The sequence below is a fragment of the Pseudomonas sp. AC239 genome (assembly GCF_979258545.1).
Genome location: NZ_OZ409864.1, coordinates 5,893,457 through 5,951,127 on the forward strand (window position 1 = coordinate 5,893,457; position 57,671 = coordinate 5,951,127).

The 57,671-nt window shown below is 59.9% G+C and carries 47 protein-coding genes (1 of these 47 cut by a window edge); 17 read left to right on the forward strand and 30 right to left on the reverse strand.

Annotated elements, in window-relative coordinates; translation table 11 throughout:
• The 6 genes in view from ACZ0AZ_RS26795 to ACZ0AZ_RS26820 are tightly spaced (at most 40 nt apart) and all read right to left on the reverse strand, a layout consistent with a single transcriptional unit that may run on beyond the window.
• Positions 1-686, reverse strand: the 5' portion of a protein-coding gene (locus ACZ0AZ_RS26795) for a hypothetical protein (protein ID WP_016775461.1). Its footprint begins 418 nt before the window's first position; only the first 686 of its 1,104 coding nucleotides appear in the window; its start codon is at positions 684-686; its stop codon lies beyond the left edge, outside the window.
• Positions 677-1,909: an MATE family efflux transporter gene (locus ACZ0AZ_RS26800; RefSeq protein WP_463538505.1), complete on the reverse strand. Its 1,233-nt coding sequence runs from the start codon at positions 1,907-1,909 to the stop codon at positions 677-679. Before ACZ0AZ_RS26800 ends, ACZ0AZ_RS26795 begins: the two co-directional genes overlap by 10 nt.
• Positions 1,906-3,018, reverse strand: a complete 1,113-nt coding sequence (locus ACZ0AZ_RS26805; RefSeq protein WP_041477306.1) for a polysaccharide pyruvyl transferase family protein — start codon at positions 3,016-3,018, stop codon at positions 1,906-1,908. The genes ACZ0AZ_RS26800 and ACZ0AZ_RS26805 overlap by 4 nt, the downstream gene beginning before the upstream one ends.
• Positions 3,019-3,033: 15 nt before the next feature.
• Positions 3,034-4,116, reverse strand: coding sequence for a glycosyltransferase (locus tag ACZ0AZ_RS26810; RefSeq protein WP_016775464.1), 1,083 nt, complete (start codon positions 4,114-4,116; stop codon positions 3,034-3,036).
• A gap of 40 nt (positions 4,117-4,156) precedes the next feature.
• On the reverse strand, positions 4,157-6,379 hold the full coding sequence (locus ACZ0AZ_RS26815; protein ID WP_129999672.1) for a polysaccharide biosynthesis tyrosine autokinase: 2,223 nt from the start codon (positions 6,377-6,379) through the stop codon (positions 4,157-4,159).
• Positions 6,380-6,418: 39 nt separating this feature from the next.
• A complete protein-coding gene (locus tag ACZ0AZ_RS26820; RefSeq protein WP_039760729.1) occupies positions 6,419-6,859 on the reverse strand; it encodes a low molecular weight protein-tyrosine-phosphatase in 441 nt (146 codons plus the stop codon).
• A 289-nt stretch (positions 6,860-7,148) separates the two neighbouring features.
• On the opposite strand from ACZ0AZ_RS26820, the gene ACZ0AZ_RS26825 reads away from it, so the two are divergent.
• Together ACZ0AZ_RS26825 and tal are read left to right on the forward strand one after the other, a co-directional pair.
• Positions 7,149-8,105 carry a cellulase family glycosylhydrolase gene (locus ACZ0AZ_RS26825; RefSeq protein WP_039760732.1) on the forward strand — a complete coding sequence of 319 codons (957 nt, stop codon included), beginning with the start codon at positions 7,149-7,151 and terminating at the stop codon, positions 8,103-8,105.
• 202 nt (positions 8,106-8,307) lie between these two features.
• Positions 8,308-9,234, forward strand: a complete 927-nt coding sequence (gene tal / locus ACZ0AZ_RS26830) for a transaldolase (protein ID WP_415761953.1) — start codon at positions 8,308-8,310, stop codon at positions 9,232-9,234.
• A 129-nt stretch (positions 9,235-9,363) separates the two neighbouring features.
• On the opposite strand, the gene rssC is transcribed toward tal, so the two are convergent.
• From rssC to ACZ0AZ_RS26845, 3 genes are all read right to left on the reverse strand, one after another.
• Entirely contained in the window at positions 9,364-9,846 is a 483-nt protein-coding gene (gene rssC, locus ACZ0AZ_RS26835) for an anti-sigma factor antagonist RssC (protein WP_003226553.1), read from the reverse strand.
• Complete coding sequence (gene rssB / locus ACZ0AZ_RS26840) at positions 9,843-11,027, reverse strand: two-component system response regulator RssB (RefSeq protein ID WP_039760746.1); 1,185 nt, start codon at positions 11,025-11,027, stop codon at positions 9,843-9,845. The genes rssC and rssB overlap by 4 nt, the downstream gene beginning before the upstream one ends.
• A gap of 343 nt (positions 11,028-11,370) precedes the next feature.
• Positions 11,371-12,060 carry an MlaA family lipoprotein gene (locus ACZ0AZ_RS26845; protein WP_039760748.1) on the reverse strand — a complete coding sequence of 230 codons (690 nt, stop codon included), beginning with the start codon at positions 12,058-12,060 and terminating at the stop codon, positions 11,371-11,373.
• Between the two features lie 198 nt (positions 12,061-12,258).
• Here ACZ0AZ_RS26845 and ACZ0AZ_RS26850 point away from each other — a divergent pair, with 198 nt between their 5' ends.
• Complete coding sequence (locus tag ACZ0AZ_RS26850) at positions 12,259-12,879, forward strand: HAD family phosphatase (RefSeq protein ID WP_310406599.1); 621 nt, start codon at positions 12,259-12,261, stop codon at positions 12,877-12,879.
• A 108-nt stretch (positions 12,880-12,987) separates the two neighbouring features.
• Positions 12,988-13,251: a DUF4404 family protein gene (locus ACZ0AZ_RS26855; RefSeq protein WP_016775472.1), complete on the forward strand. Its 264-nt coding sequence runs from the start codon at positions 12,988-12,990 to the stop codon at positions 13,249-13,251.
• A gap of 185 nt (positions 13,252-13,436) precedes the next feature.
• Here ACZ0AZ_RS26855 and queF read toward each other — a convergent pair whose 3' ends face one another.
• Both queF and copI read right to left on the reverse strand, forming a co-directional pair.
• Positions 13,437-14,267, reverse strand: a complete 831-nt coding sequence (gene queF, locus ACZ0AZ_RS26860; RefSeq protein WP_463538507.1) for an NADPH-dependent 7-cyano-7-deazaguanine reductase QueF — start codon at positions 14,265-14,267, stop codon at positions 13,437-13,439.
• 61 nt (positions 14,268-14,328) lie between these two features.
• Positions 14,329-14,862: a copper-resistant cuproprotein CopI gene (gene copI / locus ACZ0AZ_RS26865; RefSeq protein ID WP_463538508.1), complete on the reverse strand. Its 534-nt coding sequence runs from the start codon at positions 14,860-14,862 to the stop codon at positions 14,329-14,331.
• 166 nt (positions 14,863-15,028) lie between these two features.
• On the opposite strand from copI, the gene ACZ0AZ_RS26870 reads away from it, so the two are divergent.
• Positions 15,029-15,709 (forward strand): heavy metal response regulator transcription factor, encoded by a 681-nt coding sequence (locus ACZ0AZ_RS26870; RefSeq protein WP_039760759.1) that lies wholly within the window; start codon positions 15,029-15,031, stop codon positions 15,707-15,709.
• Positions 15,709-17,055 carry a heavy metal sensor histidine kinase gene (locus ACZ0AZ_RS26875; RefSeq protein WP_463538509.1) on the forward strand — a complete coding sequence of 449 codons (1,347 nt, stop codon included), beginning with the start codon at positions 15,709-15,711 and terminating at the stop codon, positions 17,053-17,055. The genes ACZ0AZ_RS26870 and ACZ0AZ_RS26875 overlap by 1 nt, the downstream gene beginning before the upstream one ends.
• A 119-nt stretch (positions 17,056-17,174) precedes the next feature.
• On the opposite strand, the gene ACZ0AZ_RS26880 is transcribed toward ACZ0AZ_RS26875, so the two are convergent.
• The 3 genes from ACZ0AZ_RS26880 to ACZ0AZ_RS26890 all read right to left on the reverse strand — a co-directional run bounded on the left by ACZ0AZ_RS26880 (position 17,175) and on the right by ACZ0AZ_RS26890 (position 20,424).
• Entirely contained in the window at positions 17,175-18,419 is a 1,245-nt protein-coding gene (locus ACZ0AZ_RS26880; protein ID WP_039760762.1) for a lipoprotein-releasing ABC transporter permease subunit, read from the reverse strand.
• A gap of 63 nt (positions 18,420-18,482) precedes the next feature.
• Positions 18,483-19,181 carry a lipoprotein-releasing ABC transporter ATP-binding protein LolD gene (gene lolD, locus ACZ0AZ_RS26885; protein ID WP_463538510.1) on the reverse strand — a complete coding sequence of 233 codons (699 nt, stop codon included), beginning with the start codon at positions 19,179-19,181 and terminating at the stop codon, positions 18,483-18,485.
• Positions 19,174-20,424, reverse strand: a complete 1,251-nt coding sequence (locus ACZ0AZ_RS26890; protein WP_463538511.1) for a lipoprotein-releasing ABC transporter permease subunit — start codon at positions 20,422-20,424, stop codon at positions 19,174-19,176. The genes lolD and ACZ0AZ_RS26890 overlap by 8 nt, the downstream gene beginning before the upstream one ends.
• 94 nt (positions 20,425-20,518) lie before the next feature.
• Here ACZ0AZ_RS26890 and ACZ0AZ_RS26895 point away from each other — a divergent pair, with 94 nt between their 5' ends.
• Together ACZ0AZ_RS26895 and ACZ0AZ_RS26900 are read left to right on the forward strand one after the other, a co-directional pair.
• Complete coding sequence (locus tag ACZ0AZ_RS26895; protein WP_016775478.1) at positions 20,519-21,100, forward strand: PilZ domain-containing protein; 582 nt, start codon at positions 20,519-20,521, stop codon at positions 21,098-21,100.
• Positions 21,101-21,114: 14 nt separating this feature from the next.
• A complete protein-coding gene (locus ACZ0AZ_RS26900) occupies positions 21,115-21,837 on the forward strand; it encodes a glycerophosphodiester phosphodiesterase (protein ID WP_008087738.1) in 723 nt (240 codons plus the stop codon).
• A 42-nt stretch (positions 21,838-21,879) separates the two neighbouring features.
• Here ACZ0AZ_RS26900 and sthA read toward each other — a convergent pair whose 3' ends face one another.
• Together sthA and ACZ0AZ_RS26910 are read right to left on the reverse strand one after the other, a co-directional pair.
• A complete protein-coding gene (gene sthA, locus ACZ0AZ_RS26905; protein ID WP_039760770.1) occupies positions 21,880-23,274 on the reverse strand; it encodes a Si-specific NAD(P)(+) transhydrogenase in 1,395 nt (464 codons plus the stop codon).
• 201 nt (positions 23,275-23,475) lie between these two features.
• Positions 23,476-24,522, reverse strand: a complete 1,047-nt coding sequence (locus ACZ0AZ_RS26910; protein ID WP_129999679.1) for an FAD:protein FMN transferase — start codon at positions 24,520-24,522, stop codon at positions 23,476-23,478.
• A 74-nt stretch (positions 24,523-24,596) separates the two neighbouring features.
• On the opposite strand from ACZ0AZ_RS26910, the gene tcuC reads away from it, so the two are divergent.
• Positions 24,597-25,895 (forward strand): MFS transporter, encoded by a 1,299-nt coding sequence (gene tcuC / locus ACZ0AZ_RS26915; protein ID WP_041477332.1) that lies wholly within the window; start codon positions 24,597-24,599, stop codon positions 25,893-25,895.
• 172 nt (positions 25,896-26,067) lie between these two features.
• Here tcuC and ACZ0AZ_RS26920 read toward each other — a convergent pair whose 3' ends face one another.
• Complete coding sequence (locus tag ACZ0AZ_RS26920; RefSeq protein WP_016775482.1) at positions 26,068-27,531, reverse strand: glyceraldehyde-3-phosphate dehydrogenase; 1,464 nt, start codon at positions 27,529-27,531, stop codon at positions 26,068-26,070.
• Positions 27,532-27,885: 354 nt separating this feature from the next.
• Between ACZ0AZ_RS26920 and mfd the strand changes: the two genes are divergently transcribed.
• The 3 genes from mfd to ACZ0AZ_RS26935 are packed head-to-tail and all read left to right on the forward strand — an operon-like array spanning position 27,886 to position 34,614.
• A complete protein-coding gene (gene mfd, locus ACZ0AZ_RS26925) occupies positions 27,886-31,335 on the forward strand; it encodes a transcription-repair coupling factor (RefSeq protein WP_039760774.1) in 3,450 nt (1,149 codons plus the stop codon).
• A gap of 10 nt (positions 31,336-31,345) precedes the next feature.
• Positions 31,346-31,912 (forward strand): CsiV family protein, encoded by a 567-nt coding sequence (locus tag ACZ0AZ_RS26930; protein ID WP_039760776.1) that lies wholly within the window; start codon positions 31,346-31,348, stop codon positions 31,910-31,912.
• Between the two features lie 11 nt (positions 31,913-31,923).
• Positions 31,924-34,614: a DEAD/DEAH box helicase gene (locus tag ACZ0AZ_RS26935; RefSeq protein WP_310406616.1), complete on the forward strand. Its 2,691-nt coding sequence runs from the start codon at positions 31,924-31,926 to the stop codon at positions 34,612-34,614.
• A 122-nt stretch (positions 34,615-34,736) separates the two neighbouring features.
• Here ACZ0AZ_RS26935 and ACZ0AZ_RS26940 read toward each other — a convergent pair whose 3' ends face one another.
• The 4 genes from ACZ0AZ_RS26940 to ACZ0AZ_RS26955 all read right to left on the reverse strand — a co-directional run bounded on the left by ACZ0AZ_RS26940 (position 34,737) and on the right by ACZ0AZ_RS26955 (position 40,666).
• Positions 34,737-38,030 (reverse strand): DEAD/DEAH box helicase, encoded by a 3,294-nt coding sequence (locus ACZ0AZ_RS26940; protein WP_463538514.1) that lies wholly within the window; start codon positions 38,028-38,030, stop codon positions 34,737-34,739.
• A 9-nt stretch (positions 38,031-38,039) separates the two neighbouring features.
• Positions 38,040-38,777: an S-methyl-5'-thioinosine phosphorylase gene (locus tag ACZ0AZ_RS26945; RefSeq protein ID WP_016775487.1), complete on the reverse strand. Its 738-nt coding sequence runs from the start codon at positions 38,775-38,777 to the stop codon at positions 38,040-38,042.
• 12 nt (positions 38,778-38,789) lie between these two features.
• On the reverse strand, positions 38,790-39,800 hold the full coding sequence (nagZ, locus tag ACZ0AZ_RS26950) for a beta-N-acetylhexosaminidase (protein WP_039760782.1): 1,011 nt from the start codon (positions 39,798-39,800) through the stop codon (positions 38,790-38,792).
• Between the two features lie 158 nt (positions 39,801-39,958).
• On the reverse strand, positions 39,959-40,666 hold the full coding sequence (locus tag ACZ0AZ_RS26955; protein WP_039760784.1) for a TetR/AcrR family transcriptional regulator: 708 nt from the start codon (positions 40,664-40,666) through the stop codon (positions 39,959-39,961).
• A 229-nt stretch (positions 40,667-40,895) separates the two neighbouring features.
• On the opposite strand from ACZ0AZ_RS26955, the gene lexA reads away from it, so the two are divergent.
• Positions 40,896-41,504, forward strand: a complete 609-nt coding sequence (gene lexA, locus ACZ0AZ_RS26960; protein WP_016775490.1) for a transcriptional repressor LexA — start codon at positions 40,896-40,898, stop codon at positions 41,502-41,504.
• Positions 41,505-41,514: 10 nt separating this feature from the next.
• The gene (gene sulA / locus ACZ0AZ_RS26965; RefSeq protein WP_039760786.1) at positions 41,515-41,988 is read left to right on the forward strand and encodes an SOS-induced cell division inhibitor SulA; all 474 of its coding nucleotides are present in this window, start codon (positions 41,515-41,517) and stop codon (positions 41,986-41,988) included.
• Positions 41,989-42,084: 96 nt separating this feature from the next.
• On the opposite strand, the gene ACZ0AZ_RS26970 is transcribed toward sulA, so the two are convergent.
• The 7 genes from ACZ0AZ_RS26970 to ACZ0AZ_RS27000 form a co-directional block, all read right to left on the reverse strand.
• Positions 42,085-42,318 carry a hypothetical protein gene (locus tag ACZ0AZ_RS26970; RefSeq protein ID WP_007953047.1) on the reverse strand — a complete coding sequence of 78 codons (234 nt, stop codon included), beginning with the start codon at positions 42,316-42,318 and terminating at the stop codon, positions 42,085-42,087.
• Between the two features lie 106 nt (positions 42,319-42,424).
• A complete protein-coding gene (locus tag ACZ0AZ_RS26975) occupies positions 42,425-42,949 on the reverse strand; it encodes a DUF6586 family protein (protein ID WP_129999683.1) in 525 nt (174 codons plus the stop codon).
• A 144-nt stretch (positions 42,950-43,093) separates the two neighbouring features.
• Positions 43,094-45,727, reverse strand: coding sequence for a type I DNA topoisomerase (gene topA, locus ACZ0AZ_RS26980; protein WP_463538515.1), 2,634 nt, complete (start codon positions 45,725-45,727; stop codon positions 43,094-43,096).
• A 114-nt stretch (positions 45,728-45,841) separates the two neighbouring features.
• A complete protein-coding gene (locus ACZ0AZ_RS26985) occupies positions 45,842-46,078 on the reverse strand; it encodes a DUF1653 domain-containing protein (protein WP_129999685.1) in 237 nt (78 codons plus the stop codon).
• Positions 46,079-46,171: 93 nt separating this feature from the next.
• Entirely contained in the window at positions 46,172-47,347 is a 1,176-nt protein-coding gene (gene fadA / locus ACZ0AZ_RS26990; protein ID WP_016775495.1) for an acetyl-CoA C-acyltransferase FadA, read from the reverse strand.
• Positions 47,348-47,376: 29 nt separating this feature from the next.
• Positions 47,377-49,524, reverse strand: coding sequence for a fatty acid oxidation complex subunit alpha FadB (fadB, locus tag ACZ0AZ_RS26995; protein ID WP_463538516.1), 2,148 nt, complete (start codon positions 49,522-49,524; stop codon positions 47,377-47,379).
• A 526-nt stretch (positions 49,525-50,050) separates the two neighbouring features.
• Complete coding sequence (locus tag ACZ0AZ_RS27000; RefSeq protein ID WP_039760796.1) at positions 50,051-50,488, reverse strand: hypothetical protein; 438 nt, start codon at positions 50,486-50,488, stop codon at positions 50,051-50,053.
• Between the two features lie 103 nt (positions 50,489-50,591).
• Between ACZ0AZ_RS27000 and ACZ0AZ_RS27005 the strand changes: the two genes are divergently transcribed.
• Positions 50,592-51,029, forward strand: coding sequence for a universal stress protein (locus tag ACZ0AZ_RS27005; RefSeq protein WP_039760797.1), 438 nt, complete (start codon positions 50,592-50,594; stop codon positions 51,027-51,029).
• A 192-nt stretch (positions 51,030-51,221) separates the two neighbouring features.
• Here the strand turns inward: ACZ0AZ_RS27005 and ACZ0AZ_RS27010 are convergent, their stop codons facing one another.
• A complete protein-coding gene (locus ACZ0AZ_RS27010; protein ID WP_463538517.1) occupies positions 51,222-53,144 on the reverse strand; it encodes an ATP-binding cassette domain-containing protein in 1,923 nt (640 codons plus the stop codon).
• Between the two features lie 215 nt (positions 53,145-53,359).
• Here ACZ0AZ_RS27010 and ACZ0AZ_RS27015 point away from each other — a divergent pair, with 215 nt between their 5' ends.
• Positions 53,360-55,288, forward strand: a complete 1,929-nt coding sequence (locus ACZ0AZ_RS27015) for a transglycosylase SLT domain-containing protein (protein WP_039760801.1) — start codon at positions 53,360-53,362, stop codon at positions 55,286-55,288.
• Between the two features lie 92 nt (positions 55,289-55,380).
• Here the strand turns inward: ACZ0AZ_RS27015 and ACZ0AZ_RS27020 are convergent, their stop codons facing one another.
• A complete protein-coding gene (locus ACZ0AZ_RS27020; RefSeq protein WP_463538518.1) occupies positions 55,381-57,153 on the reverse strand; it encodes an ABC transporter transmembrane domain-containing protein in 1,773 nt (590 codons plus the stop codon).
• Between the two features lie 259 nt (positions 57,154-57,412).
• On the opposite strand from ACZ0AZ_RS27020, the gene ACZ0AZ_RS27025 reads away from it, so the two are divergent.
• Positions 57,413-57,592, forward strand: coding sequence for a PA1571 family protein (locus ACZ0AZ_RS27025; protein ID WP_129999689.1), 180 nt, complete (start codon positions 57,413-57,415; stop codon positions 57,590-57,592).
• The last annotated feature ends 79 nt before the right edge of the window (positions 57,593-57,671 follow it).

A 57,671-nucleotide genomic window follows, 5' to 3' on the forward strand; every position in this document is an offset into this window, starting at 1 on the left:
AGCTCGTTGTTGCTCGCGCGGATCGATGACACCGGAAAGCCCAGCGCCAGCTGAATGGCCATGGCCACCGCCAGATAGAACAGGAACAGCATCAGAAAGAAGGTGAAGCGCGAGACGTACTTTTTCATCACGCAGACGCCGACCCACGACAGCGAAAACAGGATCCAGTACGGCCGGATCAGCACCCCGTAAATCACCGCCGAGAGGAAAAAACCGCCGCGATATTTGCGCGTCAATGCGCTGAGCAGAATGCTCAACACCGCCACCGACACGATGATTTCCTTGGTCAGGTTCTCGAGGAAAAACGAACGCACGATGCCCCACAGGCACAGGGTGCCGAAAATGGTCAGCGGCATGCGCCGAAACACCACCACCGGAATTGCAGTGAGGAAGAAATTGCAGAACATGCCGTAGGCCCAGGCGTTGGTCAGGTTGATCCCGGTGGGCCGCAGCAGGAACGCCGAACATTCGTAGGACGAGCGATCCGGCGAGAACGGGTTCCAGAAATTGCAGTTGTCGGCGCGCGCATATGACGACCACAAGGTCATCGCATCCGGCCCCGGATCACGCGGCACCAGCAACGGCATCGCCACTGACAGAAACAGCCCAGTGAACAGGATCAGAAAGGAAATCGACGAATCGAATTTGCGCCCACGAAACTCGATGCGCGGCAGTTTCAGGCCCATGACAGCGCAGCCTTTTTCGCGCCGCTGACACGGGTCAACACTGCAATCACACTGAGCTGCACGACGATGGCGAAAACGTTGCCCCACGCCGCGCCGTAGATCGAGTAATGCTTGATCAGCACATAGCTGACAGGCACCGAAATCAGCAGGCAGAGCGCCGCGCTGGCCAGCGACACCCGGCTGTTTTTCGAGGCAATCAAACCGCCCCAGACGATGTCGCCAATCGCCCGCAAGGCGAAGGAAAAAATCAGCACCGCGAGGAGCGCGTTATCCGGACGCGGCACGCTGGCGGCGACGTAATCGAGCAACACATTGAAAAACACATAGATCGCCACAGCCACAACGGCGGAGACCACCAGCGAGCGCATCACCCATTTGTTGACGAACAGTTGCCTGACCGTGAACGCCTGCTGGTCAGCCTGAAAACGCTTGGCCAACACCGGGATGCCGACCACCGCCACCACCGCATACGACAACGCCTGCAAAGTGTTCGCCGCCGACCACGCGTACACATATTTACCGAGGCTGGCGTAGGGCTCGAGGTCAATGATCAGAAAGCGCTCGGCGTACTGACTCAGCGCAATCAGACCGGTACCGAGATAGAACGGCAACCCGGCCTTCCACACCGTCGCGGTGTCCAGTGCCGCTGCTTCGCGGCCCTTGTGCACGTTCACCACGATCAGGTAACCGGCGATGATCACCAGCATGTTGGCGGCGACCCACAGCCACAACACACTGGCGATGCCCGCGACCCAGCCAAGCACCATGCCGCCCACCGCCAACACCGCCCACAGGCCGGTCTTGATGAAGAACAGCAGAGCGCCGGCGGTGGCTCTCTGCGCAGAAAACACGAAGGAATTGATTTCGAACGACAGGTGCTCAGTGAGCAGCACCAGGGTCACGCAAAGGATCAACGTGGCGGTTACTTCCACCGACTGGAACAGCGAATAGACCAGCACGGTCAGCACCGACAACAACAGCCCCACCGCCAGATACAGCAGCAGAACCTTGTCGACCACCCGCCGCGAACTGCCGCCGACGCTGATCAGCCGGTTTATTTCGGAACTGAAGCCGACGCTGTAGAACTTCGAAGCGATCAACGACGCCGCGACCACTACACCATAAAAGCCCAGCGCCTCGTAACCGAGGTAATGGGTGATGGCCAACACCAGCAAGAACTTCGCGCCCAAGGCTCCGCCGCGAAGCAACAGCCGAAATATCATCGAACGACACCCTTGATGATTTCGTCCATGGCCACGGTTTTCGCTTCGATTTCGCGGCAAGTGTCGGTCAGGCGCTTGCCGAAATCCGCCAAGGCATTGGGCGCGTAAACAGTGTTGATGATGGTGTCGACGTCGATATCGCCGCCGTTGATCACCCAGTCCTCGACGCCCATGTCCTGATAGGCGCCAAAACCTTTGCGCTCGTAGCTGATGTGATACGCCGGCACGCCGGAGAGCAGCGATTCGATGGCGCCGTGCAGACGCACCGAGATCACCAGGTCCGGTTGGTACTTGGCGATGGTTGCCTTCAGCGACAGCAGGTCTTCGTTGATGCCCAGCTCGCGGTAGAACGCGCCGTCATCGTTGCCGCGCACCGCGCTTTGCACCGCGCAGACCACTTTGCTCTTGTTCTTCAGACGCTGCAGCAGCAGTTTCAGATTGGCCACGTAGGCGACCTTCTTCTCTTTGCTCCACTCCGGCGGCTTGCGCAGCACCACGCATACCGTCGCCGGCGAGGCGGCGCAGCGGGTGAATTTCGGTTGCTGAAGAATCTTGCTCGCCAGCGACTGCACGGCCAGATCCGGCGCGCGGTAGACGTTTTCGCAAGCGTCAAAAATCGCCGAGGAACGGTTGTCACGCACGAACACCGCATCGGCGCTGGCGTAGTGTTCAACGATCTTGCTGCTCTCGCCGTGGAACGGGCCGATGCTCTGCGGCAGGTACACCGACGGCACTTTGCTGAGGATCGCGGTTTCCAGTTGCTTGGCGTGGCCGAGCTTCAGCTTGATGTGCTCGAAGGCACTTTTCGAGCGCATGTAACCGCCGCCGACACCGACGATCAGATCGGTTTTCTTCAGCAGATCGGCGAGCCCGGCGTAGGACTGATTGAGAAACACCGCTTGCTTGACCCGACCCAGACCTTTGGCCGCCATCACCGGCGCATCGAAACGCGGGTGCGGCAAGTAATTGAACGACTCGGGATCGGACGCCACGACACTGATCGCGGTGTCGTCACCGAAGTTACGCTGCACCAGAGCAATGGCCAGATCGACGAGCAGACCGTCACCGGAGTTGGACGCACTGTAGCCATGCAAAATCGTTACGTTCATAAGCTTGAGTTCTACTTAATAAGTGGGAGCGTGATACAGGTCGTAGGTCTGACGGATCATCAACGCGGCGCTGAAGCGTTCGCGGACAATGCTCCGGCCTTCATTGCCAAGGTCGAGCAGGCGCGGCTTCTGGATGATCGTCAACACGTCGGCCAGCGCCTGGTGATCGCCGGACGGAAAGACGTAGCCAGACACTTCGTTGGTGACCAGTTCCGGCAGCGAGGTGCAGTTGCTGGCAATCACCGGCAGCCCCATGGCCATGCCTTCAAGCGGCACCATGGCAAAGCCTTCCCAGCGACTCGGTACGATCAGCGCATCGGCTTTCTGATACAGCGCCTGCACTTCACTCGGGGTCACCCAGGGCAGGTACTCGACCGAATCCATCGGCGGGCACTCGACAGAGTCTTCGTTGACCGCACTGCCAACCACCGTCAGTTTGAGGTCGTTGCGATTGACCTTGGCGTAGGCCTTGAGCAGCACGTCGAAGCCTTTCTGGTAATCCAGACGCCCGACGAACAACAGATGAATCGGCTCGGCGCCAGCGCTTTTCGGCGCGTCATCCTTGTGATGAATGCCGTTGTAGATCAGCTTCATGCGCTTGCGCTCGATGCCGAAACGCGCGGCTTTATCCAGCTCGTACTGGCTGACGCAGATGATCACGTCGGTGACTTTCTGCAGCACCCGCTCGATCCACGCATAGACCTTCTGCTTGGTCGGCGAGCTTTCCATCAGGAACGAAAACGCATGGGGGCAGTAGACGATTTTCGGCTTGCGCCATGGTCGCAACAGCACGCACACAACACGGCCGATCACGCCGGAAAAGGTGCTGTGCAAATGCACGACGTCGGGTTTTTCCTTGAGCAGCACCTGGCTCAGACGCCAGGCGAAACGCAGCAGCGACGGCACGTTGCGGCCGCTGCGCGGGAAGGTGCGCACCTGTTGGGGGGCGATACCGTGCAGCTCTTTGGCCTGATCCTCGGGCACCAGATAGACCAGTTGATAATTCGCCGCGTCATCTTCGGGGGATGCCGAGATCGTGCGGATCACCGTCGCCACGCCACCTTTGATCGTCTCTGCCACGTGCAGTATTTTTTTCACAACTCACCCACTTCAAACAGGAAAGAACAATCGGCAACCATCAGGATTTGTCGGACGCGTATTCGTAGTTGTAATAGCCAGTGCCGCCGTAATAGCTGGCCGCACGCTTCTCGACGCCGTTGAACACCGCGCCTTTCAACTCGATGCCGTTCTGGGCGAAGCGGCGAATGGTCAGTTCGATCTCTTTGGCCGGGTTCACCCCGAAGCGGGTGACGATCAGGCTGATCCCAGCCTCGCGACCGACGATGGCGGCATCGGTCACCGCCAGCAGCGGCGGCGTGTCGATGATCACCAGGTCGTAGCGCTCGCTGAGTTGCGCAAGCAGCTCACGGAAGTTGGCGTGCATCAGCAATTCGGAAGGATTGGGCGGCACTTGCCCCCGGCTGATGAAATGCAGGTTGTCGACTTCGACTTTGTTGATCGCCTGCTCAAGGGTGCAGCGCTTGACCAGCAGGTCGGACAAACCATTGCTGATCGGCGTGTTGAGGGTTTTGTGCAGGTGCCCTTTGCGCATATCGGCATCGATCAGCACCACGCGCTGGCCGCTGAGGGCCATGACCGCCGCAAGGTTGGACGAAACGAAGGTCTTGCCGACCTGCGGGCTCGGGCCGGAAATCATGATGCGGTTGTTGGTCGAGTCGAGCCCGGCAAAGTGCAGGCAGGTGCGCAGGCTGCGGATCGATTCGATCGACAGATCGGTCGGGTTGCGCAGCGCCAACAGATACGCTGGTTTGTCGACGCCATCGCGGGCGCGGCCCTTTTTGTTGTCCTCTTCCTCCTGCAAGGCGCTGTAGGGAATCGACGCATACACCGGCAGGCCCAACTGCTCGATGCCTTCCGGGCCTTCGAGGCCTCGGCTCAGGGATTTGCGCAACAGCACCAGCGCCACGCCAACAAACGCGCCGAGTAATGTCGCGATCAGCACAATCAGCGCTTTCTTCGGTTTGATCGGGCTGGTCAGGTCGACATCAGCGGTATCGATCAAACGCACATTGCCAACGGCCCCGGCGCGGACGATGTCCAGTTCCTGAGATTTGTTAAGCAACTGCGTGTAGATCTGCGAAGCCACCTCGACGTCGCGGGTCAGGTTGAGCAGTTCCTGCTGAGTAGCCGGCAAGTCTTGAACCTTGCCTTCGAGGGATTTCTGCTGCTGGGTCAATTCGCCGATCTGCGTCATCAAGGCGCGATAGGCCGGGTGCTGTTTGGTGAACTTGCGATCAAGCTCGGCCTGCTGCATTTTCAGTTCGGAGATGCGCGTTTCCAGCGCTACCGACTGGCCCAGCACCGACTGGGTTTCCAGCGAGATATTCACGGTCTTGCCGTGGGTCTGGTAGGCATTCAGAGCGTCGCTGGCCTTGGCCAGATCACGCTTGACCTGGGGCAACTGGCTTTGCAGGAAGGCCAGGCTTTGCGCGGCTTCCGCCGAAGTGCGGCGCACGTTTTGCTCGACGTAGAGCGAGGCGATCTTGTTGAGGATCTTCACCGCCTCGGCCGCGTCGGAGCTGGCCAGCGCCAGACGAATGATCCCCGACTCCTTGCCCTGTTCGGAGATATCCAGCGCGTCCTGATAGCCCTGAATGGTCACGATGCGTGGATTGCGCACCACTTGAAAACGCGTGCCGGGGTTGGCTGCCAGTTGCGCGATCTGCCCTTCTACGCCGTCGTTGGCAAACGCTTCGCCAGCCACACCTTCGGCGAGCAGATTGTCGTTTTCATCAAACAGCTCAAAGCGCTGCTGCTCGCCGGCGATCAGGGTGAGTTTCTTGCCGAGCAGATCTTTCGGCAATTCCAGCCGAGAGAACTCCAAGCGCTCACCGCCCCAGGCATAACTGGTCAAACCGAAGCGCGGCGGCGCGACGCTGGTCTCGCTGTCACCGCGATAGCGCCGCGAAAGGAAGCCGCCGATCAACGGGAACGTGTTGGGGGTGACGTCGATATCCAGGCGCAGGTCGTCAACGGTTTTGCCGATCACCGCGCGGGATTTGATGATGCCGATTTCGGTCACCGACGGCGATTGCCCGCCGAGCATGCTGTTGAGGTCGGAGAAACCGAGCATGTCGTTCTTTTTCGGTTCGACCTGCACCAGCGCGTTCGCCAGGTACACCGGCGTTGCCAGCACCGCATAGGCGACGCCGGTGACCATGAAGGCACCGGTCAGCGCACCGATCAGCCACTTCTGGTCGATCAGGCTGCCGAAGATGCCGAGCAGATCAATACTGTCTTGATCATTGTCGCGGGTGCCGATTACGGACGGTAACTGCATAAGTCTGTTCTTACCATTTACTGTTCTGAAGAAGATTCATCAATGCCCGAGACGCTTCGCCCATGAACTAACCGCATCTTCAATCAATGCGTGGGCATGAATAAACGCGGCTTTGCCTTGACGATACGGATCATGTATTTCGCGCTCGCTCTGCCATTTACCGAGCAGAAACACTTTGCCTCTGGCGTGTGAGGCAATCTTCAGCACTTGATTAATGTGGGCCTTTTCCATGACGAGGATCAGGTCCGAGTCATTGACGATATCCGACGTCAGCTGCCGCGCCTTGAAGGCCTCGGCACAATGCCCGTGTTCTTCGAGAACCTGCCGCGCTGAGGCCTCGACCCCCTCGCCCACGCGCGCGGACAGGCCAGCGGAGGACACCGTGATGGCGGCAGGGGCCAGCGCGTTGCGCAGCAGCAGTTCAGCCGTCGGACTTCGGCATATATTGCCCACGCAGACAACGAGGATCTTTTTGAACAAGTCTTGCATTCCTGTGTAATATCAAACAGCCAACATGCCGTGAAAGTTAATGAACCCTCACGACTTTCCTGCACTCAGAAATAGCTTCGCCCTGTTAGTACAGGAACATTAAGTACCACAGCGTTTTAAGCCGCCCCAACCACAATTAGCGGACTAAAAATAACTGTGATTTTCAGTTGCTGTTTTCCTGACAAAAAATAACATTCACGCACTTAGTGCCATCACCGTTATCGGAAATTGAGTAACGGGATACCTATTCGTAGTTGTCATTCTCTTCAGGAGAGCAGACATGAAAACAGCACAGCGCAATAAACTCGCCGCCCTCGCCCTGATGGCGCTCGGTGCCACCAGTCAGGTTCACGCCAGTGAGCTGTTCCCCAACCTTCCAGCGAAAACCATCGGCGTTCAGGTGAAGATCCAGAGCTTCACCGCTGCCGATGCCGCGCAAATCAAGGCAGCAGGCTTCAGCTTTGTGCGCTTCGGCGTGTGGAGCGACAGCCTCACCGCCAAGACTTATCAAAAACAGGTCAGCGACGCCTTCGCCGCCGCCGCTTCCGCCGGGCTTCCGGTGCTGCTGACAGTGCGCGCAATCAAGGCACTGCCGGCCACGTCGCCCGAGGAGCTGAACGCCGCCGGCGGTAAGTTCGCCAACGCCGTGACCGGGCTGGAAAAATCCTGGAGTTCGCAATTGGTGGCGATCGAAATCTGGAACGAACCCGACCTGGAAACCTATTGGCCGACGCGCAATTTCGACACCACTTTCGTGCCGTTCATGGCTGGCATGTGCAAGGCCTTCGAAGGCCAGCCGCAGACGACACCACGGGTCGGCTTCGGCTTCGCTCGGCCGCCAAGCGCAGGCTCGGCTTCGACGGTGGCGATGAAAAGTATCGTCAGCGATTACCCCAAATGCCTGAACGCCGTTTCCTATCATCCTTATGGCATGACCGCCACGCAGATCAGCAACGCGCAGACGTTCATCCAGCAGAATTTCAATCTGCCGGGGGTGATCAGTGAATGGGGGATTTCGGCCCTCGCCTCAAACGGCGGGCCTGAGGGACAAGCGACCAAGATCAACGCGTTTATCGCTGACGTTAAACGTCTGAATATCCCGCTGACTTCTATCTATGAATGGAGGAACAGTGATTCCGGCAGCAATGATCGTGAGAAGAACTTCGGCTTTCTCACCTCCGACGGCCAGCCAAAACCGGCACGCTTGTCCGTGGAAGGTTTGTTGAACGCCGAATAGGTCGTGGGCAACCGGTCTGTTCACAGGTCGGTTGCTTTGAACCTGTGGGCTGTTTTGGCATCGTATTCAGCGACACCGCGCCCCACCTTTCAAACAATCGTTTTCAGGTTGTTGCCGCAGGGGCCATCGATCCACGAATGCACCCTTGAGTGCCTGTCAGCGCTCGGGTAATGTCTTCAGACCCATAGGATAGAGCACGCCCATGACTTCCAAGCTGGAACAACTCAAACAGTTCACCACCGTGGTTGCCGACACCGGCGACTTCGAAGCGATCGCCCGAGTCAAACCGACCGATGCCACCACCAACCCTTCCCTGCTGCTCAAGGCTTCGGCCATTCACGGCTACGCCGAACTGCTGAACGATTGCGTTCGCGACTGCAAGGGCGATGTCGGCCTGGCCAGTGATCGTTTCGGCGTCGCAGTGGGTAAAGAGATCCTCAACGTGGTTCCGGGCCGCATCTCCACCGAAGTGGATGCGCGCCTGTCCTTCGACCAGGATGCGATCCTCAAGCGTGCGCATCGTCTGATCGAGCTGTACGACAAGGCTGGCGTCAGCCGCGACCGCGTGTTGATCAAGATCGCCTCGACCTGGGAAGGCATTCGCGCTGCCGAGATCCTCGAGAAGGAAGGCATCCAGACCAACCTGACCCTGCTGTTCTCCTTCGCCCAGGCCGCCGCCTGCGCCGATGCCGGGGTGTTCCTGATCTCGCCGTTCGTGGGCCGCATCTACGACTGGTACAAGAAGGCCAACGGCAACGACTACACCGGCGCCGATGATCCTGGCGTGCAGTCGGTGACGCGCATCTACAACTACTACAAGGCCAATGACTACAAGACCGTGGTCATGGGCGCGAGCTTCCGCAACATCAACCAGATCGAACAACTGGCCGGCTGCGATCGCCTGACCATCAGTCCGGAACTGCTGGAGAAGCTGGCCGCCGACACCGGCAAGCTGGAACGCAAACTGGCGCCGGGCAATGCCGGTGAAGCGCGTCTGAGTCTCAACGAAGCGCAATTCCGCTGGTTGTCCAACGAAGACGCGATGGCCACCGAGAAACTGGCTGAAGGCATCCGTCAGTTCGCCCGCGACCAGGAGAAGCTGGAAGCGTTGCTGCAGGCCAAGCTGTGATTTGAGTTTGTAGAATGCAAAAAGGGCGAACCTGTGAGGGTTCGCCCTTTTTTATGGTAAGTGCTGATCAAAATGTGGGAGCGAGCCTGCTCGCGAAGAGCCCGGCCCATGCTTCCTCAATTCACTGGATCAATGCCGCTCCAGCGCATTCACCAGATCATGAAACGCTTCCCGATTGGAATCGTTCAGGCCCATGAGAATCTTGTGCGCTTCCAGCACTTTGATTCGCACCACTTCTTCCGACTGATCCTGATCCGGCAGGTCGTCCAGGCACTCCGGGCACGGCACCGGGTGGTTGACGATGTTGAACACCTGCTCAAAGCCCATCGATTGCAGCAGACGGGTGATGTCTTCGTGGGTGGTGACAACCGTCGGCAACAGGCCGACCTTCTGCCGCGACAGGATCGACAGTTTGGCCAACAGACCCAACGTCGTGCTGTCGATGCTGCGGGTTTCGGTCAAATCGATCACGATCGCGTTGAAATTCAACGCGGTGAAGATTTTCTCAATAGTCGCATCCAACGCCGAACACAGGGTCAGGCGAACTTCACCGACGAACTTCAGGACAAAGGTGCCGTCCTGCTCGGCGAACTGGATTCTACCGGTACTCATTGAAGATTCCTGCTCAACACCAACAGGGCGATATCATCCGGCATCTCCCCTAGCGTGGCCAAACCAAACACTTGCCGCAGACCATCCAGGCTGCCGCCCGCTGACTTCACCCGTTCAGGCAAAGCAGCCTCTTTTTCTTTGAGCGTTGCTTCTGGCAAAAGGTCCAGAATGCCATCAGACATCAGCGTCAGGCTGAACGTCGGCGGCAGCTCAAGCACGTGGTCTTCGTAGGTGGCTTCATTGAACAGCCCCACCGGCAGGCCACGGCCCTCGAGATAACGAACACTGTCAGGCGTGTACAACACAGGCAAAGGCAGATGGCCGCCAATGCTATAGGTCAACAAACCGGTCTCCTCGTCGATGACTCCACCGACCATTGTGACGTGTTTACCCAGCTTACAACTGATCAGCCCCCGGTTGATATGACCGAGCACTTCCGAAGGTTTGAACTCCGGCAAGGTACCGCTGCGTTTCGATTCGAAGAGCAAACGCGTGGTCATGAACTTCAACAGCACGGTGACGAAGGCTGATGACGCGCCATGCCCGGAAACATCCGCCAGGTAAAACGCGACCCGGCGCTCGTCGACGCGGAAATAGTCGACAAAATCACCCGACAGGTACAACGACGGGATGATCTGGTGGGCAAAGTGGAATTCGTCGATGCTCCACGGGCTTTCCGGCAGCATGTTCATCTGCACCTGGCGACCGGCGTTCTGGTCCTCCTGGAGCAGGTTCAGGCTGGCTTCGAGCTCGCGATTGGCCTTCTCCAGCTTCTCGCGGTAACGCTGGTTTTCCAGCAGCAGCCGCGCTCGATCCAGGGCCCGACGCACAGAATGCTCGAGCACAGCCAGATCTTCGAGAGGCTTGATCAGGTAATCCGCCGCGCCCAGGCGCAGGGCCTCGACCGCGTCGTTCATCACCCCGGCACCCGAGACGACGATAACTGGCGTCTCTGGCGAGCGCTCGGTGACCTGACGGATCAGTTCGAGACCGCCCATCTGCGGCATGCGCAGATCGCAGATGACCAGATCGGGCTCGTCTTGCTCGAATACCTGAAGACCCTGTTGACCGTTGCCGGCCTGCAGGACGCTGAAACCACTGTCTTCCAGATAGGCCGCGAGGCTCGCGCGCACTACCTCGTCATCATCGATTATCAGCAGCGTGGCACTGGTTTTTGGCATGTGGGCAAACGGCGCCAGAATTAGGTTGGCGTAGTGAGCGGGGCAACGGCCCTGCGCAGACTACTGGATTCGCTTTCTAGCCTCTCTGCTGCAGCACTTTCAAGCATTCGCCTGGCGCGCGGTTTTAAACAGAGGTGCCCTTCTAAGGCGCAGACGGTACTCCCATCCGCAGAGCGTTTCAAGCATGCGCCGATTGTCGCTTGACGACTTTGTTTGTCAAATCACCGGGAGTTATAAGAACCGCTCCAAGCGTAACCCGATGGAAGGTAGCGACGGTCACTGGCGATGCCCTGCCGCGCACAAAAAAGGCGACCCGAGGTCGCCTTTCTGTCACCGGTCGAAATCAGAAATCGTCTTCGACCTGACCGTCCTTCACCTTGAACTCGCGGTTCTGCAGGTAAGCATTGCGGATGAAGGTGTATTTGTCGCCACTGATCAGCTTCTCGCTCGACAGCAGGCTGGCGCGGGTGTCGACGATGTTCAGGCCGAAGATCGAGTTACGCGTCGGCACGTGATCGATGTAGCGGTACGCGCCGGTGAAGCTGTCGACGTATTTCGACGGTGCATCACGCAGGGTGCTCGGCCCCATCAGCGGCAGCATTACGTATGGGCCGCTGCCTACGCCCCAGTAGCCCAACGTCTGACCGAAGTCTTCGTCGCTGCGGTTCAAGCCCATCTTGGTGCCGACGTCGAAGAAGCCGAGCAGACCAAAGGTGGTGTTGAAAATCAGTCGGGCGGTATCAACGCCAGCGGCAGCGGGTTTAGCCTGGAGAACGTTGTTCGCCAGGTTGGTGACGTCGCCGACGTTGCGGAACATATTGTGGATGCCGTCTTCAACGAATTGCGGAGTGATGAACTCATAACCTTGCGCCAATGGCTTCAGCGCGTAGGTGTCAACGAAGTCGTTGAACTGGAAAATCGGCCGGTTGACGCTTTCCCAAGGGTCTTCTTCGGTGGCCGCCTGGGTGGCGAACGGCGCCAGCAACAGGCTGGCACAAACACTTAGCTGAGTGAGCGAAGGGCTCCAGCGCATAGAAAAACTCCTTGGATTTGATACTGGCGCGGACGCTCGGCCCGTGCGTTGAGGCCGCTAGTATAAGCGTAAACGGCGATTTGGGCAGTGCGCCGCAGCAAGGATATGCAGGAAGTTTCCTACGCCGACTTTCACAGGGCTGTCATGCAACTGTCACCCGCGCGCCCTAGCCTTGAGCGTTATTTCAGGGACGTTGCCATGACACACGCCGAAACCTTGCCCGTCGCCGCGCCCCGCCTGACGGCCGTACTGTTCGGCCTCAGCGGCTGCCTGGTGGATTTCGGTGCACGGGCCGCGCAGCAGACCCTCGCCCAGACGCAACACACCGAAGCCACCCCTGGCGCACTCGATAGCCTGAAAAGCTTGCAGCGTCAGCAGATTCCCTGCGCATGGCTGGATGAGTTACCCCCTGCCCTCGCTCAGTCACTGGCCGCCTCGCTGCCGGACTGGATCAAGCCGACGCAACATTCAGCAACAATGAATCCATGGCCGGCGCCCAATGCATGCTGGCAAGCCTTGATGGATCTGAACATCGACCGACTCGATGGCTGCGTGCTGGTCAGCGGTGAGCCGCGCCTGTTGCAGGCCGGCCTGAATGCCGGGTTGTGGACGATTGGGCTGGCATCCTGTGGCTCGCTGTGCGGCCTGAGCCCGAGCGAGTGGCAGGCTCTGTCGCAAAAGGAGCGCGAACAGTTGCGCGGCAAGGCAACCGTGCAGCTGTTCAGCCTGGGCGTGCATTCGGTGATCGATCATCTCGGTGAACTCGACGCCTGTCTCGCCGATATCAGCCTGCGCCGCGCCAAAGGCGAAAAGCCCTGATCGACGTCATGCAGGTTTACCCAGAGTGGATTAATCTAAAGGTCAGCCATAGACCTTTGGCGCGCGGCTGCGGTCAATGCCAGTGCCTATTGATAAAAGGAAACCACCATGCCCGCCCAAGAACTGCAAAAACAGCTCGATACCCTGCGCGAGCAGCTGGAACACAATCCACCGCTGTCGGAAGCCGAGCGTGAGGATCTGCATGCGCTGATGGCGCAGATCGAATCGGAAATCCAGCTGGAAACTGCCACGCAGGACGCGAGCATCGCCGACGGCGTGAACCTGGCGGTCGAGCGCTTCGAAGTCGAACACCCGGCAATCGCCGGCACCCTGCGCAATATCATGAATACGCTGGGCAGCATGGGCATCTGACGCCCGCCGCACAAAAAAGCCCTGCCAGCGATGGCAGGGCTTTTTCATTTGCAAAATGTGCATGCAAGCCCTTGTGGGAGCGAGCCTGCTCGCGAAGGCGTCGTGTCAGTCGACATCATCGTTGAATGACACACCGCATTCGCGAGCAGGCTCGCTCCCACATTGGATATCGCACATTCCGGATCTTATTGACGTACGAGGCGATGATTCGGCAGCTGTACGCTTTCGGTACTGCGATACGGGTTGATATCCAACCCGCCGCGCCGAACATAGCGCGCAAATACCGTCAGTTTCTCCGGCTTCAGCAACCGCTGCAGATCAAGAAAAATCCGCTCAACGCATTGCTCATGGAAATCCGAGTGCTGGCGGAAGCTGACGATGTATTCCAGCAGGCTGGCGTGATCCAGCGCGGCGCCGCGGTATTCCACCACGACGCTGCCCCAGTCCGGCTGGCTGGTCACCGGGCAGTTGGATTTGAGCAGATGGCTGTGCACGCTCTCCTCGACCACGCGCGAACCATCGCAACGCAGTAGTTCCGGACGCGGGTGCTCGTAGTTGCTGACGCTGATATCCAGATCGTCGATGCACACGCCCGGCAACGCCACCACGCCTTCGGCTTCGACGTCCTTCAGACTGCGAACGCGAACGCCCACCGGTTTGCCGGCAGCGGCGGACAGATCCTTGACCAGCGTCGCTTCCAATGTGCTGACGTCGGCGAATGGCGTCTGGTTCAGCGAGTTCAGGTACAGCTTGAACGACTTCGACTCGATGATGTTCGGCGAGTCCGCCGGTATGCTGAATTCGGCGATCGCCACCACCGGTTTGCCCGAGGGAAGCAGCCACGAAAGCTCGAAGCAGTTCCAGAAATCCACGCCTTTATACGGCAGGGTTTCGGCGCTCAGGCCCAGCTCGGCCCATTTCGCGGTGCGCGGAATCGGGAACAGCAGGGACGGCGTGTAGGTGGCGATGTATTCGCTGGATTTGCCCAGCGGCGAATGTTCGGCTGCGGGATGCATGGCGGAAACCTGACTGAAGAATCAGCGGATTCTACCAGCCTTTGCCCGCGCCTTTGAGTGCTTACTGACTGACAGTCAGTTTGCCGACCATGCCGGCCTGATAATGCCCGGGGATATTGCAGGCAAACTCGAGCGCCGTGGCGTTGCTGAAGGTCCAGGTCAACTCGGCGGTTTTGCCCGGCTCGACCAGCACGCTGTTGGGATCGTCGTGCTTCATCCCATGGCCCATCGCTGCGTGATCCCTGCCCGCCATGTCGTGGGACATTTCTTTCATGCCGGTAGGCGTGAGCATGCCGCTCTGCTGCATCTGCAACATTTCCTGCTGGTGGCTGGCATGCATCGCCGCATCACCGAGGTTGAATTCGTGCAGCAACTGGCCTTTATTCACCAGCACAAAGCGAATGGTCTCACCGGCCTTGACCTGTATGGCTTTCGGGTCGAAGTTCATGTCGCCCATGACGATTTCGATAGTCCGCGTGGCTAGGCTCGCGGCTGCCGGCTTGCCGAACGCGAAGGCGTGCGCCGGGGTCGCCGAAACAGGCGAACTCAATGCCAGCAGACAGGCAGCTAACGTCAGGGATGTACGAAAAAACATGGTCACGCTCCAACAAGAGAAGGTTCAGCCTGTGGGAAACTCTAACCACCCCGCGCTGGCATCGACCTGACAGGCAGATTACAACTTTGTCAGCTTGGTGCTTATCGCCGGATCTCACGGTATAACGCCCTCGCCCTTCTACATACCATCCCCGCCCGAGTCGCCCATGAAACTGTTGATCGTCGAAGACCAAGCGAAAACCGGCCAATACCTGCGCCAGGGTTTGACCGAGGCCGGGTTTAATACCGAGCTGGTGGCTGACGGCATCAGTGGCCAGCAATTGGCGTTGAGCGGCGAGTACGCGCTGTTGATCCTCGATGTGATGCTGCCCGGGCGCAGTGGCTGGCAGATTCTGCAAGCGGTGCGCAGCGCCGGCCTCGCCACGCCGGTACTTTTTCTTACTGCCAAAGACGCCGTGGAGGACAGGGTTCACGGCCTCGAATTGGGCGCCGACGATTATCTGGTCAAGCCATTCGCCTTCTCCGAATTGCTCGCGCGGGTGCGCAGCCTGTTGCGGCGCGGCAGCGCAGTCGCCCAGGAAACCAGCCTGCAACTGGCCGATCTGCGCCTGGACCTGATCCGCCGCCGCGTCGAACGCAACGGCCAGCGCATAGACCTGACCGCCAAGGAATTCGCCCTGCTGGAAATGCTCCTGCGCCGTCAGGGTGAGGTCCTGCCCAAATCGCTGATCGCCTCGCAGGTTTGGGACATGAATTTTGACAGCGACACCAATGTCATCGAAGTGGCGATCCGCCGCTTGCGCCTGAAGATCGACGATGACTTTCCCAACAAGTTGATCCACACCGTGCGCGGCATGGGCTACGTGCTCGAAGAGCGTTCGCTGTGATGCGTGGTTTGTCCTTGAGCACGCGCCTGGCCCTGTTGTTTGCCGCCTGCACCACGGTGGTCTCGCTGTTCGCCGGGGTGCTGTTCGACCGCGCCAGCGAGGCGCACTTCATCGAACTTGATCAGCAACAACTGGAGACGAAACTGATCGGCCTGCGCCGCGCCTTACAGGATCTCCAACCTGCCCAGCGCGAGGCGCGGCTGGCCGATGAACTCAGCCGTCAGGCCGATCTGTCGTTGCGCATCACCAGTGGCGACGGCCGGCACTGGTATGACAGCTCGGTGCAGATTCCGAAGAATCTGCCGCTGCAAACCGGCCTGTCGACGATCAGCCATGACGGCACCGATTACCGCGTACTGCGCGCCCCACTCTATCCGGACACAGCGGATTCGCCGCAACTGACGCTGCTGCTGGACATCACCCATCACCAGCATTTCCTTGCGCGCATGCAGCATCTGATCTGGCTGACCGTCGGCCTGTCAGCGATGGCTACCGCCCTGCTCGGTGCCTGGGCCGCGCGCAGTGGTCTGCGCCCGTTGCGCCGAATGAGCGCCGTGGCTCGTGGGATTTCCGCGCAATCGCTGAATGCCCGACTGCCTGAAGAGAAGATGCCGCCAGAACTTGCCGAAATGGCCTACAGCTTCAACGCCATGCTCGCACGCCTCGACGACTCGTTTCAGCGCCTCTCGGCGTTCTCCGCCGACATTGCCCATGAGCTGCGCACACCGTTGTCGAATCTGCTGACCCACACCCAGGTCACCCTCACCCGCCCTCGGGCACTGGAGGACTACCGCGAAGCGCTGCACAGCAACCTCGAAGAACTGCAATGGATGGCGCAACTGGTCAACGACATGCTCTACCTGGCCAAGGCTGACCACGGCTTGCTGATGCCCAAGCGCGAACCACTGGAGCTGGCGGATGAGGCCGACATGCTGCTGGAGTTTTTTGCGCCATTGGCGGAAGACGCTGGCTTGAGTCTCAGCCGTGAAGGTGAGGCGCGAATCGACGGTGATCGCGGCATGTTACGCCGGGCCTTGTCGAATCTGCTGGATAACGCGCTGCGGTTCGCCCCGGCTGAGGGATACGTTCGCTTGAGCATCGTCGACGAGGCGAAAGCCGTGCGCGTCTGCGTCGAGAACAGTGGTGAGGGGATTTCAGCGCAGGTGCTGCCACGTTTGTTCGACCGCTTCTATCGAGCGGATCCGGCGCGGCAGGAAGGTAGCAGTGAACATGCGGGGTTGGGGCTGGCGATTACTCAGTCGATCGTGCGGGCACATGGCGGGACGATTCATTGCGAATCTGAGGCGGGTTGGACGCGGTTTGTAATCGAGTTGCCTCGGACCTGATCGTTCCCACGCTCTGCGTGGGAATGCAGCCCGGGACGCTCCGCGTCCCTTCAAGAGCCGAACGCAGAGCGTCCGTTGAGGCATTCCCACGCAGAGCGTGGAAACGAGCATGGAGTCGCTTACGAATATCTCAACGCATGCGCCGGTTCGATCTTCGCCGCCCGCCACGCCGGATACACCGTCGCCAGAAAGCTCAGAATGAACCCCGCCGAGCAGATCAACAGCACATCCCCACCCTGCAGTTCCGAGGGCAGATTGCTGACGAAATACACGTCCGAACTGAAGATATGCTGCCCGCTGACTCGCTCGATCCAGCCCACGATCTGACTGACATTCAGCGCGGCAATCACGCCCAGCACGCCGCCAATGATGGTGCCGACAATACCGATCACCGTGCCCTGAACCATGAAGATCGCCATGATCTGGCGTGGCGTGGCGCCGATCGTGCGCAGGATCGCGATGTCGGCGCCCTTATCGTTCACCACCATGATCAGCGTCGCGATGATGTTGAACGCCGCCACCGCGACGATCATCAGCAACAGCAGGCCGATCATGGTTTTTTCCATCTTCATCGCGCTGAACAGGCTGCCTTGGGTGTGGGTCCAGTCGTCAGCCTTGAAGTCGGCACCGAGGCCACCGGCAATGTCTGCGGACACCTTTGGCGCGGCGTACAGATCCTTGACCGCCAGGCGCACGCTCTGCACCTGATTCGGCTGCCAGTGCTGCATGGTCGCGGCGTCGGCGACGTGGATCAGGCCCATCGAGCCGTCCAGCTCGGCGCCGACCTTGAACACGCCCACCACATTCAGGCGCTGCATGCGCGGGGTGATACCGCCCGGCGCGGTGCTGACTTCCGGGACGATCAGGGTGATCTTGTCGCCGACATTGAGGCGGAAACGCCGCGCAGTGATTTCACCAATCACCACACCGAATTCGCCCGGCTTCAAGGCATCGAGACGACCCTGGACGATATGCTGGGCAACGATCGACACCTTGCCTTCCTGCGCCGGATCAACGCCGCTGATCTGGATCGGCTGCATCGAACCCTTGTAGGACAGCATGCCTTCCATCTCGGTGAACGGCACGGCGGCGGTCACTTCGGGATTTTTCATCGCGGCAGCGGCCACCGGCTGCCAGTCGTCGATCGGCTTGACGCCAACGATGGTCGCATGGGGCACCATGCCGAGGATGCGCGAGCTCATTTCGCGCTGGAAGCCATTCATCACCGACAGCACCACGATCATTGCCAGCACGCCGAGGGCGAGGCCGATCATCGAGGTCATCGAAATGAACGAAACAAAGCGATTGCGGCGCTTGGCGCGGGTATAGCGCGTGCCGATAAAGATCGATAACGGTCTGAACATTCGCTGGGGCACCGTATAGAAATAAAAGACCCGGCGCCGTTACGAGCGCCGGGTTTCAGCCAGTCAGATGGGAGTCAGGCAGCCTTCCTGCAGCTGCAGGACGCGGTCCATCTGGCGAGCCAGGTTCATGTCATGCGTCACCACCAGGAACGCCGTGCGCATCGACGTGCTCAGCTCCAGCATCAGGTCCTGAATGCCTTCGGCGGTGTGCAGGTCGAGGTTGCCGGTTGGCTCATCGAGCATCACCAGCCCCGGGTTGTTGACCAGGGCGCGGGCGATGGCCACGCGCTGACGTTCACCACCGGACAGCTCGGCCGGTTTGTGTTCCAGACGATGGCCAAGCCCGACGCGATCCAGCAATGCCGTGGCTCGCTGACGCGCCTCCGGGATGGCGGTCTTGCCGATCAACAACGGCATGCAGACGTTTTCCAGTGCGGTGAATTCCGGCAGCAAGTGGTGAAACTGGTACACGAAACCGAGGGCGCGGTTGCGCAGCAGGCCACGCTTCTTCTCGCTCAATGCCGACAGTTCTTCACCGTCGAGCCAGACGCTGCCCTTGCTCGGCGTATCGAGACCACCGAGCAGGTTGAGCAAGGTACTTTTGCCGGAACCGGATTTACCCACGATCGCCACACGCTCGCCCGGGTGCAACTCCAGTTGCAGCCCGGCCAGCACTTGTACCGACTCAGGGCCCTCCTCGTAGGATTTGCCCAGGTTACGGCAGCTCAGAATTGCTTGTTCACTCATGCCCGACTCACTCATAACGTAACGCCTCCGCCGGCTGGGTGCGCGCAGCACGCCAGGCGGGATACAGGGTGGCGAGGAAACTCAGGACCAACGCAGCGGCGCAGACCATGACGACGTCCTGGCTCTGTACCTGCGAAGGAAGATAATCAATGAAATACACGTCAGCATTAAGGAACTTGTGGCCGATCAGCCCTTCAAGCGCCGAAATGGCCGCACTGACATTCAGTGCCGCGAGGATCCCGACCACCGCGCCGATGGCCGTGCCGACCACCCCGATCACCGTGCCCTGCACCATGAACGTGCGCATGATCGTGCCCGGGGTCGCGCCGAGGGTGCGCAGAATGGCGATGTCGCCTTTCTTGTCGTTCACCACCATCACCAGCGTGGAAATGATGTTGAACGCGGCGACGGCGACGATCAGCAGCAACAGCAGCCCGATCATGGCTTTTTCCATGCGGATCGCCTGATACAGGTTGCCGTGGGTGCGGGTCCAGTCGCGGGCGTAGTAATGATCTTCGCCGAGCTGCTGGGCAATGTTCCACGCCTCGCGCGGGGCCTGGAATAGATCGTCGAACTTCAGCCGCAGGCCCTGCACCTGATCGGCTTTCCAGCGGTGCATTTTCGCCAGATCCTGCAGATTGGTCACGCCGAGGTAGCCGTCGAGCTCACCGGCGCCGACATGGAAAATCCCGACCACGGTGAAGCGCTTCATGCGCGGGAACATCCCGGCCGGGGTCACGCTAACCTCGGGCGCAACGAAAGTAACCTTGTCGCCGATGCCGACGCCGAGCTTGGTCGCCGCCTTGTCGCCGATGACGATGCCGAAGCTGCCCGGTGTCAGTTCGTCGAGTTTGCCCTGCTTCATGAAGTTGTCGATGATCGACACATTGCGCTCGAGCGCAGGATCAATGGCATTGAGCAACACCTTGGAAACCTGACCGTTGTTGGTCAGCAGGCCCTGCATCTGGGTGAACGGCGCCACCGCCGTCACCTGCCGGTTCTGCCTGACCTTGTCGGCCAGGCTCTGCCAGTCATTGATCGGCTCGCCGGTCTCGAGAGTAGCGTGGGGCACCATGCCCAGCACGCGGGTGCGCATCTCATGGTCGAAGCCGTTCATCACCGACAGCACGACGATCATCACGACCACGCCAAGGGCGAGCCCGATCATCGAAGTCAGGGAAATGAATGACACAAAATGATTGCGACGCTTTGCACGGGTATAACGCGTGCCGATAAATACGAAGAGAGGTCTGAACATGTCGGGGCTTGTTCGGAGGGAAAAGGAACGTCCTTGTGGCGGGGGTCGAAAACCAGCTTTACACTCAGACCACCGCCGCTACCATGGGTTCGCCATGTCGACATTAGATGAAGAAGATCGCCGCGAATACTACCGTATCGAGGACACGATCGCACTGGAAATTCGGCCCCTGTCCGCTCCCGAAGCCGCAGGTCAGGAAGTGTTGCAGGATGCTTCCCCACTCTTCAACCTGCTCAGCGAACTGCACCTGAGCGAATTCGAGTCCCAGCACCTGTTGCGGCAGATCAGCGAGCGCGACCGCGCCATCGCCGCGTTCCTCAAATCGCAGAACAAACGCATCGACCTGCTCAGCCAGGTGATTGCCCTGACCGTGCTCGGCCACATCGGCGAGCCGCAGCCGGTGATCATCTCCGAGGGCGGGATCGACTTTCAGTACCCGACCCCGATTGCCACTGGCGCACACCTGTCGGTGAAACTGGTGCTGATGCCGCAGGCACTCGGCCTGCTGCTGCGTGCCCGGGTCACCCATTGCGATCCCAAGGGCGATGGCTATGACGTCGGCACCGAGTTCGAGCGTCCGACCGATGCCCAGCGCCAATTGCTCGCGCGCTACATCTTGCAAAAGCAGGCTCAGGAACGCCGTCTGGCCCGCGAACAGAACGAATCTGGCATTTAACTTAAGGAAGCACCGTGACCCTCATCTACGGCCACCGCGGCGCCAAGGGCGAAGCACCGGAAAACACCCTGAGCAGCTTTCAGGAATGCCTCAAGCACGGCGTGCGCCGCTGCGAACTGGATTTGCACCTGTCCAAGGACGGCGAGCTGATGGTCATCCATGACCCGACCCTCAAGCGCACCACCGACCGTCGCGGCAAAGTCGTCGAGCACACCGCCGCCGAACTGGTGACCTACGACGCACGCAAGGGCGGCCCGGGCTGGATCAAGCCGTGCCCGATTCCAACGCTGGAAGAGTTGTTCGAGCAATGTGATTTCGAGCACTGGCAGCTGGAAGTCAAAAGCGCTTCACGCACCCGCGCGGCGACTACCGTGCTGGCGATTCGGGAAATGGCTCAGCGCCACGGCCTGCTCGACAAGGTGACGATCACCTCGAGTTCGCGGGAAGTCTTGAAGGCAGCGCTGGATCTGGTACCGGACGTATCCCGTGGCCTGGTGGCCGAATACGCTTGGCTCGATCCGTTGAAGGTGGCGGCCAGCTACGGCTGCGAAATTCTCGCGCTGAACTGGACGCTGTGTACGCCGGAACGCCTGCAGAAGGCGCAGCGTCAGGGCCTGCATGTGTCGGTGTGGACCGTCAACGAGCCTGCACTGATGCGCAGGCTCGCCGACTTCGGCGTTGACAGCCTGATTACAGACTTTCCCGGTTTGGCCACTGCCACCCTTGAGAATTGCTGAAATCGGTCTCCCCGGCCGGCTCAGGCCACCGGCCGGAGCCTGTCAAAAAAGCCGGTTGAGGCCGTCGTACGCCGCTACCCGATAGGCTTCGGCCATGGTCGGGTAGTTGAACGTCGTGTTGACGAAATACTTCAGGGTGTTCAGCTCGCCCGGCTGGTTCATGATCGCCTGACCGATGTGAACGATCTCCGACGCCTGATAACCGAAGCAGTGCACGCCGAGCACTTCCAGCGTTTCGCGGTGGAAGAGAATCTTCAGCATGCCCTGCGGCTCGCCGGCGATCTGCGCCCGCGCCATGCTCTTGAAGAAGGCCTTGCCGACTTCGTACGGCACCTTGGCCTGAGTCAACTCCTGCTCGTTCTTGCCGATCGAGCTGATCTCCGGAATGGTGTAGATGCCGGTCGGCACGTCATTGACGAAGCGCCAACTGCCATTGTCGACGATACTGCCGGCGGCGGAACGACCCTGGTCGTGGGCGGCACTGGCCAGGCTTGGCCAGCCGATCACGTCACCGGCGCCGTAGATGTTCTCTATGCAGGTGCGGTAGTTCTGGTCGACTTCGATCTGGCCACGGCTGTTGACCTTGACCCCGATGTTTTCCAGACCCAGCGTGTCGGTGTTGCCGGTACGGCCGTTGCACCAGAGCAAGGCGTCGGCCTTGATCTTCTTGCCGGATTTCAGGTGCAGGATCACGCCGTTGTCCACGCCTTCCACGCGGTCGTACTCTTCGTTATGACGCACGGTGATGTTGTTGTTGCTGAAGTGGTAGCTCAACGCCTGGGAAATTTCCGAGTCGAGGAAGCTCAGCAACTGGCCACGGTTGTCGACCAGTTCGACCAGCACACCCAGACCACTGAAGATCGACGCGTATTCGCAACCGATCACACCAGCGCCGTAAACGATCAGTTTGCGCGGGGTATGGCCGAGGCTGAGGATGGTGTCGCTATCGTAGATACGCGGGTGGTGGAAATCGATGTCCGCCGGGCGATACGGACGCGAACCGGTAGCGATGATGATGTGCTTGGCCACAAGCTTCTCGACCACGCCGTTGCCGCAGACAACTTCGATGGTTTGCTCGTCGGCGAAGCTGCCGGTACCGAAGAACACGTCAACGCGGTTACGGGCGTAGTAGCCGGTGCGCGATGCGACTTGTTTGGAAATGACTTTTTCGGCGCTTTTCAACACGTCCGGAAAGGAGAACCAGCGTGGCTCGCCGATCGCGCGGAACATCGGGTTGGTGTTGAACTGCATGATCTGCCGCACCGAGTGACGCAGTGCCTTGGACGGGATGGTGCCGAGGTGGGTGCAGTTGCCGCCGACCTGACGACGGCTGTCGACCATCGCGACCTTGCGCCCCGCTTTGGCGGCGTTCATTGCCGCGCCTTCTCCCGCCGGGCCGGAACCCAGTACCACCACGTCGTAGTTGTAGACAGCCATGCGTACTCCTCAGAACAGGCCGCGGTGCCAGCAGCACCGGCGGCTAAATCACGCCGAACGGCGGCGCGAAGGAACAATTGGGGGCCAGTAGAGAACCCGGACACAGTCTATAGAAGCGTCAACGCCGCGCACATTAACCCTTGGTCGCGTCGTAGGCTACTTTTGCCTGCACTACAACGCCAGCTTTCGTCTTGTCTTCGGTCAGTTTTTTTCACCGACAAGCTGCGTAAATGCCTGACTGCTGCGGGTGACGAAACCTGTATCGGCACGCAAGACAAAGAATGCAGCAATGTCATGCTCTTGGGCATAGTCCCGCGCCCTTTCCGGCCCAAGAATCAGCAACAGCGTCGATAGTCCATCGGCCATCAACGCTGAAGGATGAATCACTGTGACTGACGCCAGGTCGTGTAGGACAGGTCGCCCGCTGCGTGCATCGAAAGTGTGGGAATAACGCCGCCCGTTCTGCAGAAAATAGTAGCGATAGTCACCGGAGGTGGATACGCCGTAGCCATCGACAGCAATGACGCGCTCGGCCACTTGCTGGTCATCGCGAGGCTCTTCGAGAGCGATGCGCCACGCTGAGCCATCCGGCTTTTTGCCACGGGCTTTGAGTTCGCCCGTGGCTTCAACCAGATAATTGTCGATGCCCATGCCCTGCAATCTGGCGGCGATGGCATCCACGGCGTAGCCGGCGGCAATGCTGTTGAAGTCGACTTCGACGGCGGCGTCCTTGCACAACCGCTCGCCATCAATGCGCAGATGCTGATGGCCGACCCGCCGCATGACCTCGGCCACAGCGGCCGCATCAGGGATCTTTTCTTCGCGTCCTTGCGGGCCGAATCCCCAGAGGTCCAGCAGTGGTTCCACGGTCAGGTCGTAGGAGCCTTCGCTTTGCGTTGAAAGCTGTTCGCCGATGCGGACCAATTCGAGCACCGCTGCCGGCATGGCTTGGCAGCTATCGGCGGGCAAGGCGTTGAAACGCTGGATGGCGGAGTCACTGCGGTAAGTCGACAGCTGTTGATCGACGTCGCCGAGGATGCGCTCCACTTCACCGCGCACTTGCGCAGGATCGGCAACATCGGCGTGGCGCACGTACTTGACCGACCAGGTGCTGCCCATGGTCGAGCCGCCGACCTGTTCCAGGGAATCGCCGTTGCCGCAGCCGACCAAAGCCGCCGCCAAGACCACAAGCCCCCACCAGCGTCCAGTTAACAATTCTTCATCTCCCCGCAAAACCACGGCGGCCATTATGAACTACAAGCGCCCGCTCGCTTCCCCATGGCTGCAACGCCTTTATACAAATTGAACAGTGAGTACCTCCCATGTCCTCCACCACGGGCAAAGGCAAAGCGATCTTTCGCGTTGTCAGCGGCAACTTCCTCGAAATGTTCGACTTCATGGTCTACGGCTTCTATGCCACGGCTATCGCCAAAACCTTCTTCCCCACCGACAGCGCGTTTGCTTCGCTGATGCTGTCATTGGCGACCTTCGGCGCCGGTTTCCTGATGCGCCCGCTAGGGGCGATTTTCCTCGGTGCCTATATCGACCGTCACGGACGGCGTAAAGGCCTGATCATCACGTTGGCGATGATGGCCGCCGGTACGGTGCTGATTGCCTGCGTGCCCGGCTACGCGACGCTCGGTGTCGCCGCGCCGCTGCTGGTGTTGTTCGGCCGTTTGCTGCAAGGCTTCTCGGCAGGCGTGGAACTGGGCGGTGTGTCGGTGTATCTGGCGGAGATTTCAACGCCGGGTCGCAAAGGCTTCTTCGTCAGTTGGCAGTCGGCCAGCCAACAGGCAGCCGTGGTGTTCGCCGGTTTGCTCGGCGTTGGCCTTAATCACTGGCTGAGTCCGGAGCAAATGGGCGAATGGGGCTGGCGCGTGCCGTTCCTGATCGGCTGCATGATCGTGCCGGTAATTTTTTTCATCCGTCGCTCGCTGGAAGAAACCCCGGAATTCCAGGCGCGCACCCACCGCCCTACCCTCGGCGAGATCGTCCGCTCGATCGGCCAGAACTTCGGCATCGTCATCGCCGGCATGGCGCTGGTGGTGATGACCACGGTGTCGTTCTACCTGATCACCGCCTACACACCGACGTTCGGCAAGGCCGAGCTGCACCTGTCTGACCTCGATGCGCTGCTGGTGACCGTATGCATCGGCTTGTCGAACTTCTTCTGGCTGCCGGTGATGGGCGCTGTTTCCGACAAGATCGGCCGAAAACCCCTGCTGCTGGCAGCGACGATTCTGGCGATCCTCACGGCGTATCCGGCACTGTCGTGGCTGGTGGCGAATCCGAGCTTCAGCCATTTGCTGATTGTCGAATTGTGGCTGTCGTTCCTCTATGGCTCGTACAACGGCGCGATGGTGGTGGCGCTGACCGAGATCATGCCGGTGGAAGTGCGCACGACCGGTTTCTCGCTGGCCTACAGCCTGGCGACGGCGACGTTCGGCGGCTTTACGCCGGCGGCGTGTACCTATCTGATTCATGTGCTGGACAACAAGGCAGCGCCGGGGATCTGGCTCAGTGGCGCGGCGGTACTGGGGTTGATTGCGACACTGGTGTTGTTCCGTGGCAACCGGCATGAGTTGCGCACCGCGCAAGCTTCGGTAGCCAGCGGCGCCTGACAGAATGCTTTCGCGAGCAGGCTCGCTCCCACAGAAGATCTGTGAACGACACTGATCCAGTGTGGGAGCGAGCCTGCTCGCGAAGAGGCCGGCAAGCACATCGAAGACTCAACAGGCCCACATACAAAAACGCCCCGACAAATGCCGGGGCGTTTTCATTCAAGCCTGAGGCTTAGCGCGGGAACGCTGGCGGATTCACATCAGCCATGTCTTCCATTACGCGAACCACCTGGCAGCTGTAGCCGAACTCGTTGTCGTACCAAACGTACAGAACGACGCGGTTATCCTGCACGATGGTCGCTTCAGCATCGACCACACCAGCGTGACGCGAGCCGACGAAGTCGGTCGACACCACTTCCTGCGAATTGACGAAGTCGATCTGCTTGTGCAGCTCGGAGTGCAGCGCCATGTAGCGCAGGTACTCGTTCATCTCTTCACGGGTGGCGGCTTTCTCAAGGTTGAGGTTGAGAATGGCCATCGACACGTTTGGCGTCGGAACGCGGATCGCGTTACCGGTCAGCTTGCCGGCCAGCTCAGGCAGAGCCTTGGCAGCAGCGGTGGCGGCGCCGGTCTCGGTGATCACCATGTTCAGCGCGGCGCTGCGACCACGGCGATCGCCCTTGTGGAAGTTGTCGATCAGGTTCTGGTCGTTGGTGTACGAGTGAACGGTTTCAACGTGACCATTGATGATGCCGAACTTGTCGTTGACCGCTTTGAGCACCGGCACGATGGCGTTGGTGGTGCAGGAAGCAGCCGAGACGATCTTGTCGTCAGCGGTGATTTCACCGTGGTTGATGCCGTGAACGATGTTCTTCAGCTTGCCCTTGCCAGGCGCGGTCAGAACAACGCGGTCGATGCCCGGGCAGGCCAGGTGCTGACCGAGGCCATCGGCGTCACGCCATACACCGGTGTTGTCCACCAGCAGCGCGTCTTTGATGCCGTACTGGGTGTAATCCACCTCGGTCGGGTTCTTCGCGTAGATCACCTGGATCAGGTTACCGTTGGCGGTGATGGTGTTGTTTTCTTCGTCGATGGTAATGGTGCCGTTGAACGAACCGTGTACCGAATCGCGACGCAGCAGGCTGGCGCGCTTGGTCAGGTCGTTCTCGGCGCCTTTGCGCACGACGATGGCACGCAGACGCAGGCCGTCGCCACCACCGGTTTTCTCGATCAGGATGCGCGCCAGCAGACGGCCGATACGACCGAAGCCGTACAGAACAACGTCAGTGCCTTTGCGGGCCGAAGCGTTCTGCTGGCCAACCACGTCAGCCATCTCTTCGCGCACGAACTGCTCGGCGCTGCGGCCGTTGCCTTCATTGCGGAATTTGAACGCCAGCTTGCCCAGATCCACCGACGCCGCGCCGAGCTTGAGCTCGCTCATGGCCTTGAGCAGTGGGAATGTTTCGTGGACGGAGAGTTCGCTGTCGTCGGAAGAACGGTGGCGAGCAAAGCGGTGAGCTTTGAGAATCGCGATGACAGACTGGTTGATCAGGCTGCGGCCATAGATCGAGCTAACCACGTTGTTATTGCGGTAGAGCTGACCGATAAGCGGGATCATCGCTTCTGCGAGTGCTTCACGGTCGATCCATTCACCAAGACACTGGTCGGGCTTCTGAGTCACGGTAACCTTCCACATGTAGGGGCAGAAAAAAGGGGCTACATTATGCCGCCGACAAGCCCTTTCAGCAATGCGCGCTTGTCGCGCAATCGGTAACAAAATCCCGTTCAAAAAATTTACGCCCTTCTCCAGCCCAGTAAAACCGGGGCTTTCAGCGCAGTCAATTTTTCGACGAGTGTTAGACGATGTCTGTAACCCTCCGTAACACCGCCCGGTTTCGGCACTACATAACCACGAAAAAAGTGCTCGTTTTTATGGTTACCACTACATTTCGTCCAAACCCTGAAGATAGACGCAGTCTGCAACTGACAGGCGGCACCGGAGGCCGCTACAATTACCGACTTTGTCGCAACGCCTGGAGCTCAACCTTCCGTGCCTGTTCTGCGTCTACCGCTACTCCCTGCCGAAGCAGGTAAACAGCACTGGGGCAATCTGCCCGGTGCCGCCCTCAGCCTGGCGATTGCCGAGGCTGCCAGCGCTGCCAAGCGCTTTACCCTGCTGCTGACCGCCGACAGCCAAAGTGCCGAACGGCTGGAACAGGAGCTGAGTTTCTTCGCCCCGGATTTGCCCGTACTGCATTTCCCCGACTGGGAAACCCTGCCCTACGACCTGTTCTCGCCGCACCAGGACATCATCTCCCAGCGCATCGCCAGCCTGTATCGCCTGCCGGAACTGGCCCACGGCGTGCTGGTGGTACCGATCACCACCGCCCTGCATCGCCTGGCGCCGACGAAATTCCTTCTCGGCAGCAGCCTGGTGCTGGATATCGGCCAGAAGCTCGACGTTGAACTGATGCGCGCACGGCTCGAAGCCAGCGGCTATCGCTATGTCGACACGGTGTATGAGCACGGCGAGTTCACTGTGCGCGGCGCGCTGATCGACCTGTTTCCGATGGGCAGCAAACTGCCCTATCGCATCGACCTGTTTGATGACGAGATCGAAACCCTGCGCACCTTCGATCCGGAAACCCAGCGTTCGATCGACAAGGTCGAGTCGGTCAAGCTGCTGCCGGCGCGCGAGTTTCCGTTGCAGAAAGACGCGGTGACCCGCTTCAAGGCGCGTTTCCGTGAGCGCTTCGACGTCGACTTCCGCCGCTGCCCGATCTTTCAGGATTTGAGCAGCGGCATCACCCCGGCCGGTATCGAGTACTACCTGCCGCTGTTCTTCGACGAAACTTCGACGCTGTTCGATTACCTGCCCCAGGACACTCAGGTGTTCTCGCTGCCGGGCATCGAGCAGGCGGCAGAAAACTTCTGGAACGACGTGCGCAATCGTTACGAAGAACGCCGCGTCGATCCTTCGCGTCCTTTATTGCCACCGGCGGAACTGTTCCTGCCGGTGGAAGACTGCTTTGCGCGCCTGAAGAACTGGCCACGGGTTGTTGCCAGTCAACAGGACGTTGAAAGTGGCGTCGGCCGCGAGCGCTTCCCGGCCCATGCGCTGCCGGATCTGGCCATCGAGGCCAAGGCCACGCAACCGCTGGCGGCGCTGGCCGGCTTCCTCGAAGAATTCCCCGGTCGCGTGCTGTTCACCGCTGAATCGGCGGGTCGTCGCGAAGTCCTGCTGGAACTTCTGGAACGCCTGAAGCTGCGGCCAAAAACCGTCGACAGCTGGCCGGACTTCGTTGCCAGCAAGGATCGTCTGGCGATCACCATCGCCCCGCTCGACGAGGGTCTGGTACTCGACGATCCGGCGCTGGCGCTGGTGGCGGAAAGTCCGCTGTTCGGCCAACGAGTGATGCAACGTCGCCGCCGCGAGAAGCGCAGCGACGTCAGCAACGATGCGGTGATCAAGAACCTCACCGAGCTGCGCGAAGGCGCGCCGGTGGTGCATATCGACCACGGTGTCGGCCGCTATCTGGGCCTGACGATTCTGGAAATCGATAATCAGGCCGCCGAATTCCTCACCCTCGAATACGCCGAGAACGCCAAGCTCTACGTGCCGGTCGCCAACCTGCACCTGATCGCGCGTTACACCGGCAGCGACGATTCGCTCGCGCCGCTGCACCGCCTCGGTTCGGAAACCTGGCAGAAAGCCAAGCGCAAAGCCGCCGAACAGGTGCGTGACGTCGCCGCCGAATTGCTCGACATTTATGCCCGTCGCGCCGCCCGCGAAGGTTATGCCTTCGCCGATCCGAAGGCCGATTACGCCACCTTCAGCGCCGGTTTCCCGTTCGAAGAAACACCCGATCAGCAAGCGACCATCGAGGCCGTGCGCGAAGACATGCTCGCGCCGAAACCGATGGATCGCCTGGTCTGCGGCGACGTCGGCTTCGGCAAGACCGAAGTGGCCATGCGCGCCGCGTTCATCGCCGTGCACGGCGGTCGTCAGGTGGCGATTCTGGTGCCGACCACCCTGCTCGCCCAGCAGCACTACAACAGTTTCCGCGACCGCTTCGCCGACTGGCCGGTGACGGTCGAAGTGATGAGTCGCTTCAAGTCGGCCAAGGAAGTCAACGCGGCGATCGCCGATCTGGCGGAAGGCAAGATCGACATCGTCATCGGCACGCACAAGCTGCTGTCCGACGACGTGAAGATCAAAAACCTCGGGCTGGTGATCATCGATGAAGAACACCGCTTTGGCGTACGCCAGAAAGAGCAGCTCAAGGCCCTGCGCAGCGAAGTCGACATTCTGACTCTGACCGCGACGCCGATTCCGCGCACGCTGAACATGGCGGTGTCGGGCATGCGCGACCTGTCGATCATCGCCACGCCGCCAGCGCGACGCCTATCGGTTCGCACCTTCGTAATGGAACAGAACAAGAGCACGGTCAAGGAAGCCCTGCTGCGTGAATTGCTGCGTGGCGGTCAGGTTTACTACCTGCACAACGATGTGAAGACCATCGAGAAATGCGCCGCCGACCTCGCCGAACTGGTGCCGGAAGCGCGCATCGGTATCGGCCACGGGCAGATGCGCGAACGTGAACTCGAACAGGTGATGAGCGACTTCTACCACAAGCGCTTCAACGTGCTGATCGCCTCGACCATCATCGAGACCGGCATCGACGTGCCGAGCGCCAACACCATCATCATCGAGCGCGCCGACAAGTTCGGCCTGGCCCAGCTGCACCAGTTGCGTGGTCGTGTCGGCCGCAGTCACCACCAGGCTTACGCCTACCTGCTGACGCCGCCGCGCCAGCAGATCACTTCGGACGCGGAAAAGCGTCTGGAGGCGATCGCCAATACCCAGGACCTCGGCGCCGGTTTCGTGCTGGCGACCAACGACCTGGAAATCCGTGGCGCCGGCGAACTGCTGGGCGATGGTCAGAGCGGACAGATTCAGGCTGTCGGTTTCACCCTGTACATGGAAATGCTCGAGCGCGCGGTGAAGTCGATCCGCAAGGGCGAGCAGCCGAACCTCGATCAACCGCTTGGCGGCGGCCCGGAGGTCAACCTGCGGGTGCCGGCGCTGATTCCGGAAGATTATCTGCCGGATGTGCATGCACGGCTGATTCTGTATAAACGCATCGCCTCGGCCACCGACGAGGAAGGCCTCAAGGATCTGCAGGTCGAGATGATCGACCGTTTCGGTCTGTTGCCGGAACCGACCAAAAACCTGGTGCGGATCACCGCGCTGAAACTGCAGGCGGAAAAGCTTGGCATCAAGAAAGTCGACGGCGGGCCGCAAGGCGGGCGTATCGAGTTCGAAGCGCAGACACCGGTTGACCCGATGACCCTGATCAAGCTGATCCAGACGCAGCCCAAGCGCTACAAGTTCGAAGGCGCGACGATGTTCAAATTCCAGGTGCCGATGGAGCGCCCGGAAGAACGTTTCAATACTGTCGAGGCGCTGTTTGAGCGCCTCATCCCGAAATCCGCTTGAAGGACGCCCGATGCGCCTGTTCCGCTCCCTGACTTTGTTGCTCGCACTTGCGGCACCGACGGCGTTTGCCGATGACACCTATCAGGTCGAAATGATTCTGGTGCGCCAGAATGCCGTCCCGGCCATCGCCAGCCGCGCCGCCCCGGAAGACTGGGCCGCTGGTGCCCAGCGTTTGGGCGACGACAGCCAGCGCACGCCTGCGCTGAATGATGTAGTGAGCAAACTCACCGCCAGCGGCGAGTACACCGTGCTGATGCACAAAGCCTGGCAGCAGAGCCTCGGCGAAGCGCCGGCGAAAGTCGCGGTCAGTGAGGGTCAGGAGCAGTTCGGCCAGTTCCCTATCGAGGGCACGCTGGAAATGAAACTCGGCCGCTTCACCGACGTGACTGCCGATTTCTGGGTCAATCAGATCGACGCCAATGGCCTGGTCACCGCCAGTGAGCGCCTGCGCCAGGACAGCCACACCAAGAACGGCCAGCTCAACTACCTCGACAACGGCCACCTGGCGCTGCTGATCAAGATCACTTCCCTCACCGCACCAGCGCCGCGTGAAGCGCCTGAAGTCGTGCCGGACTGACCGAAGTCCTTATGCCGCCGCCCCTGAGCAAACCGCTGGCCCCGTCGTGGGTCAGCCGATTCAAAGAACAGAGTCTGGAGCGCGGCCGCCGCTACGCTCTGGAGAATCGGGTGCGCATCGCCCAGGTCGGCGATGCGACCATCACCGCCAGTTGCGAAGGTTCTGGCGGTAGCGTTTACCGGCAGACCATCCATTTGCGCGAATCAGCCAAAGCGACGCTGTTGCTGGTTGACGCCACCTGCACCTGCCCGGTGCGCAGCAACTGCAAACACTGCGCAGCGGTGCTGCTGAAAATCCAGGAAACCCTCGACTACCCCGCCGCCGCGAAAGACGCCGAGCTGCTGGAGAAACTCCAGGCCGTGCTGGAAAACCGCAGCCCGAAAGCGCCACCGCAAGTGCTGGTGGACAATGTGCAGCCGGTGCCGCGCCTGTGGCTGGCGAGCGTCGAGTTCAGCGCCTTCGAGCCGCGCAACGGCAAGATGCAACGCTACATTCAGCATCGCGCGGCGCTGTCGTTCAGCTATCTGGACGAATACGTCAGCGGGCAAAAACACAGCGATATCCTGATCCGTCAGGAAGCGCAGACCCTGCGGATAAAACGCCACCCGGATGTCGAACAGTCCTACCGCGAACAGTTACGCATCCTCGGCTTCCGCATCGCCACAAGGCAGAGCAAAGCGCTGCCAGAAAGCGCCGGCGAACTCTACGAGATGGTCAACGACAGCGCCTGGCTGACCTTCACTCTGAATGACTTGCCGAAGTTGCGCAGCCAGGGCTGGGAGTTACAGATCGATGAAGAATTCGGCTTCGACCTGACTGCCGTCGATGACTGGTACGCCACGGTCGAGCAGGCGCCGGAGCGCGACTGGTTCGATCTGGAACTGGGCATCATCGTCAACGGCGAGCGCCTGAGCCTGCTGCCGATTCTGCTGAATCTGATGCGCTCGCACACCGAGATCCTCAACCCGGAACGCCTCGCCCGGCGTCGCGATGACGAGCTGATTCTGGTCAACATTCCGCAACGCACCAGTGAGCACGGGCCGTTGCAGGTTGCTTTGCCGCTGGGTCGCTTGAAGCCGGTATTGATGACGCTGGGCGAGTTTTATCTTCAGGAGCCGGGCGAAACAACGCTGCGCCTGAGCAAGGCTGACGCCACCCGGCTCAATTCGTTGGAAGGCCTGCCGCTGTTGTGGGAGGGCGGCGAGCAGATGCGCACCTTCGCTCAGCGCCTGCGCGACATCCGCGATTTCAGCGCCGAAGCACCGCAAGGCTTGAACGCGACGCTGCGCCCGTATCAGCTTGAAGGCTTGAGCTGGATGCAATCGCTGCGGCAACTGGAAGTCGGCGGGATTCTTGCGGATGACATGGGCCTGGGCAAAACCTTACAAACCCTGGCGCATATTCTCAGCGAGAAGAACGCCGGACGCCTCGATCGTCCGTGCATGGTAGTGATGCCGACCAGCCTGATTCCGAACTGGCTCGACGAGGCGGCGCACTTCACTCCGCAGTTGAAAGTGCTCGCGCTATATGGCGCCGCGCGCAAGAAACACTTCGACAATCTGGCCGATTTCGACCTGATCCTCACCACCTATGCCCTGCTGCCTAAAGACGTCGAACGCTTGGCCAAACAGCCGCTGCACGTTTTAGTGCTCGACGAAGCGCAGTACATCAAGAATCCCAACAGCAAAGCCGCCCAGGCCGCGCGCGAGCTGAATGCGCGCCAGCGCCTGTGCCTCAGCGGCACGCCGCTGGAAAACCACTTGGGCGAGCTGTGGTCGCTGTTCCACTTCCTGCTGCCGGGCTGGCTCGGCGACGTGAAAAGCTTCAATGCCGATTACCGTGTGCCGATCGAAAAGCGCGGTAGCGAAGTCAGACTGCAGCACCTCAACGGTCGGATAAAACCGTTTCTGCTGCGTCGGACCAAAGAGCAGGTCGCCACGGAGCTGCCGCCGAAAACCGAAATCATCCATTGGGTCGAACTCAACGAAGCACAGCGCGACGTGTACGAGACCATGCGCCTGGCGATGGACAAGAAAGTCCGTGATGAGATCACTCGCAAAGGCGTGGCACGCAGTCAGATCATCATTCTCGAAGCATTGCTCAAGCTGCGCCAGGTCTGCTGCGATCTGCGCTTGGTCAACGACGCCACCCTGCCCGCGCGCGGCAGCACTTCGGGCAAGCTCGACAGCCTGATGGAAATGCTTGAGGAGTTGTTCGAGGAAGGCCGGCGGATTCTGCTGTTCTCGCAATTCACTTCGATGCTGACATTGATCGAAGAGGAATTGAAAAAACGCAAGATCGCTTACGCCCTTCTCACTGGCCAGACCCGTGACCGGCGCACACCAGTGAAGGAATTCCAGAGCGGCACGCGTCAGATCTTTCTGATCAGCCTGAAGGCCGGTGGCGTCGGTTTGAACCTGACCGAAGCCGATACGGTGATTCACTACGACCCGTGGTGGAACCCGGCAACCGAGAATCAGGCGACGGACCGCGCCTATCGCATCGGTCAGGAAAAACCGGTGTTCGTCTACAAAATGATTGCCCGGGGCACGGTGGAAGAGAAAATTCAGCACCTGCAAAAGGAAAAGTCTGACCTGGCAGCGGGCGTGCTGGATGGGCGCAAGGCCGGGGACTGGAAGTTGCAGAGCGATGATATTGAAGCGCTGTTTGCGCCGTTGCCGGACAAGATCGACAAGCGCTGAAATCGGCGTCGCTGGTTAGATAGCTATCGCGAGCAGGCTCACTCCCACACGATCCAGATTCACTGAAGATCAAATGTGGGAGCGAGCCTGCTCGCGAATGGCCACACCGCGATTCAAACCCTTCAACCTCTGGAAACCGGCAACGGCGCAAACAGCGCCTCGATATCACTCTGTTCCAGTTTGAATCCGCCCGTCGTACCACCCTCAAGCACCGCCCCGGCCAGCGCCGCTTTCTCCTGCTGCAACGCCTGGATCTTCTCTTCGACGGTGCCTTTGGCAATCAACTTGTAGACGAACACCGGATTGTTCTGCCCGATCCGGTACGCCCGATCAGTCGCCTGATTCTCCACCGCCGGGTTCCACCAAGGATCGAAGTGAATCACCGTGTCCGCCGCCGTCAGGTTCAGACCAGTGCCCCCGGCCTTAAGGCTGATGAGGAACAACGGCACCTTGCCGCTCTGAAAATCCTTCACCGGCGTGCGCCGATCGGTGGTGTCGCCGGTCAGCAACGAGTAGCCAAGCCCGCGTTGCTGCAACTCCTGCTCGATCAGCGCCAGCATCGAGGTGAACTGGGAAAACAGCAGAATGCGCCGACCTTCGCCGAGCAGTTCTTCGAGCATCTCCATCAGGCTGATCAACTTGCCGCTGCCCGAGCGCAACGCCTTCGCCGTGAGCGGCATGTTGACCAGGCGCAGATCGCAGCAGACCTGACGTAGCTTGAGCAGCGCATCGAGGATGATGATCTGACTGCGCGCCACGCCACTGCGGGCGATTTCGTCGCGGACCTTTTTGTCCATCGCCACACGCACCGTCTCATAGACGTCGCGCTGACCATCGCTGAGTTCGACCCAGTGGATGATTTCGGTTTTCGGCGGCAACTCGGTGGCGACCTGATCCTTCTTGCGCCGCAGCAAAAACGGCTTGATCCGCGCAGTCAGGTGCTGCATGCGCTGGACATTGCCGTGCTTCTCGATCGGCGTGCGGTAATCGCGGTTAAAGGATTTGCTGTCGCCGAGCCAGCCGGGCATGAGGAAATGGAACTGCGACCACAGCTCACCGAGGTGGTTTTCCAGCGGCGTACCGCTCAGACACAAGCGCTGACGGGCCTGCAAGTCACGGGCGGCTTGGGCGGCTTTGCTCAGCGGGTTCTTGATGTTCTGCGCTTCGTCGAGAATCAGCACGCTCCACGACTGCGGCTGCAACGTCTCCAGGTCCCTGGGCAGCAATGCGTAAGTGGTCAGCACCAAGTCGTATTCGGCGAGATTGGCGAAGTCTTTTTGCCGCCCGGTGCCGTGCAGCGCCAGGACTTTCAACTGCGGCGTGAAGCGCTCGGCCTCGTCGAGCCAGTTGGGAATCAGGCTGGTCGGCATCACCGCCAGTGCCGGACAGTCCAGACGCCCGGCGTGTTTTTCCGTGAGCAGATGCGCCAGGGTCTGCAGGGTTTTACCCAGGCCCATGTCATCGCCCAGAATGCCGCCGACCTCTAGCTCGCGCAGCGTCTGCATCCAGTTCAGGCCTTCGAGCTGATACGGGCGCAGCTGCGCATTGAGGCCGGCCGGCGCAGCAACCTGGGCGTGATTGGAATTCTGCAGACGCTTGGCAAAAGTGCGCAGGCGTTCGCCGCCCTGCCAATCCAGCGGCACACCATCGAGCATGCTCAGACGCGCGGCGTCTGGAGCGGTCAAGCGCAGCGCATCGCCCTGATGACCGCCGAGATACAACTCACCCAGCGTCGCCATCAACGGTTTGACCCGACTGAGCGGCAACGCGACCTTGGCGCCCGCCGGTTCGCCAAAACCGCTGGGCTTGAGCTCGATCAGGAGTTTTTCATCATCGCTGCGCTCCGCCAGATTGACCGGGTCAAGCAAGCGCGGCTGGGTCCGCAACAGGTGCAGAAGAATCGGCAGCAAGCTGTAGCGCTCGCCGTTGACGACGATACCCAACTGCAGATCAAACCACTGATGCGTGGCCTCTTCTTCGACCTCGGCGTACCACTGTTCAACCGGTTGTACATCGAAATGGAAACCGGGACTGATCTCGATTTTCCAATCTGCGGCGCGCAGCGTGGCCAGCCCTTCGTGCATGAACCCGAGCCAGGCGGAATCATCCGGCAGGGTAAACATCTCGCCAGGACGATCCATTGCACTCTTGCGCGTGGCTTTCTTGAAGCCATGTTTTTGCAGGTTCTGGCGCAGCTTCTTTTCCAGCGCAGGCTGGCGTTGAATACGCTGGGTCTCTGTGCCGCTGAGGATCATCACCTCCGGGTTGCGATCCACCGCCGGATGACCGTTGTAGGTAAACAGCAGAGCGGCGCGGTGCTCCAGCACATATTCCCAGCGCGAACGTTCCCGACCGCTGACCAGGGTCAGTTGCGGCTGCGGCAGCACGTCATCGATGATCCGTTCGGTGAGCTTGTGCGGTGGCGCAATTTGGGTCGCCGCGCTCATGCGATGGCTGAACTGCATGGCCTGACGCGCCGGAATGTCTGGCGCCAGGGTCAAATGGCAGGCGAGCTTTTCTTCCAGCTCAGTGAACAGCGGGCCAACCTGGCGCTGCTGGCGATCAAGATAATAAAGCGGCTCCAGCGCCAGCACGGTTTCCTGCGCGGCTTCGGCACTGCTCCATTGCGCGCGGAATCCGCCGTCAGCCTGCTCGGCCCAAGAGAACTGACCCACGCGTTTCGCCCCCGGTGTCAGCGCTCGCAGGTCTTCGAAGTCGAGGAACAGCCGCGAGGTGCGCAGGAGCATGTCCAGCAATTCGGCGCCACTGCTGCCTTCCAGCGGATAGCCGCTGTAATAGGCGTGATGGGAATGCATGGCGACCAACAGCCGGGCGATGCGCAGATCCAGCTCGGACAGGTAGCCGGGCTGGCGCATGAGCATTTCCGCGAGCGAGTACATCGGTTTGACTTCGCGTAACTCGCCGCTCTTGAGCTGGTAGACCTTGAAAATATCCAGCAGCCACTTGCCGTTCGCAGACGTCGGTTTGAGCTTGTAAAACAGACGCGTGCCTGCGGTTTGCGCACTTTCTTCAGCGGGCTTGGCCGGCACGGGAATTGTCGAAAGCCAATGCTCGAGCGCTCGTCCCAACGGGGTCTGTGCGTCACTTCCAGACGCATCCTCGCCAGTGCCCAGCAGGTGATAGAGCACCGCTGCGCTGTGCTTGCAGTCGATTGCAACAGGACAGCTGCACAGGCAACGCAGGTTTATCGATCCCAGCCGATCTTCGGACAGATAAATGCTTTGCTCATACGCCTGAAGTTGCGAACCGACGCAGAATGCCTCGATCTTCCTGTCATCGATCTCGAGGATCTCGACCCGATCATCGGCGGCATAAGCCCGGGCCTTGACCAACGCCTTGCTACTGAATGCGTGGGTCCATGTCAGCCCTTTGAGCCGCTCGATGAAAATGCTCATGGACAGTCCTTAGCTGGCCAGCACCCGGGCCAACGTTGATTTCACCTTGCCCATGCCGTCGTGCAGGGCCTGCTCGATTTCGGCCATGGTGATGACTTCTGTGGTCTTGCCTGCTGCAGGATTGACTACCAAGGCGAGACAGGCGTAATCCAGATCCAGCTCACGGGCCAGCGCGGCTTCCGGCATGCCGGTCATGCCGACGATGTCGCAGCCGTCACGTTCCAGTCGCACGATTTCGGCCACCGTTTCCAGCCGCGGCCCCTGGGTGCAGGCGTAGACGCCTTGATCGCTGTATTCGCAGCCTTCGGCGGCCACTGCGGCAATCAGTTGCTGACGCAACGGCTCGCTGTAGGGAAAGCTGAAATCGATATGAGTGACGTGTTCCAGATCATCGGCAAAGTAGGTGTGCTCGCGCCCGCTGGTGTAGTCGACGATCTGATGCGGCACGCAGAAATGGCCGGTGCCCATCGCCGGATGAATCCCGCCCACCGCATTCACGGCGATGATCGCTTCGGCACCGGCCTGCTTCAGCGCCCACAGGTTGGCGCGGTAGTTGACCTTGTGCGGCGGGAACCGATGCGGGTGACCGTGACGGGCGAGGAACAGCACTTCCTTGCCGGCGTACTCACCAATCTGCACCTCGGCCGAAGGCGCGCCGTACGGGGTGTCGACTGCCAGCGACTGGCGAATGCTCAGGCCTTCGAGCTGAGTCAGGCCAGTGCCACCGATGATTGCGTAAACGGTCATAACGAAAAATCCTTAATCGATCAGTTGAGCGTCTTTGAGCGCGCCGAGGGCGGTGAGCCAACGCGGGTCCTGACGATAGTCGGTGCTGGCGAAGGCCTGACCGCGCATCTTCGCGATGCGCGCGGAAGGCTTGATCTTCATACGCTGGGCGGCACTCAACGCCAGCTCGGCTGCCGCGCGGTCGTTGCACACCAGACCCATGTCGCAACCGGCACTCAGCGCGGCTTCGATGCGGCTGGCGGCGTCGCCGACCACGTGGGCGCCGGCCATCGACAGATCATCGCTGAAGATCACGCCCTCAAACTGCAATTCGCCGCGCAGGATGTCTTGCAGCCAGCGTCGGGAGAAACCGGCGGGCTGCGAGTCGACTTGCGGATAGATGACGTGGGCCGGCATGACGGCGGCCAGTTGTTTGCTGAGTTTGGCGAAGGGCACCAGGTCGTTGGCGCGGATCTCGTCGAGACTGCGCTCGTCGTTCGGGATCGCCACGTGGGAGTCGGCTTCCGCCCAGCCGTGGCCTGGGAAATGTTTGCCGGTGGCGGCCATGCCGGCGCTGTTCATGCCGCGAATGAATGCACCGGCGAGCAAGGCTGCGCGTTCGGGATCGCCTTCGAATGAACGGGTACCGACCACAGCGCTGCGCTGATAGTCCAGGTCCAGCACCGGGGCGAAACTCAGGTCGAGCCCGACTGCCAGCACTTCGGTGGCCATGATCCAGCCGCATTGCTCGGCGAGATACTCTGCATTCGGGTTATCGGCGATGGCGCGCATCGCTGGCAGACGGACGAAACCCTGACGCAAGCGCTGCACGCGCCCGCCCTCCTGATCTACCGCCAGCAAAAGATCCGGGCGAATCGCGCGGATCGCGGCGCTGAGTTCGCGCACCTGGCGTGGATGCTCGATATTGCGGGCGAAAATGATCAGGCCGCCCACTTCGGGCTGACGCAACAATTGGCGATCTTCGGCCGTCAGCCAGATACCGGCGACGTCCACCATCAACGAGCCTTGCAGGCCAGCAGTCATAGAGATTCCTTGAAAACGAAAAACCCGATCTGCTTGCATTCGCTACCGTGGGCAATGCCCGGACGGTCAGCAGAATTCATGCAGATCGAGTTCAGTACGAGAGTCGGCATGGCCGGCTAGCTTAGCGGATACCAGCTGCCGCGCCCACCCGTGCGCGGTCAAACCTTGGCGGCGACCGGCATGGATTTGCTGCGCGGACGCAATTGCGCACTGGCCATGGCTGTATCGGTGACGCCGGTTTCGGCGCGCATGCCGGCAGCGAGGAACGGCACCATCAGGCGCATCACTTGTTCGATGGAGGTATTGACGCCGAAATCGGTCTCGGCAATCGCGCGCAAGGCCTTGATCCCGGACATGCTGAACGCAGCGGCGCCAAGCATGAAGTGCACGCGCCAGAACAACTCGATCGGCGGAATGCGTGGAGCCGCTTCATTGACCAGCAGCATATAGCGGCGGAAGACCTTGCCGTACATGTCTTCCAGATAACGCCGCAAGTGGCCTTGGCTCTGGCTGAACGCGAGGCCGAGCAAGCGCATGAAGATCGACAGATCGTTACCGCTGCGAGGCTGCACGACGAGCGCTTGCTCAACAAGTATTTCCAGCAGCTCTTCGAGGGTCGGCTTGTTTTCCGGCTTGGCCTGACGGCGCTCCAGCTCCTTGTCAAGGCTGGCGCAGAACGGTCCGAGGAAACGCGAAAACACCGCCTGGATCAGCGCCTTCTTCGAGCCGAAGTGATAATTCACTGCAGCCAGATTGACGCCAGCCTTGCTGGTGATCAAACGCAATGAGGTTTCAGCGAATCCTTTCTCCGCGAACAACTGCTCGGCAGCATCAAGAATGCGTTCAACGGTTTCCGACTGGGCCATGGCTACTCCGCCTGACAAACACTTGTTTGAAACATACGTTTCAGCCTGTGCCTTGTCAAGCCTGCCGGTTCGTTTTGGGAATGGTCGGTCAGATATTTAACCACATAAGGCGCCAGCATTAATAAACACCCTTCGCGACCGCTCGGCGGGCAGCAAAAAAACGCCCATTGCCAAGACCGCTTCACTGTATATAATCCCAGTCACTGTATAAAAAGACAGAGCGATCAATATGCTAAAGCTGACGCCACGCCAAGCCGAGATTCTGGCTTTTATCAAACGCTGCCTCGAAGACAACGGCTATCCGCCGACCCGTGCGGAAATCGCTCAGGAACTGGGTTTCAAGTCGCCCAACGCGGCGGAAGAACATCTCAAGGCCCTGGCCCGCAAAGGCGCGATCGAGATGACGCCCGGCGCTTCTCGCGGCATTCGTATCCCTGGCTTCGAAGCCAAGGCCGACGATTCCACCCTGCCGATCATTGGCCGAGTGGCTGCCGGCGCGCCAATCCTTGCCCAGCAGCACATCGAAGAATCCTGCAACATCAACCCGACCTTCTTCCATCCTCGCGCCGACTATCTGTTGCGTGTGCACGGCATGAGCATGAAGGACATTGGCATCTTCGACGGCGACTTGCTGGCAGTTCACACTACTCGCGAAGCCCGTAACGGCCAGGTTGTGGTTGCACGTATCGGCGACGAGGTGACGGTCAAACGCTTCAAGCGTGAAGGCAGCAAAGTCTGGCTCATCGCCGAAAACCCCGAGTTCGCCCCTATCGAAGTCGACCTGAAAGATCAGGAACTGGTGATCGAAGGCTTGAGTGTCGGCGTCATTCGCCGCTAAAGGAGGCTCCATGCAGTTCCCACACACACCTCAGCAAACACAACTGCCTTTGTTTGAAGCGTTTCTGGCGCAGCCGATAGCGCCGATCCTCAAAGACGTGGTCGAGCGTGACTGGAATGCCAAACCTGACGCTTTCAGTGAGCTGTCACTGCGCGGTGCAGCCGGGAACTGCCTGAACCTGCTCGCGCCGATCCTGCGTGAACTCAGCGAGGATCAGGATGCTCGCTGGCTGACGCTGATCGCACCGCCCGCCAGCCTGACGCAATCATGGCTACGCGATGCTGGCCTGAACCGCGAGCGCATTCTGCTACTGCAACCGCGCGGCGCTCAAAGTGCCCAGCAGCTGGCGTGTGAAGCGTTGCGCCTGGGTCGCAGCCACACCGTGGTGACCTGGCTCAATCCGCTGAATGCAAATTCTCGGCAACAACTGATCAGCGCCGCGCGTACGGGCGAAGCTCAGAGCCTGAACATTCGTTTGGGTTGATTGATGGTAGTGCGCGCTGTGTGAAGCGCAGGGCTTCTCCAGGGACAGAGAAGCCGATCTGTAGCGCAAGCGACCGAGAAAAGGCCAAGGCGAGGATCAATGAAGAACCCGCGGCCCCTCATCCTTATCAAACTCACCTTCAACCATACGACCTGCCATCTGCACGCCGACGCTCAACATTGCTTTGGCAATTTCAACGTGCTGGCCTTGCAGGAACGCTTTGGCATCCTCGGAGAAATCCAGCGTCACCAGAGAACCTTCGTCCTCAGCCCTGCGCAGTTCGATTCGGCCGTCTGGTAACTCGACAATTTCTAGAAAGGACGTTGGCATAAAGGTCTGTTCTCCACGAAAGGCAGCGATTATATAGACATCATTCGAGCTTCGCTCAGGATCTTGACCAGCAGCATGTTTCAGATTGCCACTGCGCCAAACTGCCTCAGCACTCGTTCAAGCCTTCTCGGAAACGGATGGCCAAGCCCTTGAGGTTCTGCCGCCAGCTCTCCAGCTCTTCTCGATTCAATTCTTCTGGCGCTTGTTCTTCATCAAGGTTAACCGCTTGAATCAGCGGTTGTGTCACGTCGCCTTTCGGCTTGTGTGGCACCCTCGGCGGCTGAAACAGTGCTGCGTGCGCCGCCAGCAGTTTCGCCAGCCAGGTTTCCGGATTACCGGCCAGCTCGACCATTTCGGCCAGCTCCGGGATCGCTATCGATTCCAGCACTTCTCGATTCAACAACTCCTCTGCCCGCGGCGAATTGGCCTGCGGTAGACGATAGAAGCCAGCAATCTCATGGCACAAACCCAGCAGTGCGCCGTAAAGGTGGAACAACGCCGATTCACGCCCGGCCTGGATCAGCGCCAGAGAATTCATCGCCCGCCCTTCTTCAGCACGCGCCAGAGCTTCGAGTGACAGACCGGCGAAATAGATCTTCTGGTTGGTGCGGGTATAGAGTTCGTGGGCCATGACGGCAGCCTCCACAACGAAATAATTGCTTCACACAGGCCCGGCAGTGTCATGGATCAGCCGATGCCAGCGCAAGCACAAAACAAAAAGGCCGCATGAAATCCCGAAGGTTTCATGCGGCCTTTTCGCTGCTCAGACTAACGCTTACTCAGTCTTCGCCTTTGCGCTGCGCTTGTCTTCAACTGTCCACTTGCCACCGTCGTAATACGCCTTCCAACCCGTAGGCTTGCCGTCGACTTCGGTCTGCACGTATTGCTCCTTGGTCTTGCGGCTGTAGCGGATAACCGCTGGCAGACCGTCGGGATCCTTCTGCGGAGCTTCGCACAAGAAGTGGTACTTCGGATCGATCTCGTCCTTGTGCGGCAGAATCTCGATCACCAGCGGGGCACGGGTCTCGCGGTTTTTCGGGAATTGGCTGGCCGCGAGAAACAGACCGGAGGCACCGTCACGCAGGATGTAGGTGTCGTTGACCTTTTCGCATTTCAGCTCGGGCATCTTCACCGGGTCCATCTTCGGCGGCGCCGCGTCACCGCTCTTCAGCAGCTTACGGGTGTTTTTGCACTCCGGGTTGGTGCAACCGAAGAACTTGCCGAAACGGCCGGTCTTGAGCTGCATTTCGCTGCCGCACTTGTCGCATTCCAGACTCGGACCTTCATAGCCCTTGATGCGATAGCTGCCCTCTTCAATTTCGTAGCCGGCACAGTCCGGGTTGTTGCCGCAGATGTGCAACTTGCGTTTTTCGTCCAGCAGGTAGGCGTCCATCGCCGTGCTGCAGATCGGGCAGCGATGCTTGCCACGCAGTACCAGCGATTCCGACTCACCCTCGTCGTCCGCGGCGATTTCATCGCCCGGCACCAGGTTGACCGTGGCCTTGCAACGCTCTTTCGGCGGCAGGCTGTAGCCCGAGCAGCCGAGGAACACGCCAGTCGATGCGGTACGAATCTGCATCGGACGACCGCACGTGGTGCACGGAATGTCAGTCATGACCGGCTGGTTGGCGCGCATGCCGCTGTCAGGATTTTCCGCTACTTCGAGCTTCTTCTTGAAGTCGCCGTAGAACTCGTCCAGCACGTTTTTCCAGTCGCGCTCGCCCTGCGCCACGTCATCGAGGTTCTCTTCCATGCCGGCGGTGAAACCGTAGTCCATGAGATTGGAGAAGCTCTCGGACAAACGCTCGGTGACGATGTCGCCCATCTTTTCCGAATAGAAACGACGGTTGTGCAGGGTCACATAACCGCGATCCTGAATGGTCGAAATGATCGCAGCGTAAGTCGAAGGACGACCGATACCGCGTTTTTCCATTTCCTTGACCAGGCTGGCTTCGGAGTAACGCGCCGGTGGCTTGGTGAAGTGTTGCGACGGATCGAGCTTGATCAGCTTCATCACGTCGCCCTGGGCCATGTCCGGCAGCACGTCATCGTCGCCAGGCTTGGCAATCTGCGGCATCACGCGGGTGTAACCGTCGAACTTGAGGATACGGCCCTTCGCGCGCAGCTCGAAGTCGCCAGCGCCGACGCTGACGGTGGTCGACAGGTATTGCGCCGGCAGCATCTGGCAGGCGAGGAACTGGCGCCAGATCAGCTCGTACAGACGCTCGGCATCACGCTCCATGCCCGCCAGCTTGCTAGGCGTGGTATTGGCGTCGGACGGACGAATCGCTTCGTGAGCCTCTTGCGCGCCTTCCTTGCTGCTGTAGACGTTCGGCGTTTCCGGCAGGTACTTCTTGCCGAATTCGTCTTCTATGTAAGTGCGCGCCATCGCCACGGCGTCGGCCGAGAGATTGGTCGAGTCGGTACGCATGTAAGTGATGTAGCCGGCTTCGTACAGACGCTGGGCCATCATCATGGTTTTCTTCACGCCGAAACCGAGGCGGTTGCTCGCAGCCTGCTGCAAGGTCGACGTAATGAACGGCGCCGACGGCTTGCTGCTGGTCGGCTTGTCTTCGCGCTTGACGATGCTGTAGCTGGAAGACTTGAGCTTCTCCAGCGCGGCCATGGCCTGGGCTTCGTTCAGCGGTTTGAAGGCTTCGCCTTTTTCGCGAGCCACTTCGAAACGCACGGTCGAGCCTTTGGCAGTGCCGAGATCAGCGTGCACTTCCCAATATTCTTCCGGAATGAACGCACGGATTTCTCGCTCACGCTCGACCACCAGCTTCACGGCAACCGATTGCACGCGACCGGCAGACAGGCCGCGGGCGATTTTGGCCCACAGCAACGGCGACACCATGTAGCCAACCACGCGATCGAGGAAGCGACGCGCCTGCTGGGCGTTGACACGATCAATGTCCAGCTCGCCCGGCTCGGAGAAGGCTTCCTGAATCGCCTTCTTGGTGATTTCGTTGAACACCACGCGCTTGTAGCGGCTGTCGTCACCACCGATGGCTTCGCGCAGGTGCCAGGCAATGGCTTCCCCCTCGCGATCCAAGTCGGTTGCGAGATAGATGGTGTCAGCATCCTTGGCGAGCCGGCGTAGCTCTTCAATGACTTTCTCTTTGCCGGGAAGAATCTCGTACTTGGCCTTCCAGCCGTGTTCGGGATCGACGCCCATACGCGAGACCAGCTGCTTGCGCGCTTTGTCTTTCGGCGAGAGCACCGGACCTTCGCCCGCAGCAGCCTTGCCGCGCTTGGCGGCTGGCTCTTTGCTGGCGCTAGCCGAACCGCTGGTGGGCAGGTCTCGGATATGGCCGATACTCGACTTCACCACGTATTGGTTACCCAGATACTTGTTGATGGTCTTGGCCTTAGCCGGGGATTCCACAATGACCAGCGATTTGCCCATGGATCAGAAAATTCCTGAATTCTAGAAGTGAAAGGCGGTTGGCGCCTGACGCGGCACCGCTATATATAGTTGATACAAGGTGAGGTCAAGCGCAGGGTTCTTTGCGCAGTTGCCTCAAACCTTGGCAAAAAGGCTCGGTTCGGCTTGCACCAAAGCAAAGCGCGGCACCTGCTCGCCGTCAACCTCGACCGACTCGACGAACATGCTCAACGGGCGCACCCAAAAGCCGTAATCGCCATACAGGGCTTGGTAAAAGACCACTTCTTCTTCGGTTTCGGAATGCCGCGCAACACTGAATACACGGTATTGCGGACCTTTGTAATGTTGGTAGAGCCCAGGTTGTATCGGCATGCTTCGGCCCTCACTGAAATCTTTTCAAAAATAAATAAAAAACCCAAAAACAAAAACCGGGGCACTGGGCCCCGGCTTCCATCGACGAGACGCTTAAACGCGTTCGAAGACGGTGGAGATGCCTTGGCCGAGACCAATGCACATAGTGGCCACCCCGAAGGTGCCGCTATTCTGCTTCATCACGTTCAACAGGGTGCCGGAAATACGCGCACCGGAGCAACCGAACGGGTGACCCAGGGCGATCGCGCCGCCGTGCAGGTTAACCTTCTCGTTCATCTTGTCGAGCACTTTCAGATCTTTCAGCACTGGCAAGGCCTGTGCGGCGAAAGCTTCGTTGAGCTCGAAGAAGTCGATATCGTTGATGCCAAGGCCCGCACGCTTGAGGGCTTTTTGTGTTGCCGGCACTGGACCATAGCCCATGATCGCCGGGTCCACACCCGCTACTGCCATCGAACGGATCACCGCCATCGGCTGGATACCCAGGTCCTGGGCACGCTGCGCCGACATCACGATCATGCACGAAGCACCGTCAGTGATCTGCGACGAAGTACCGGCAGTCACGGTGCCGCCCTTCGGATTGAATGCCGGCTTGAGCGCCGCCAGACTTTCCAGGGTGGTTTCCGGACGAATGGTTTCGTCGTAGTCGTACAGTTTCAGGAAACCATTCTCGTCGTAACCCTGCATCGGGATGATTTCGTCCTTGAACTTGCCTTCCACGGTTGCCTTGTGGGCCAACTGGTGGGAACGCACGCCAAAGGCATCCTGTTGCTCGCGGGTGATGCCGTGCATCTTGCCGAGCATTTCAGCGGTCAGGCCCATCATGCCCGAGGCTTTCGCTGCGTACAGCGACATGTGCGGGTTCGGATCGACACCGTGCATCATGCTCACGTGGCCCATGTGCTCGACGCCGCCGACCACGAACACGTCACCGTTGCCGGTCATGATCGCTTGTGCAGCAGTGTGCAGCGCGCTCATCGATGAACCGCATAGACGGCTGACGGTCTGGCCAGCAGAAGTGTGCGGGATCTGGGTCATCAGCGACGCCATGCGCGCGATGTTCCAGCCCTGCTCCAGGGTCTGGTTGACGCAGCCCCAGATCACGTCCTCGACTTCCGCCGGGTCGACCTTGCTGTTGCGTTCCAGCAGTTTGCTTATCAGGTGCGCCGACATGTCTTCAGCGCGGGTGTTGCGGTGCATGCCGCCCTTGGAGCGGCCCATCGGAGTACGACCGAAGTCGACAATCACGACGTCTCTAGGATTCAAGCTCATAAGTTCACTCTCACTCTAGTTGGGGGCGCTTAACCGAAGAAGCTCTGGCCGTTTTTGGCCATTTCGCGCAGCTTCGCGGTCGGGTGGTACAGCGCGCCCAAATCAGCGTACTGGTCAGCCAGGGCAACGAACTCGGCGACACCGATGGAATCGATGTAGCGCAGCGCACCGCCACGGAATGGAGGGAAACCGATACCGTAAACCAGACCCATGTCAGCTTCGGCGGCGGTTTCAACGATGCCGTCTTCCAGGCAACGCACGGTTTCCAGGCACAGCGGGATCATCATCCAGTTGATGATGTCTTCGTCGGTGACTTCGCGCTGCTCGTAAACGATCGGTTTGAGCACTTCCAGCACCGACGGATCGGCGACTTTCTTCTGCTTGCCTTTCTTGTCGGCCTCGTAGGCGTAGAAGCCTTTGCCGTTCTTCTGGCCCAGGCGCTTGGCTTCGTACAGCACGTCGATGGCCGAGCGACGATCATCCTTCATGCGGTCCGGGAAACCTTCAGCCATCACGTCACGACCGTGGTGACCGGTGTCGATGCCGACCACGTCCATCAGGTACGCAGGCCCCATCGGCCAGCCGAATTTTTCCATGACTTTGTCGATGCGGACGAAGTCGACACCGGCGCTGACCAGTTTGGCGAAACCGCCGAAGTACGGGAACAGCACGCGGTTGACCAGGAAGCCCGGGCAGTCATTGACGACAATCGGGTTCTTGCCCATTTTCTTCGCATAGGCAACGGTGGTGGCGATCGCCAGTTCGCTGGACTTCTCGCCACGGATCACTTCCACCAGCGGCATCATGTGCACCGGGTTGAAGAAGTGCATGCCGACAAAGTTTTCCGGACGCTTGAGGGCCTTGGCCAGCAGGCTGATGGAAATGGTCGAGGTGTTGGACGCGAGGATGGTGTCCTCTTTGACCTTGTCTTCGACTTCAGCCAGTACCGCTTGCTTGACCTTTGGGTTCTCGACCACAGCTTCGACGACCAGATCGACGTGACCGAAGTCGCCGTACGACAGTGTCGGACGAATGCCATTGAGCACTTCAGCCATCTTCGCAGCGGTCATGCGACCCTTGTCAACGCGGCCGACCAGCAGCTTGGCGGCTTCGGCCAGACCCTGCTCGATACCGTGTTCGTTGATGTCCTTCATCAGGATCGGCGTACCTTTGGAAGCCGACTGATAGGCGATACCGCCGCCCATGATGCCGGCGCCCAGTACGGCAGCCTGCTTCACGTCTTTGGCGATTTCGTCGTAGGCCTTGGCCTTTTTCTTTAGTTCCTGATCGTTCAGGAACAGGCCGATCAGGCTCTGCGCAGCAGAGGTCTTGGCCAGTTTGACGAAGCCTGCTGCTTCCACTTCCAGCGCTTTGTCGCGACCGAAGTTTGCGGCTTTCTGGATGGTCTTGATCGCTTCAACCGGCGCCGGGTAGTTCGGGCCGGCCTGGCCAGCCACGAAACCTTTGGCGGTTTCGAAAGCCATCATTTGCTCAATGGCGTTCAACTTGAGTTTTTCAAGTTTCGGCTGACGCTTGGCCTTGTAATCGAACTCGCCGGAGATGGCGCGCTTGATCAGCTCGAGGGCAGCTTCCTGCAATTTTTCAGGGGCGACTACGGCGTCGACGGCGCTGACTTTCAGCGCGTCTTCCGGGCCGTTTTCCTTGCCGGCGGCAATCCACTCGATGGCGTTGTCGACACCGATCAGGCGCGGGAGACGCACGGTACCGCCGAAGCCCGGGTAGATGCCCAGTTTGACTTCCGGCAGACCGATCTTGGCCTTGGTGGACATGACGCGATAGTCGGCCGCCAGGCACATTTCCAGACCGCCACCGAGGGCGATGCCGTTGATGGCCGCGACGGTTGGCACGTTGAGGTCTTCGAAATCGCTGAAGATCTTGTTGGCTTCGAGATTGCCAGCAACCAGCTCGGCATCCGGCAGCTTGAAGTTGTCGACAAATTCGGTGATGTCGGCGCCGACGATGAACACGTCCTTGCCGCTGCTGACGATCACGCCCTTGATCGAAGCATCTGCCTTGATGGTGTCTACGGCCTGACGCAGTTCGTTCAGGGTTAGACGGTTGAACTTGTTGACGGACTCACCCTTGAGGTCGAATTTCAATTCGACGATGCCACTTTCAAGAGCTTTAACCGTGATGGCTTTACCTTCGTAAATCATCAACTGATCTCCACGATATGGAAGCTGAACAGTACACGTCGGACGCAGGCATATGGCTCAGAAGGACGCTTTGCTCGTCGATACTGACACCGTCCGCCTGGCACACCCGCCAACGCAATAGTCGGGATTCTGTAGGAGCAGTCTGTAAGACAAACGCTCAATTCATACGCCCGTTTGATTCGGGTACGTCACCTTCACGGAATTTCTGACAATTGTCAATCGCCCTAAATTCGGGCTGAACTGCGACTTTGCAGTCATTTCTGCACCATGATGAGCAGCAACACCCGTCTCGATGTTGAGCCATTCATAGAATCAATAGTTAGAAAAGTCGCCCTAATTTCCGCCGAGCCCTGTTCAGAAGGCTACGCTGGGTGGACTGCGAGGAAATTTGCCGGGGCGATCAAAGCGCCTGCCGCAAAAAAAGATTACCGGCCTGCCTGGCCAACCCGCCCGACGAATCATGTCGGGCTTTTTATTGGGCGTCTGCCGGACGTTCTACACCGTTGCAGTGAGAAAAATCGCCGTCTCACGCCAGCGCTTTCAGCGTCGCGTCGATATCCTGCAGAACCGTCGCCTCGCCCTTCTCGCCCCAGTACAACGCGATCATCTGCTTGTCCGCTTCGATCTTGAAAACATTGCCCGGCAATTTTTCGAAATAATCAAGGAGCGCCCGGTCATCGCAGACTTCCTGCCATTGATTGACCCACACGCCCGGGGTTTTCTGCCAATAGGTCCAGCACGCCGGTTGACTGCCACGCCGGGGTCGGTGGTACTGGGCGCAGGGATTCGGCGGCTCCGGCAGCAGCCAGTGCGGCCACTCCTGCGGCGCCAGTTGCATGGCCAGGCCGATGCGTCGCGCCTCCATGCGCAAGGCCATGCGCCCACTCTGCGTGCGCGATGGGCGCAACCATGCCAGTGGACTTAAAACTACCAGCAGGATTGACACCACCAGCCAGACCGTCATATCTGTACTCCCGATTTTTGATGAGCCCATTGTGTCACTTGCGAACCAATGCGCTTGAAACCAGCCATACTTACCAATATCGAACCCTCAGGAGGAGCACCTCATGCCCTACCACCACATACTGGTCGCCGTAGATCTGACCGAAGAGTGCGACCCTGTGATCCACCGCGCGCGTGAGCTGTCGGTGAGCAATAGCGCCAAGCTGTCGCTGGTGCATATCGTTGAACCAATGGCCATGGCCTTCGGTGGCGACGTGCCGATGGACCTGTCACAACTGCAACAACAGCAGTTCGATCAAGCCAAGGAACGCCTTGAAAAACTCAAATCGAAATATCCCGAGCTTGAGGGCGCCAATTGCCATCTGACCTACGGCCAGCCCCGCCAGGAAATCCATCATTTCGCCAAGGAACAGCAATGCGATCTGATCGTCGTCGGTAGCCATGGCCGTCATGGCCTGGCATTGCTCCTCGGCTCGACTGCAAATGACGTGCTGCACGGCGCGCCTTGCGATGTGCTGGCGGTGCACCTGGTCAAACGCTGATCTGTCTTGCTCTTTGTGGGAGCGAGCCTGCTCGCGAATACCTCGGCACATTCAACTTCGGTGCTGCGTGAAACACCGCTTTCGCGAGCAGGCTCGCTACCACAGGTGACGTGCTCCCGCCTGTAGATCGCATGACATATGAAAAGCCCGGCGCTCATCACTGAGCGCCGGGCTTTTTTACATCAGGAGCAATCAGGCATCCAGCTCGGCCCAACGCTCCACCAACGCATCCAGCTCGGCCTGCAACTGCTCCAGCGAAGCAATCACTTTGCCCGTTTCCGCCGGCGGACGCTGGTAGAAACCGGCTTCAGCCATTTCCGCTTCAACCGCAGCAATCTGCTGCTCCTTGGCGTCGATGTCGCCCGGCAAGGCTTCCAGCTCGCGCTGCAGCTTGTAGCTCAGTTTCTTCTTGGCAACCGGAGCGGCAGCGGCAGGCGCAGCCACCGGAGCCGGCTCAGCGCTAACCACCGCCGAATTCAGGTCAGCCTTGCCCGACTTGCTTTCAGTCACGCCCAACAGACGCGGCGAGCCGCCCTGACGGATCCAGTCCTGATAGCCACCGACATATTCACGAACCTTGCCTTCGCCTTCGAAGACCAGGGTGCTGGTCACCACGTTATCGAGGAATGCCCGGTCGTGGCTGACCATCAGCACGGTGCCGTTGAAGGTCAGCAGCACCTCTTCGAGCAGCTCGAGGGTTTCCACGTCCAGGTCGTTGGTCGGTTCGTCGAGTACCAGCAGGTTCGCCGGCTTGCTGAACAGCTTCGCCAGCAACAGCCGCGCACGCTCACCACCGGACAACGCCTTGACCGGCGTGCGTGCACGCTGCGGGCTGAACAGGAAGTCGCCGAGATAGCTCAGCACATGGCGGCTCTGACCGTCGATATCGATAAAGTCGCGACCTTCGGCGACGTTGTCGATCACGGTCTTTTCCAGATCCAGCTGATGGCGCAACTGGTCGAAGTAGGCGACGTCGATGCGCGTGCCCTCTTCAACTTTACCGCTGGTCGGTTGCAGACCGCTGAGCATTAGCTTCAACAGTGTGGTCTTGCCGGTACCGTTGGCGCCGAGTAGGCCGATACGGTCGCCGCGCTGCAGGACCATGGAGAAATCCTTGATCAGGAAAGGCCCGCCCGGATGCGCGAAGCTGACGTTCTCCAGCACCATCACCTGTTTGCCGGACTTGTCCGCGGTTTCCAGCTGGATGTTGGCTTTGCCGGTACGCTCGCGACGCTCACTGCGCTCAACGCGCAGGGCTTTCAGGGCGCGGACGCGACCTTCGTTACGGGTGCGCCGGGCCTTGATGCCCTGACGGATCCACACTTCTTCCTGAGCCAGACGCTTGTCGAACAGCGCGTTGGCGGTTTCTTCAGCGGCCAGCGCAGCTTCTTTGTGCACGAGGAAACTGGCGTAGTCGCCGTTCCAGTCGATCAGGCCGCCGCGATCCAGTTCGAGGATGCGCGTGGCGAGGTTTTGCAGGAAGGAACGGTCGTGCGTGATGAACAACACGGCCCCCTGGAAATCCTTCAGCGCTTCTTCGAGCCAGGCAATCGCGCCGATGTCCAGGTGGTTGGTCGGTTCGTCGAGCAGCAGCAGATCCGGTTCGGACACCAGCGCCTGCGCCAGCAGCACGCGACGACGCCAGCCGCCGGACAACTCGGCGAGGGTCTTGTCGGCCGGCAATTGCAGGCGGCTCAGGGTGCTGTCGACCAACGTCTGCAAGCGCCAGCCGTCACGGGCTTCGAGGTCGTGCTGAACGTGCATCAGCTTGTCCAGATCAGCGTCGGTGACAATGTTCTGGCTCAGGTGATGGTATTCGGCGAGCAAGGCGCCAACACCGTCGAGGCCCTCAGCCACCACATCGAATACCGTCCGGTCGTCGGCAACTGGCAATTCTTGCGGCAATTCGCCGATTTTCAGACCGGGGGCACGCCACACCGAACCGTCATCGGGCTTCTGGTCGCCCTTGACCAGTTTCATCATGCTGGACTTGCCAGTGCCGTTGCGGCCGATGATGCACACCCGCTCACCACGGGCGATCTGCCAGGACACCTTGTCCAACAACGGCATAGCGCCGAACGCAAGGGACACATCGCTGAATTTGAGCAGGGTCATGAGCTTCTCCAAAAACCGGGCGCGCATTCTACCTGACTTGAGGCTTCAGCAGGCCGGCAATTTGTCTGTCGAAGCACTCTGCACAACATTTGTTGCGAACTTGTGCAGCGAGGCGCGCAAAGCTTTCGCCGCTTGCTGGCAAAAGGCTAAGCTACAGACAATTCAGTGCGGATCCCGATCGGCACTTGTCATGATTTTCTCTGCCCGGATGTCTCATGCGCAGTCGCCTTTTCAGTGTTTTGTCCTGCTTGTTTCTTACCGCCACTGCCGCTCAATCCGTCCAGGCGGTGGACCTTTCCACCCAACGCCAGTATTACGATGAAGCCAAACGCGCCCTGGCCAAAGGTGATACCGGCCCATATTTGCGCTACAGCCAGGCGCTTGCCGATTATCCGCTGGAACCCTATCTGGCTTACGACGAACTGACCGCGCGCCTGAAGACCGCGAGCAACGCGGAAATCGAGAAATTCCTCGCCGAACACGGTGACCTGCCGCAAGCCAACTGGATGAAACTGCGCTGGTTACGCTGGCTCGCCGACCGTGGCGACTGGGCGACCTTCGTCAAGTATTACGACCCGAAACTGAATTTCACTGAGCTCGATTGCCTCAACGCTCAGTATCAGATCAGCCACGACAAGAAGGCTGAAGGCTATGCCAGTGCGGAAAAACTCTGGCTGACCGGCAAATCGCAACCGGCTGCGTGTGACGCCCTGTTCGGCATCTGGGCTGCCGACGGCCAACTGACCGAGCAGAAACGCTGGGAGCGCACCAAACTTGCCGCGCAGGCACGCAACTATCCGCTGGCCAACAGCCTGATCAACGGCCTGACCACCCTGGCCCCGCGCGGTCGCTTGCTGGTCGACGTGGCGCAGAAACCCGAACTGCTCAACCAGCCGTCGCGCTTCACCCCGGCCGACGAGCCGATGTCCGACGTGGTCAGCCTCGGCCTGCGCCGCCTCGCTCGGCAGGACCCGGACAAGGCCATGGCCCTGCTCGACGGTTACGCCAGCAGCATGCATTTCTCTCGCGATGAAAAAGTCGCGATCGCCCGCGAGATCGGCTTGACCCTCGCCCGGCGTTTCGACAGCCGCGCGCTCGACGTAATGACCAAATACGATCCGGAGCTGCGCGACAACACCGTCTCGGAATGGCGCCTGCGCCTGCTGCTGCGTCTGGCACGCTGGAATGATGCCTACGAGCTGACCAAACGCCTGCCGCAAGACCTCGCCACCACCAACCGTTGGCGCTACTGGCAGGCGCGCAGCCTGGAACTGGCCCAGCCGCAGAACCCGCAAGCGCTGACCCTGTACAAGAATCTGGCGCGGGAACGAGACTTCTACGGCTTCCTCGCCGCAGACCGTTCACAATCGCCTTACTCGCTGAACAACAAGCCGCTGGTGCTCAGCCAGGCGCTGATCAACAAGGTCCGTAACACCCCCGGCGTGCGCCGCGCGCTGGAGTTTCATGCACGCGGGCAGATCGTCGACGGGCGTCGCGAGTGGTATCACGTCAGCCGTCATTTCAACCGCGATGAAATGGTCGCCCAGGCCAAACTGGCCTACGACCTGAAATGGTACTTCCCGGCGATCCGCACCATCAGTCAGGCGCAATACTGGGACGACCTGGATATCCGCTTCCCGATGGCGCACCGCGATACCCTCGTGCGTGAAGCCAAGGTCCGCGGCCTGCATTCGAGCTGGGTGTTCGCCATCACTCGGCAGGAAAGTGCCTTCATGGACGACGCGCGCTCCGGCGTCGGCGCCAGCGGTCTGATGCAGTTGATGCCCGGCACCGCCAAGGAAACCGCGCGCAAGTTCAGCATTCCACTGGCCTCGCCGCAGCAAGTGCTCGATCCGGACAAGAACATCCAGCTCGGCGCCGCTTATCTCAGCCAGGTGCACAGCCAGTTCAACGGTAACCGCGTGCTCGCCTCCGCCGCCTACAACGCCGGCCCCGGCCGCGTGCGTCAGTGGCTGCGCGGCGCCGATCACCTCAGTTTCGACGTCTGGGTGGAAAGCATCCCGTTCGACGAAACCCGCCAGTATGTGCAGAACGTGTTGTCGTACTCGGTGATCTACGGCCAGAAGCTCAACTCGCCGCAACCGCTGGTGGATTGGCATGAGCGATATTTTGATGATCAATGAGCAGGCAGTGACCGCATGAGAATGAAAAATGCCCGCATCGTGAGATACGGGCATTTTTTTTATGGATCATTACCAGTCGGTTACTGGATCGGTTAATCAGGCTGACCATCATTGAACTGCAACGCCGCCAGCCGCGCGTACAGCGGATTGCTGGCGATCAATTGCTGATGTGTCCCCACCGCTACCAGCTTGCCTTGATCCATCACCGCAATTCGATCAGCGTTCTTCACCGTGGCCAGTCGGTGGGCAATCACCAGTGTCGTGCGGTTTTCCATCAGCGTTGGCAGGGCCTGCTGGATCAGATGCTCGCTCTGGGCGTCGAGGGCACTGGTGGCTTCGTCCAGCAGCAGGATCGGCGCGTCCACCAGCAAGGCGCGGGCGATGGCCAGACGCTGGCGCTGACCGCCGGACAATCCGAGGCCGCCGTCGCCGAGGTGAGTCTGATAGCCGTCCGGCATTTGTTCGATGAAGTCATGGGCGTGGGCAATTCGCGCAGCTTCCTTGACCTGCGCGAGCGTGGCCGTCGGGCAGCCGTAGCGAATGTTCTCTTCCACACTGCCGAAAAACAATGCAGGAGTTTGCGAGACCAGCGCGAAACAGCGGCGCAGGTCCAGCGGGTCAAGACTGGTCAGTGGCACGCCATCGAGCAGGATCTGGCCCTCACGCGGATCATAGAAGCGCAGCAACAGGTCGTAGACCGTGGACTTACCCGCCCCCGACGGCCCCACCAACGCCAGGGTTTCGCCCGTCCTCACCCTCAGACTCAAGCCATCGACTGCGTAGCTTTCCGGACGCGAGGGGTAGGAAAAGCGCACGTCACGCAATTCAAGCTCACCTTTGACCCGCACCGGCAACGTCACCACCCCGGTCGCCGGGGGCTGGATGATGCTTTCCGAGCGCAGCAATTCTGCGATGCGTTCAGCGGCACCCGCAGCGCGTTGCAGTTCGCCGATCACTTCGCTCAGCGTGCCGAACGCACTGCCAACAATCAGGCTGTAAAACACGAACGCCGCCAGCTCGCCAGCCGATATGCGCCCGGCCATGACGTCCATACCACCAACCCACAACATCACCGCCACCGCGCCCAGCACCAGGACAATCACCAGAGTGATCAACCACGCCCTCTGGAAGATCCTTTTACGCGCCGTTTCGAACGCCTGCTCGACGGTCGAAGCGAAATGCTGCTCGTCCTGTACCTGATGGTTGTAGGCCTGCACGGTTTTGATCTGAGCAAGGGTTTCCGACACGTAGCTGCCAATGTCGGCGATGCGATCCTGGCTCTGGCGGGACAGATTGCGCACGCGGCGGCCGAAAATCAGGATCGGCGCGATCACCAGTGGCAGGGCGATCACGACAATGCTGGTCAGTTTGGGATTGGTGATGAACAGCAACACCACACCGCCGATCACCATCAGTAGATTGCGCAGAAACAGCGAGAGCGAGGAACCGATCACCGACTGCAGCAGCGTGGTGTCGGCGGTCAGGCGCGACTGGATTTCCGAGCTGCGGTTGTCCTCATAAAAGCCCGGATGCAGATACACCAAGTGATTGAACACTTGCCGGCGAATGTCGGCGACCACGCGCTCGCCAATCCATGAAACAAGATAGAACCGTGCAAAAGTGCCCAGCGCCAACCCGAGCACCAGCAGCATGAAGATACCGATGGACTGATTGAGCAGATGTGGCGAGCGGGTCATGAAACCCTGATCGACCAGCAACTTGATGCCCTGCCCCATCGACAACGTAATGCCCGCTGTGACGATCAACGCGAGCAGCGCGCCGAAAGCATGCCAGCGGTACGGCAGGAGAAAATGACTGGTCAGGCGCAGGGCGCGCCGGTGTCGGGAAGAAAGCATGGAGATCATGGAATTCACGTCTGCGCAGATGAATCGGGCCAGCCTACAGACCCAGATGGGGTGGAACTCTGTAAATCACAATGAGTCAGGTTAAATATGCCCGGGATGTCCGGATGCTAGAAACGATTGGTCTAAGGTTGCGGTTGAGACGAATCGTCATTTCTGTTTGAGTAGAGATGCCGCCCCGCCGACAGACCGCAGGGAGTTGTCACAGCCTGGTCACGTGGCGGTTTTACCTTAGGCACACAACCTGATGAGGAGACAGGCCATGTCCTTGCAACACAGCAGCGAAGACAAGATTGAAGTGATCCGCACCCAACCCGACCAGTCTCTGGGTTGCTCGATTATCGATGAGCAGGGCCGCGAGGTACCGATCACTGAAGACATGATCCAGAACGCCTGCCGCGAACTGGAAAAGCGATTGGTCAAGCCTGCCGAACAAGAGTGATATAGCCACCGTCTTCCTGACCCGGTCCTGAGTGGCCGGGTTTTTTGTATCTGTAATTTAGCTGTGTATCGTGTCGGAG

Coding starts and splice junctions, on each gene's coding strand:
- ACZ0AZ_RS26880 (WP_039760762.1), bottom strand. CDS start 18,419: ATGTTCAGACCGTTATCGATCTTTATCGGCACGCGCTATACCCGCGCC.
- nagZ (WP_039760782.1), bottom strand. CDS start 39,800: ATGACTGCTGGCCTGCAAGGCTCGTTGATGGTGGACGTCGCCGGTATC.
- ACZ0AZ_RS26890 (WP_463538511.1), bottom strand. CDS start 20,424: ATGTTCAGACCTCTCTTCGTATTTATCGGCACGCGTTATACCCGTGCA.
- ACZ0AZ_RS26805 (WP_041477306.1), bottom strand. CDS start 3,018: ATGAACGTAACGATTTTGCATGGCTACAGTGCGTCCAACTCCGGTGAC.
- lolD (WP_463538510.1), bottom strand. CDS start 19,181: ATGAGTGAGTCGGGCATGAGTGAACAAGCAATTCTGAGCTGCCGTAAC.
- ACZ0AZ_RS26940 (WP_463538514.1), bottom strand. CDS start 38,030: ATGAGCATTTTCATCGAGCGGCTCAAAGGGCTGACATGGACCCACGCA.
- ACZ0AZ_RS26850 (WP_310406599.1), top strand. CDS start 12,259: ATGACACACGCCGAAACCTTGCCCGTCGCCGCGCCCCGCCTGACGGCC.
- ACZ0AZ_RS26985 (WP_129999685.1), bottom strand. CDS start 46,078: ATGCCGATACAACCTGGGCTCTACCAACATTACAAAGGTCCGCAATAC.
- ACZ0AZ_RS26855 (WP_016775472.1), top strand. CDS start 12,988: ATGCCCGCCCAAGAACTGCAAAAACAGCTCGATACCCTGCGCGAGCAG.
- sulA (WP_039760786.1), top strand. CDS start 41,515: ATGCAGTTCCCACACACACCTCAGCAAACACAACTGCCTTTGTTTGAA.
- ACZ0AZ_RS26930 (WP_039760776.1), top strand. CDS start 31,346: ATGCGCCTGTTCCGCTCCCTGACTTTGTTGCTCGCACTTGCGGCACCG.
- rssC (WP_003226553.1), bottom strand. CDS start 9,846: ATGAGTACCGGTAGAATCCAGTTCGCCGAGCAGGACGGCACCTTTGTC.
- ACZ0AZ_RS26970 (WP_007953047.1), bottom strand. CDS start 42,318: ATGCCAACGTCCTTTCTAGAAATTGTCGAGTTACCAGACGGCCGAATC.
- ACZ0AZ_RS27005 (WP_039760797.1), top strand. CDS start 50,592: ATGCCCTACCACCACATACTGGTCGCCGTAGATCTGACCGAAGAGTGC.
- lexA (WP_016775490.1), top strand. CDS start 40,896: ATGCTAAAGCTGACGCCACGCCAAGCCGAGATTCTGGCTTTTATCAAA.
- fadB (WP_463538516.1), bottom strand. CDS start 49,524: ATGATTTACGAAGGTAAAGCCATCACGGTTAAAGCTCTTGAAAGTGGC.
- ACZ0AZ_RS27000 (WP_039760796.1), bottom strand. CDS start 50,488: ATGACGGTCTGGCTGGTGGTGTCAATCCTGCTGGTAGTTTTAAGTCCA.
- ACZ0AZ_RS26845 (WP_039760748.1), bottom strand. CDS start 12,060: ATGCGCTGGAGCCCTTCGCTCACTCAGCTAAGTGTTTGTGCCAGCCTG.
- rssB (WP_039760746.1), bottom strand. CDS start 11,027: ATGCCAAAAACCAGTGCCACGCTGCTGATAATCGATGATGACGAGGTA.
- topA (WP_463538515.1), bottom strand. CDS start 45,727: ATGGGCAAATCGCTGGTCATTGTGGAATCCCCGGCTAAGGCCAAGACC.
- ACZ0AZ_RS26935 (WP_310406616.1), top strand. CDS start 31,924: ATGCCGCCGCCCCTGAGCAAACCGCTGGCCCCGTCGTGGGTCAGCCGA.
- ACZ0AZ_RS26800 (WP_463538505.1), bottom strand. CDS start 1,909: ATGATATTTCGGCTGTTGCTTCGCGGCGGAGCCTTGGGCGCGAAGTTC.
- ACZ0AZ_RS26870 (WP_039760759.1), top strand. CDS start 15,029: ATGAAACTGTTGATCGTCGAAGACCAAGCGAAAACCGGCCAATACCTG.
- tal (WP_415761953.1), top strand. CDS start 8,308: ATGACTTCCAAGCTGGAACAACTCAAACAGTTCACCACCGTGGTTGCC.
- ACZ0AZ_RS26815 (WP_129999672.1), bottom strand. CDS start 6,379: ATGCAGTTACCGTCCGTAATCGGCACCCGCGACAATGATCAAGACAGT.
- ACZ0AZ_RS26920 (WP_016775482.1), bottom strand. CDS start 27,531: ATGTGGAAGGTTACCGTGACTCAGAAGCCCGACCAGTGTCTTGGTGAA.
- ACZ0AZ_RS26975 (WP_129999683.1), bottom strand. CDS start 42,949: ATGGCCCACGAACTCTATACCCGCACCAACCAGAAGATCTATTTCGCC.
- ACZ0AZ_RS26945 (WP_016775487.1), bottom strand. CDS start 38,777: ATGACCGTTTACGCAATCATCGGTGGCACTGGCCTGACTCAGCTCGAA.
- ACZ0AZ_RS26875 (WP_463538509.1), top strand. CDS start 15,709: ATGCGTGGTTTGTCCTTGAGCACGCGCCTGGCCCTGTTGTTTGCCGCC.
- ACZ0AZ_RS26910 (WP_129999679.1), bottom strand. CDS start 24,522: ATGGCCGCCGTGGTTTTGCGGGGAGATGAAGAATTGTTAACTGGACGC.
- tcuC (WP_041477332.1), top strand. CDS start 24,597: ATGTCCTCCACCACGGGCAAAGGCAAAGCGATCTTTCGCGTTGTCAGC.
- ACZ0AZ_RS27015 (WP_039760801.1), top strand. CDS start 53,360: ATGCGCAGTCGCCTTTTCAGTGTTTTGTCCTGCTTGTTTCTTACCGCC.
- ACZ0AZ_RS26955 (WP_039760784.1), bottom strand. CDS start 40,666: ATGGCCCAGTCGGAAACCGTTGAACGCATTCTTGATGCTGCCGAGCAG.
- ACZ0AZ_RS27025 (WP_129999689.1), top strand. CDS start 57,413: ATGTCCTTGCAACACAGCAGCGAAGACAAGATTGAAGTGATCCGCACC.
- queF (WP_463538507.1), bottom strand. CDS start 14,267: ATGCATCCCGCAGCCGAACATTCGCCGCTGGGCAAATCCAGCGAATAC.
- fadA (WP_016775495.1), bottom strand. CDS start 47,347: ATGAGCTTGAATCCTAGAGACGTCGTGATTGTCGACTTCGGTCGTACT.
- ACZ0AZ_RS26825 (WP_039760732.1), top strand. CDS start 7,149: ATGAAAACAGCACAGCGCAATAAACTCGCCGCCCTCGCCCTGATGGCG.
- sthA (WP_039760770.1), bottom strand. CDS start 23,274: ATGGCTGTCTACAACTACGACGTGGTGGTACTGGGTTCCGGCCCGGCG.
- copI (WP_463538508.1), bottom strand. CDS start 14,862: ATGTTTTTTCGTACATCCCTGACGTTAGCTGCCTGTCTGCTGGCATTG.
- ACZ0AZ_RS26895 (WP_016775478.1), top strand. CDS start 20,519: ATGTCGACATTAGATGAAGAAGATCGCCGCGAATACTACCGTATCGAG.
- ACZ0AZ_RS27010 (WP_463538517.1), bottom strand. CDS start 53,144: ATGACCCTGCTCAAATTCAGCGATGTGTCCCTTGCGTTCGGCGCTATG.
- ACZ0AZ_RS27020 (WP_463538518.1), bottom strand. CDS start 57,153: ATGATCTCCATGCTTTCTTCCCGACACCGGCGCGCCCTGCGCCTGACC.